Source organism: Acinetobacter sp. BMW17, assembly GCF_001592855.1.
Taxonomy (GTDB): Bacteria; Pseudomonadota; Gammaproteobacteria; order Pseudomonadales; family Moraxellaceae; genus Acinetobacter; species Acinetobacter johnsonii.
Genome location: NZ_LSOD01000003.1, coordinates 1 through 48,049, shown reverse-complemented (window position 1 = coordinate 48,049; position 48,049 = coordinate 1). Strand labels below are relative to the sequence as shown.

Genomic DNA, 48,049 nt, shown 5'->3' with positions numbered 1-48,049 from the left:
AAAGAAATTATCAAAGTTCTGTTGCTTTAGCCTGTATATTTTTATGGCTACCTTTATAGGGTTAATTATGAACAGTAAATGTCAACAGACCCTATTACTATATGAAACTTTTTACAAAAATTTTTAGCCCACTTATCCATCATCAAGCAAATGCAGATGCTTTGCTTTTATCTGAACAATTGAACCGACAGGATCACCATGCACTTATTTTTTCTGATTTTTTACAATCAATTACTCTAGACTACAGCTTAATAAGTTTAAGAAAATTAGATCACTACTTACACAAAGTTAGAGTTCATTTTAAATTAGCAAATCAGCAACCCCAATTTGCGCAACAACATACTAAATTGATTGATGAAATGACCCGAATTGTATTAAGAGTTGGTGCTTATCTCGGCGAAACTATACGACAACAAAATAAAAAATGGATTTGGATAGAAAATAAAGAAGAAATTTATACAGAATCCGATGTATTTAAAACTACCGTTCTTATTTTAACTGACCACGATAGCTTAACATCTCCCATGCGAGAAGTAATAAATTTTATCTGCGCAGAACAAAAACCGACCTCACTTTATCAATATGCGTGGAAAGTTTTAAGCAGTTAAAAAAACCTACAAATATTTTCATTTTACACAAATACACAACTATCTTTTCGCTAAGCGCCTTGCTATGGTTGCTTTCACATCGAATTAATCACGACAACAGCACCAATAATACGTGATGTGTCTATAAAAGCAGTGGAGTGAGGCGGAATGCATCTGCATATTTTGGGTATTTGTGGCACCTTTATGGGGTCTTTAGCGCTTTTAGCACGTGATCTTGGCCATACAGTGACGGGTTCGGATCTAAACGTTTATCCTCCCATGTCGACCCAACTCGAAAATGCAGGCATTACCTTAATGCAAGGTTATGACCGCAGTCATTTGCAACCACATCCTGATTTGGTCATCGTCGGCAATGCGATGAAACGTGGGATTGATGCAGTTGAATACATGCTCAACGAAGGCTTACCATATATTTCAGGCCCACAATTTTTGGCCGATCATGTACTTCAAGGCAAACACGTACTTGGTGTAGCAGGGACCCACGGTAAAACCACCACCACCACCATGTTGGCTTGGGTCTTGGATCAGGCGGGTTTAGAGCCAGGTTTCCTGATTGGCGGTGTACCTTTAGGTTTCTCTGAAAGTGCGCGTTTAGGTGCTGGCAAGTACTTCTGTGTCGAAGCCGATGAATATGATTCTGCCTTTTTCGACAAACGTTCGAAGTTCGTGCATTACCACCCCAAAACAGCCATTTTAAATAACCTTGAATTTGACCATGCCGACATTTTTGATGATCTAGCAGCGATTCAAAAGCAATTCCACCACTTGGTTCGTACCATTCCAAGTGAGGGCCGTATCATTGCTCCGATTACTGAAAGCAATATTGATGAAGTTTTAGAGCAGGGCTGTTGGACACCTGTGGTTCGTACCTCTTTAGAGGCCCACGACAAGTCTGAATTGTATGCCGAACAACTCAGTGCGGATGGTTCACACTTTAAAGTACTCCAACACGGCGTGGTGAAAGGCACGGTGCAATGGAACATGACAGGGCAGCACAGCGTAGCCAATGCTTTGGCGACTATCGCTGCGGCTGAACATGTGGGCGTAAGCATTGAAACAGCGTGCGAAGCACTGTCTAACTTTGGTGGCGTGAAGCGCCGTATGGAGCTTTTAGGCACAGTACGTGGCGTTGAAGTGTATGATGACTTTGCCCATCACCCAACCGCAATTGATACTACGCTAGAAGGCGCACGTAAGCGTTTAGGCGAACGTAAGTTGTGGGCAATTATTGAGCCTCGTTCAAATACCATGCGCATGGGAAGCCATAAAGATGGTCTTGCGCACTCTGCGCGTTTGGCCGATGAAGTGATTTGGTATCAACCAGAAGGTTTGGACTGGGACTTGCAACCGGTCATTGCGGCTGCACCCAACAAGGCCGTGGTTGCACGCACTTTGGATGACATTATCCATACCATCGTCAGTGATGCAGGCGAGGGCGATGCGGTTGTGATCATGTCCAATGGCGGCTTTGGTGGTTTACACCAAAAATTGATCAGCGCTTTAAACGCAGAATAAGTTGTTCCCATTAGAAGAAAAAACCCGCATATGGCGGGTTTTTTTACAAGCTTATCTAATTAAAAACCAGACATCGTACCCGTATATTCAAAGTCTTTTAGTTTTGCCCAACCTTGAAACGTGTCTCCCAAGCGTTTGCTGAAATACATGATCGAAACCCACTGTTCTTGGCCATCATCATAGGTGCTATAAGCAGTGATCTGGTCATTTTTAATCATAAACAGATCTTTGCTTTTACAAGTATTGCTCGGTGCTGAATGAAAATACACTCTGGTTGAAGCAATCACTTTCATGCCCCAACGTGGAATGATCTGGACTTCTTTTTGTTCTGCCTTTTCCTCAAGTTTTACACAATCTTCAGCATGCAATAAAGGGGAAACTGAACAGAATAGAACAATAGATAAAAGCGTCTTCATATACTTTAATTCCATCATGTTCAGCATTGCAAAGTCCAAATTAGAACTGCAATGGCAGCTATATCATTTTAGTTTAACGCTTAGAACCGCGATGAATGTTGTGAACAATTAAGCCGCGACATCTTCAAAACTTTTCTCACGGCGAAACATCACATCGACATAAGAGCAGGTCGGGATAATCTTCAGGTTTTTCTCACGTGAAAAATCAACCAGAGTATCCAACAGCAAACGCGCCACACCTTGACCCCGCAGTGAATCATCGACCCAAGTATGGTTGGCATCAATGGTTGTCTCGTCCCGCCAAATATAGCTAATTTCAGCAATGCGCTGACCGTCTGAATTATTTAAGAAAAACTCACCTTTTTGATCGCGATCTACATGTTGAAATTGCATAGCACACTCGTTGAATGGATTGATTTATCGTTCTCTATCTTAGTGGAATAAAACATCATGAATAGATGGATCTTTGTCGAATACCGATTTGGAAAAAGGGCACAAGGGTAAAATTTTCACGCCCTTATCACGGGCAAAGTTAACCAAAACATCCAATAACTGACGCCCCACATGTTGCCCACGGAGCAACTCACTGACCCAAGTGTGATCAATGATAAATTTATCGTCCCCAGCCCAACTATAGGTCATTTCCGCCACACGCTCGTTTTCTTGCTCAACAAAAACTTCGCCTTTACTACCTGTTTCTTGATGTTGGATTTTCATTATTATTCCTCTTTGGTTTACTGTTTTTTTTAGCTTGCCACAAATTGAACCAAAATTTTGTCTCATTTATATTTCATCTACAATTTTCTTTAATATTTGCTCAAACCATAAAAATATGCGATGCTTAGCTCACTTTTGGATCAAATCCAAAACCAAATTTATGTTGAACAAGGGGAGTAGCCTCCTCCAAACGTGAAAAATCAATGTCATGCATAACTTTCACGTGTCAGATTATCGTCATTACACTTTGCAAAAAGTCGGTATCTGAGCATTTTAGCGCACAAAATACATACGCTAAAATGTAGGCAAGACCTTGATCATGTTGTCACAGATGTTTTATTTCATCTGGCAGCAGGTCAAGGTTTTTTTGTGGCCGATTGCTGGATGTGGAGGATTTCATGGAATCTATCGGCAATTTATGGCTATACCTTGCTTTTTTCGGCATTGTTACCGTGATGCTACTGATCGACTTTTTAGGCTTTAAACAAAAAGAAGGCCAAGAAGTTAAAATCAAAACAGCCGCGTTATGGAGTATTGCGTGGGTTTCCGTCGCATCACTCTTTGGTGCAGGTCTCTGGCTTTATCTACAACAAACTGCAGGTGTCACTGTGGCCAATACCAAGGTCATGGAGTACTTCGCAGGTTATTTACTTGAAAAATCTTTAGCCGTCGACAACGTCTTTGTCTGGCTGATGATCTTTGCTGCTTTTGCCATCCCACCTGCACTACAACGCCAATTACTGCTGTATGGTGTCTTGGGCGCGATTATTCTACGTACCATCTTTATTTTTATTGGCGCGTGGTTCGTGCAAGAGTTCTCATGGATTCTGTATATCTTCGGTGCGTTCTTGGTGTATACGGGTTTCAAATTCTTCAAAGGGCAAAACGAAGAAGAAACCAATATCGAAGATATGGCGATCTTAAAATGGTTGCGTAAACATATGCGGATTACCCCGCAAATGCATGGCAATAAGTTCTTTGTCCGTCAAAACGGGATGTTGTGGGCAACGCCGCTGTTCTTGGTGTTGATTTTAGTTGAAGCATCGGATGTAATTTTCGCGGTGGATTCCATTCCTGCAATTTTCGCGGTGACCTCTGATCCATTTATTGTGTTGACTGCAAACTTAATGGCAATTTTGGGTCTACGTGCGATGTTCTTCTTGTTGTCTGGTGCAGCAACCAAGATGCATTATCTCCCGTATGGTTTAGGTATTATCTTGGTATTCATCGGCTTTAAGATGCTCATGCTGGATGTGTTCCACATGCCAATTTGGATTTCACTGGGCTTTATTGTATTGGTGCTGACCATTACTGCAATCTTATCGATTCGATACAGTAAGAAACATCATCAAACCACCCTCTAATATTTTAAAAAAGCCTTCCACTGTGAAGGCTTTTTTGATGGCTAAATCTTAAATTGTACAAGACTTAATCCTATGATTTTCGGTGTAAATGCACTGTACTTTATGCAAACAGCTCCCTATGATAAGCGGGCTTAAAACCCTTGGTTTTACCAGTAAAAATAAAAGAACCTGAAGGTTGCTCATCCATGCGTACCAAAAAATTAACTCTTGTTGTAGTGCCGGTTTTACTCACGGCATGTAGCGGTTCTAAAACCCTACAACAAGATGTTTACAATAACCAATACAACTGCTACCAAGACTGGCATTTTGAACTGTGCGAACCTGCTAACGAAAATGGCGAATCGAGCTATAGTGGCTCTGCTGGGGTTTATATCGGCCCTCAATATTATAAGAACAACCGTAAAGTCCGTTACATGGGCCAAGTCTTGAAAGCTCGCGGACGTCATTCGACGGGCGCACCTAAAATCTCGACTTACGTTTTTAGCCATGCCAAATCCCAGCCCATTCGTGGAGGCTTCGGCCGTGGCGGAGGCTCGTTCGGAGGTTAATACATGAAACGAGTTCTATTCCCTGAGCGTGCAAACTGGCAACAGGCGCATCAAGAGATTGGTTTTGACTACTACAACTTGCCGTCGCGCGATGGTTCAATGTATTGGTCAGAAGGGGTGGCTTATGAGTTTAGCCTCAAGCAAATTGAACAGCTTGAAGATGCCTCAAACGAATTACACCAGATGTGCCTTGAAGTGGCAGGGGATATGATTCAACGCGGTCATTATCCCGAATATTTTCAACTACCCCCAGCAGCGATTCCTCTGATTGAGCACTCATGGAAAAACCAAGCACCAATGCTGTATGGCCGTTTCGATTTTGCCTATGATGGTCAAGCCATCAAAATGCTGGAATACAATGCCGATACGCCAACAGGTTTACTCGAAGCGTCTGTTGCACAGTGGCATTGGATTGAACAAGTCGAAAATATTGCAAACCGTGATCAGTTCAACAGCATTCATGAAAAGTTGATTGAGCGTTGGAAACAGCTTTATCCTACACGTAGCCGTGTCCATTTCGCGGCCTGCCAAGAAGCAGGACGTGAAGATTGGGGCAATTTAGAATACCTCATGGATACTGCTTTTCAGGCAGGCTTAAATGTCAGCGAACTGTCGATGGAAAACATCGGTTGGAATGGCACAGCCTTTGTCGATTTGCATCAGCAAGAGATTCAGCATTTATTTAAGCTATATCCGTGGGAATGGATTTGGGAAGAAAGTTTTTCGCAGTTTCTCAAACCCGAAACTGAATGGATTGAACCCTGTTGGAAAATGCTACTCTCCAATAAAGCCCTGTTGATCGAGCTATGGAAACGCTTTCCAAATCATCCATTGTTGTTAGAAACCCATGCTTATGATGCGCACGCCCACTACGCAGGGAAATGGGTGCGTAAACCAATCTTAGCGCGCGAAGGCGCAAATATTCATATCTTACAAAACAATGTCGATTGCGGCGCAGCCTCAGGTAGTTTTTACTTCGATGACTACGACAAATATGGTTATGTCATGCAGCGCTGGGTAAAAACTCCGTTGCATGAAGGCATGCTGCCCACCTTGGGACTTTGGATGGTCGGGGATGAATGTGCGGGGATGTCACTGCGTGAAGATGTATTTGATGTGATCGGCAATGATGCGCATTTTGCTGCGCATTATTTTGTGGAATAAAGTGGCGCTCTAAATCAGCTATTTAAAATAGCTGTCCAAAAATTAATACGGGTCTGTTCAGGCGTTTTAGTAGGAGTACTACCACTTTTAGGTTATTCACGGCGGAGTCTTATCTTTTTTAAGTTCAATACTGGGAGCTTAGTTATTCTTTTGTTTCACCAAATGAGAAGCGAAGCTTCGTAAGAAAAGCATTTGTCCTCCGCAAAACCTGTTCACTTTCTATAATTAAAAAATTTGTGTTGTAAAAACAATCTATTCCAAACACTACGCAGGTTGCGGATGACGCTTCCGTGTATCAAATAATGTTTAAATTGAAAAAGAAAATGCCTGTCAAATCTAAAACTGACAGGCATACATTCGAAGACAATATTTTTTTCAAGCTTAAATGGTATGCGCTTTAACCCGCTTCATATAAGACACCAAGCGCGTAAAAAATAAGATTTGCAGGAAGATGGTAAACAGTGAAATAGTCCATTCATACCAATCATCAAACGCCGTGCCTTCTAGATTAAAAGCAAAATAAAGGCCCAATAACACTGCACCAAATACCACACCAGCTACAGTGGTTTGCACCAAAATGGGAAAAGACAACGCTGTGATTCGACCTAAGAAATGCTCACCCTCATCGCCACCATTGGCTTTATAGGCGCTTTGAATCCCGATAAACATAATCAATAAAGTCAGAAGCCCCTCAACACCAATCACTCGGACATCCCCATAGGGTGAATACATGCCGTAGTAATACACCACTGAAACCAGTAATGCGGTGACTAAATAATAATTTTTATAATGCTTTTTATCGAGGGTATTGCTAGATAATTCATGTGCTAATGCTTTGGTATTCCAAAAATACATGCCGATCATTGTCTCTTATTTTATCAATGTCGACACTGTACTGACTCAGCATTTAAAGATAAAGACTTTCTCAACAAAATTTTGCGAATAGATTGAATCATTTAAGCTCAAAGCTTGTGCGTATGTATTACATAAAAAATCATGATCTTATCGATGGCACAGGTACATGTCTGGTCTTCAAACAGTTCAATGTTTAAGAAAATACTGCTCCAGTCTTTCATTTAAAATCTAGCGTTCACAACACACATAAAAACTTCAGTAAATAGCCGTGAAAAAAATCCAGTTTACGGTACAATCAATCGAAAAAAAGTCAAAACACAGGTTTAAAATGTCTTCTGTAGTTGCAACGACGGCGGTTCGCGGTCGCTTCCTAGATATTCAGAATACGGTTGCCCAAGCGCGTGAAATTCACGACCAAGTGCGTTACGTAGAAGATGGTTTACTGATTAGCCAAAATGGCAAAATCCAATGGTTTGGATCTTGGCAGGAGGGGCAACAGCACCTTCCTGTTGGCGTCGAGGTTCAGCACTATCCTGAACAATTGATTGTGCCGGGTTTTATCGACACCCACATTCATTTTCCACAAACAGAAATGGTGGGGGCCTATGGTGAACAGCTACTCGAGTGGCTCAATACCTATACCTTCCCAACTGAATTACAATTTTCAGATAAAGCCTATGCAGACCAGATTGCCCAATTCTTTGTGCAAGAACTGCTGAAAAATGGCACCACCACAGCCTTAGTCTTCTGTACTGTGCATACCGAATCAGTCGATGCACTATTTGAAGCAGCAGGGCAGCACCAGATGCGTCTGATCGCAGGTAAAGTCATGATGGACCGTCATGCGCCTGAAGATCTGTGCGACACACCTGACAGTGCTTATGCGGACTCTAAAGCACTGATTGAGAAATGGCATGGCAAGGGCCGTAACCTGTATGCGATTACGCCACGTTTTGCCCCAACCTCAACACCAGAGCAATTAGCTAAAGCAGGGCAGCTCAAAGCTGAATACCCAGATGTGTATGTGCATACGCATTTAAGTGAAAATAAAAATGAAATCGCTTGGGTGAAAGACTTATTCCCTGAGCAGCAAGGTTATCTCGATGTTTATCATCACTTTGGTTTAACCGGTTCACATTCGGTCTTTGCCCACTGCGTGCATTTAGAAGATGCAGAGTGGGACTGCATGCATCAGACGGATTCAGCCATTGCTTTTTGTCCGACCTCCAACCTATTTTTAGGCAGCGGTTTATTTCCATTGAACAAGACTTGGGAAAAGCAGGTAAAAGTTGGGCTGGGTACAGACATTGGTGCGGGGACCTCTTTTAACCAACTACAAACCCTCAATGAAGCCTATAAAGTGCAGCAGCTTCAGGGCGATAAACTGTCCGCGTTTGAGTCGCTCTACCACGCTACGCTGGGCGGTGCCAAAGCACTGAGCTTGGATGATAAACTCGGTAACTTTAATTTGGGCAAAGAAGCCGACTTTGTGGTGCTCGATCTCAAAGCAACTGCGTTGCAAGCATTACGTCAACAACGTGCAAAAGGGATTGAAGATGCGTTATTTGCCCTGATGACCATGGGTGATGACCGTAATATTCATGCGACTTATATTTTTGGTCAGAAAGCCTATGTGCAAAACTAAGTAGCAAATAGCGAAAATTTAAGCAGCTAATCGAGTTTTGAAACAACTTTGATTTTCGCCTCTAAACCAAGCTGCATCCCGCCTGCAATGAAATGATTACATTTCCAGCGGGCAAAAGGGGGTGCATCTTGTTTAGAGATATATTAAAATTAATGCATATATAGAGGTGTTGCAGGTCAACGCCTTTTTTATTTTTGATTTTTTTTAATTTTTAGGTATCTACCCATGACCGTTCAAATGAGCGTAATGATTTCTACTGAAGAGATTCAAGCGAAAGTAAAAGAGCTTGGTGCACAAATCGATGCACATTATGCAAACAGTGATAAGGAACTCGTACTGATTGGTTTATTACGTGGTTCAGTCATTTTCATGGCAGACTTATGTCGTACCATTTCAAAACCCCATGAACTCGACTTCATGACGGTTTCAAGCTACGGTGGCGGTACGGTATCTTCACGTGATGTAAAAATTTTAAAAGATTTAGACGGCGAAATTCGCGGTAAAGATGTCTTGGTCATTGAAGACATCATCGACTCAGGCAACACCTTGAGCAAAGTACTCGAAATTTTAGAAACACGCTCTCCAAACTCAATTGAACTTTGCACCTTGGTCAGCAAACCTTCACGCCGTGAAATTGAACTCGATGTGAAGTTTTTAGGTTTTAATGTCGAAGATCGATTCATTGTGGGTTATGGCTTAGACTACGACCAAAAGTACCGTCATTTGCCATTTATTGGTGAAATTGGTCTTTAAGAGCAATCGATAAAAGAGTGGCCAAAGGCCACTTTTTTTATTTTTACTGTTAGCCAAGTACATAAAACATACAGTTTTTAGCAGATTCGCTCTACTGCACAGTCGCATTATGCCTGATGATATTTTTGCACATGATGTAAAAACAAAGACATGATAAAAAAGGAGCTGGCTCATGTGGTCACTTATTGTTGCAATCGTGATTGGTTTTATTGCAGGTCTCATCGCACGCGCTATCCATCCTGGCGATGACAAAGCGGGATTTATTGTCACTACTTTACTGGGGATTGCAGGTTCTCTCGTAGCCACTTATGGTGGTCGTTTACTTGGTCTCTATAGTGAAGGCTCTGCCGCAGGCTTTATTGCGTCAGTTATTGGGGCTATTGTTATTCTATTCATTTACAACATGGTCACAAAAAAAACCTAAACTCAGCCATTAAAAAAAGCACCGTTTCAGGTGCTTTTTATCTGTATCTTTGAACTCTTATAAGCCCAGTTCACGCCACATATTTTCAATAGTGGTTGAAGGCACAGCGCCATTCACTTTAAAACCATTTGAGAAAATAACCACGGGCGTCCCTTGTAAACCTAGACTACGACCGAGTTCAATGTTGCGCTCAATTGGATTGGCACACGGTTTTTTCGACGTTGGCTGAATCCCTTTCGCAATCAAATTTTTCCATGCGAGGGCAGGGTCTGCTTCACAAAACACTTGTTTCGACGGTGCAATCGATTGCGCCTTAATGGCATAAATAAATGTATAGATGGTCACATCATTTAGTTTATTCAGTTCAGCCTCTAACTGCTTACAGTAAGGGCAGTTTGGGTCTGAAAAAACCGCCAATTGGCGTTTGCCGTTGCCTTTAACGCTTTTAATGGCATCTTTTAGCGGCAGCTTGTTCCAATCAAGCGAGTTTTGTTGCACATATAAGGCAGCACTTAAATTTTTCTGATCTTTTAAGCGCACCATCGAACCAGCAATCACATGCTCAGCCGCTTCGCCTAAATACACAAGTTCGCCATCTAAAGATCCGCTATAAATGCCCGACATTTCTGTTTTTTGAATGTTTTGAACATGAATATTTGGGTAATTCTTTTTTAAGTTGGCTTGAACACTTTCTACGCTGGCCATACTCATGCTTGCAATTGCACTTGTAAGTAGTGCCAAACCCAGTTTTTTTATCATCACTTTTTGCTCTTTCAATCGGAGAACCACGGCGCTAGTGTAGAGCGTATTATTCAAGCATTGAATCATTTTTTCCACGGCTTTACCGAAACCCAACACGCCTTGCTTATGAACTGGCCAAAGTTTCACGTGGAACAGTGAGGGCTGTGCTATTAATTTCCACCGAGACATGAACAATTTCCTCATGAATCGAGAGCATTGCCCGCACGCGATCCGCAGTTAAGTCTACCGTCGTTTCTAAAGCCAAAATGCAGGAAAACTTGCCTTTGCCTACTTTCCACACATGTAAATCGGTCAAGGTCGTCTGCGGTAGTTCTGCCACCACCTCTCGAATTTCATCCACCACATGATGATCCATTTCAGCATCTAACAAGGTTCTTCCCGTTTCTTGCATTAAGCTCAGTGCCCATTTAGCCACCAGTATTGAACCTACGATCCCAAGAGCAGCATCGAGAAAATCCCAACCCAAATATTTACCAAAAATCAGTGCGATAATCGCGAAAATAGAAGTCACTGCATCTGCCACCACATGCATAAATGCAGCTTTCTGATTTAAATCATGATGATGGCTATGTACTTCTGATGCATGATCATGATGGTGATGGTGATGGTGATGGTGATGGTGATGGTGATGGTGACCATCATGCAGCAACCATGCACAGATTAAATTCACCAATAAGCCTAAAATAGCAATTGGAATCGCTTCGTTATAATGAATTTGTACAGGCGAGAATAGGCGCTGAATTGAATGAAAAGCCATAAAACCCGCCACCACCATCAGCAAAATAGCGCTGGTGTAGCCTGCAAGAATTTCAATTTTCCATGTGCCGAAACTAAAGCGCTGATCATGGGCATAATGCCGTGCAGCACGATAAGCAAAATAAGCCAAACCCAATGCCAACATATGCGAACTCATATGCCAACCATCCGCCAGCAAAGCCATTGATTGGAAAATCCATCCACCAATCACTTCTAATAACATCATGACTGCCGTTAAAATGGTCGCCATTAAAATCCGTTTTTGTGCCAGTGGATTACCGTCATCAAAATGATGCGTATGCTGACGTGATGGGGTATTTTGCATTTAAAATCACTCACCAATATACTCCCCCTTAGTATATTTATTTTTGGAGCAATGTGTTGAGTCATTTGCATGAAGATAAAAAAATTTTAAACCGTGTTAAACGCTTACAAGGGCAGGTCAACGCCGTTGAACTCTCGATTACACATCCCGATGCCAGTTGTATCGACGTTTTACAACAAGTCGCTGCTATTAAAGGCGCGGTCAATGGACTGATGAATGAACTGGTTGAAGCACACTTACGCCATCATGTATTAGCACAAGCTGAACAGGTCAATGAAGAAGAGTTGGCTGAGTTCTTAAAACTGCTGAAACGCTATGGCTAAGTTTCATTGCGTTCTTTTTCAAGTTTTTAGTTGACCATTTTTTCCACAAACCGATACACTGTTGCTCTCTATCCTTTTTCTCTTGGGCATCAAAATATTCTTGTTTTGACCGAGAGAGCCGCATGGCATTTGCATGACAACAACCACTTCTTGGCGTCCATTTTGTATGGTCAGCCTCGCCTTAATGATGGGAACGATGGGGACTGCCTTGGCCAGTCCACTTTATCCGCTGTATCAAGCCTTATGGCATCTGGTGCCGAGTCAAATCACCTATATTTTTGTGGCTTATATGTTTGGTTGTCTCGCTACTTTACTGTTTCTTGGCCGGACCAGTAATAGCATTGGCTATTTACGCACCTTACAAGTAGGGTTGGTGTTTATCAGCATCGGGTTGGTGATTTCCGCTTATGCTTCTGATGCTCTCATCTTATCTTTGGGGCGCTTTATTATTGGTATTGCATCTGGTTTGATGACCACTTCGGCCTTACTGGGACTGATGTATACCGTGCCCAAAAGCCATCAACAGATTGCGCCGCAGCTCAGTTCGATTATTACCGCAGTAGGCTTTGGCTTAGGCCCACTGATTGGTGGCCTGATAGCTCAATTTTCAGAATATCCGTTGGTCAGTCCTTATCTACCCGTTATTCTTGGCGCTGTACTGTGTTTCTTTGGTTTATTTTGGGTTGAGTCTCCTACATTTACCGCACAGCCCTTTAGTATCGCCCCAAAGCTACTCCGACCAGAAGTGCAATATCATCAGTTGTTTTTCATTGTTGGATTTACCGCATTTAGTGCCTTTGCCGCGTTTAGTTTATTTGCATCCTTATCCCCGTCATTTGTGCGGGATATTTTGCCGTGGCACGGCCCCCTCATTAGCGGTTCAGCCATTACCAGTATTTTAATTGTCTCGGCCGTGGTGCAGTATTTTGCCAGAAGTATTCCTGCTTATAAGTGCCTCAACTATGGCTTAATTACCTTGATTGCAAGCTTAGGCATTTTGGCGCTGTGTATGCTATTTCAACTGAGTGCATTTTTCTTTATCAGTGATTTTTTCGTTGGTGTCGGACATGGCCTGACCTTGATTGGTTCCTTTGGTCTCATTCATGCCATGACCACCTTAGAGAATCGTGCTGCAGTGATGTCGACTTATCTTTTTATTGGTTATTTGGGTACGATTGTGCCCATTGTGGCCGTCGGATATCTGGCAGATCACTTTGGATTAAGTTTCGGGGTCATTAGCTTTTGCATTGCCATCGCTTTATTGTGTTTTTATCTGTGGTTTGCGCATAAAAGCAGTATACGTCTGGCTTCGGCATAGGAAGCGTGAAGCCAAAATCATCTGGATTTAGATCGTTCTTCAGATGCCATTTTTCAGGCGATCCTTGCTATAACTTAGGTTCTTTTCTTGTTGGCATGGGCTAAGTCCGTATGTTCATTTAAATACTGGCTTAAATGTTCTAAAAAATAGGACACTCTTGGTGAGTGCTCGAGCCGATCCATATAAATCGCATAGATATCGGCAGGGGGCGTCTCATAGTCCTGCAAAACTTGAACTAAACGACCACTTTTTAAATACTTGGCCACGTCCCATTCAGCGCGCATTAAAATACCATGGCCATCGATTGCCCAACCAATGGTGACTTGGCCATCATTGCTACTCAATTTTCCATGCACTTTAACGGTCTCTTCCTTATCCCCTTGAGTTAAACGCCAGTTCGCATATGCCGCATCGTTTTGTCTTAACACAATGCATTGGTGCAGGGTCAGTTCGCGTGGCGTAAGTGGTGCCCCAGCGTGCGCCAAATAACGCGGAGAAGCACATAGAAGCCGTCGATTAGCCGCAATTTTTTTCGCAATCAGTCGTGAATCTGGCACCTGCCCAAAGTGAATCGAGACATCAATCGCATCATTCGGCAGATGAATCGGACGATCAGTCAAATGTAACTGGACTTCAATATCTGGAAATTTTCGCGCAAAATCTGAAATCGCAGGAGCAATGTAGGTTCGACCAAAACCAAATGGGGCATTGACCCGCAGCAAGCCCTTCGGGGTGGTGCGACTGCGTGCTACTTGCTGTTCCATTTCTTCAATTTCTTTCAAAATTCGCGAAGCATTCTCAAAATAAATTTCGCCTTCATTGGTCAAACTGATGCGTCTGGTGGTCCGATTCAACAACCGAACCCCTAAACGTTCTTCCATTTGTGTCAGACGTCGGGACACAGCAGGGGGTGTTAAATTCAACTCACGCGCTGTTGCAACCAGACTGCCCTGTTTTATTAGTAAACAAAAAAATGCTAATTCGGTATCTGAGCTCATGATTATTCAGTTTTTTGCAAGAGTGATTTAACTTTATATCGATTCATCGGTTTTGCAAAGTCTCTAATATCCCTATCACGTTACCCCCAAACAACATATCTCACCCAAGCAAGGAAACTTGAGTGAGTCATAAAGTCCACCGTGTAAGGACAACGGTGCACAAACGGGGAGCTGTTTCGCCAAACTCGATTGCGGTGTGACTTCGACCGAATCGGGAGGTAATCGCTACTGATATGGAGATAAGCCATGGACATGGATATCGAGAAACGGACGCTACGCAAAATCACTTGGCGTATTGTGCCGTTTATCATGATTTTATATTTAATTGCCTATATTGATCGAGTCAATATTGGTTTTGCTGCCATTACCATGAAAGAAGATTTGGGCTTTACCGCTTCGATTCTCGGTTTTGGTGCAGGAATTTTCTTTTTGGGCTATTTCCTCTTTGAAGTTCCCTCCAACATTATTTTGCACAAAGTCGGCGCTCGCATTTGGATTGCACGGGTCATGGTGACTTGGGGCATTATTGCTGGCGGGATGGCCTTTGTCGAAAGCTCAACCAGCTTTTATGTTATGCGATTTTTACTCGGTGTCGCCGAAGCAGGCTTTTTCCCCGGCATTATTTTGTATTTAAGCTACTGGTTCCCTGCACGAAACCGAGCAGGGGTAATTGCCCTATTTATGGCTGCCGCCCCTATAGCCACGGCGATTGGTTCTCCTATTTCAGCAGCATTACTGGAAATGCACGGCATCATGGGCTTAGCAGGTTGGCAGTGGATGTTCCTGATAGAAGCGGTTCCTGCGGTGATCCTAGGCGTCGTGGTGTTTTTCTATATGACAGATCGTCCTGAAAAAGCCACATGGTTAAAAGCAGATGAGCGTGAATGGTTGGTTAAAACCATGCAAGCAGAAGATGCCAATAAAGGGGGGCAACAGCAGCACAGTATTTTACGCGGACTCGCCAATCCACGCGTGCTTGCTCTGGCACTCATTTATTTCGGTACCTCCGCGGGGCTGTATACCCTTGGCATTTGGGCACCTCAAATCATTAAAGAACTGGGTGTCAGCTCAATGACCGTCGGTCTATTGAACGCTATTCCTCCTATTATCTCTGTGGTTGCCATGATTCTGTGGTCTCGCCACTCCGACAAAACCAATGAACGCACATGGCATGTGGCTTTGGCTTGTTTAACCGCAGCTGTGGGGCTCGCGATTGCAGCCAGTACTGGCAGTATGTTTGGCCTGATTGCAGCATTAACCATTGTCAACGTCGGCATCAGTTGCTCTAAACCGCCACTGTGGAGCATGCCAACCATGTTTCTATCGGGCGCAGCAGCAGCGACAGGCATCGCAACCATTAACTCGATTGGGAACTTAGGTGGCTTTGCGGGTCCAGCCATGATCGGTTGGGTTAAAGACCAAACTGGAAGCTTTGCAGGCGGTTTGTATTTCGTCGCAGGTCTGCTGATTTTATCCACCGTCCTGACCCTCGTTTTAAGTTTTACTCAAAAAAACAAAGCCAACTCGGCTGAATTGAGTAATTCATGATCTTCATTTTTACCTTATTCGATATTCAAGCGAATTAAACGCTTAACAAGGAGCCTCCCATGGACAAAGAACTTGCCGTACAGTCCCTCACGGACACCATGGCCAAATTTACAGCCTATATTGGCAAACGTTTACCCAAAGATGTCAAAAGTAAACTGATTGAGCTCAAAACCTTGGAAACCAACCCATTGGCCAAATCAATTTATGATTCAATGGATGAAAACCAAGAAGCAGCAGATCGATTGAATCGTCCCAGCTGCCAAGACACCGGCGTGATTCAATATTTTGTTGAAGCGGGTGCACATTTCCCACTGTTGGGCGAATTGCAGGAAATTTTACGTGAAGCGACCGAAGAGGCAACCCGTACAGGCCCCTTGCGCCACAATGCAGTTGAAACCTTTGATGAGAAAAACACGGGCACCAATACGGGCACCCAAATTCCGTGGCTAGACTGGCGCATCGTCCCGGAACAGGATACCTGTACCATCGATGTGTATATGGCAGGCGGCGGGTGTACCTTGCCAGGTGCAGCTAAAGTTTTGATGCCAGGTCAAGGCTATGAAGGTGTAGCCGAGTTCGTGATGGATGTGATTACCGAGCGTGGTGTGAATGCTTGCCCGCCATTACTGGTCGGTGTCGGGGTGTCCACTTCAGTTGAAACCGCTGCACGCTTGTCCAAACTGGCCATTATGCGCCCTGTAGACTCAAGAAGTGATAACCCACGCGCTGCGCTGATGGAAGACTTGCTGGAACAAGGCTTGAATGAAATTGGCATTGGCCCACAGGGCTTAACAGGCAATAACAGCGTCATGGGCGTCAATATTGAGTCTTCGGCTCGTCACCCATCCACCATTGGCGTGGCAGTCAACACCGGTTGCTGGGCACACCGCCGTGGCAAAATTAAAATTAACCCTGATATGTCTTATGAAATTCTGTCACACGAAGGAGTTGTGCTATGAAAAAAGTACTGACCACCCCATTACGTGATGAAGACTTAGCCGATCTTAAAATTGGTGACGTGGTATATCTAACTGGACGTCTAGTTACTTGTCGTGATGTGGCACATCGCCGCTTAATTGAACAAGGTCGACAACTTCCCGTGAATTTAGAAGGCGGTGCGATTTTCCATGCCGGTCCAATCGTGCGTAAAAAGGATGATGGCGGTTTTGAAATGGTCTCTATTGGGCCCACCACCAGTATGCGTATGGAAAAATTTGAACGCGAATTTATCAAACAAACTGGGGTGAAACTGATTGTGGGTAAAGGTGGCATGGGCCCTGAGACTGTCGCAGGCTGTCAGGAACACAAAGCAGTTCATGCGATTTTCCCTGGAGGATGTGCGGTACTGGCAGCCACTCAAGTCGAGGAAATTGAAGGTGCTGAATGGCAAGACCTCGGGATGCCTGAAACCTTGTGGATTAACCGCGTCAAGGTATTTGGCCCGCTGATCATCTCGATTGATACCCATGGCAATAATCTTATTCAGCAAAATAAAACCCAGTTCCAAGCCAAAAAGAAACCAGTGCTGGATCGGATTAGTAAAGAACTAAGTTTTATTAAATAGTGCTTTACAGACAGCACCTCAAACGATCCTTTTCGGTGTTGTCTGTCTCTCTTTGTTTTAACTCTAGGCCTGCATTTGGTCAGACACATCACAGCCAAATCAGGCATTTCTCTTCACTTGTGTCCCTATTCACCACAACGTCTCGACGTTTAATCCATACTTCTTTCAGCAGAATACGGACATTGCAATCGATGTAACGAGATCAAGCTCATGATGGATCATGTAACCATAAAAAAACCGCTCTATATTCCCTATGCAGCTCATTCACTTTTAGAACTGCCGTTGTTGAATAAAGGAGCTGCATTTTCAATACAAGAACGTAATACCTTCAATTTACACGGCCTAATTCCACACGTGATCGAAACCATTGAGGAACAAAGTCGCCGCTCCTATCAGCAGTATTTATCTTTTAATGATGACATCAACAAACATATCTATTTACGCAATATCCAAGATACCAACGAAACTCTGTTTTACCATCTGCTCAAACATCACTTAAGTGAAATGATGCCGATCATTTACACCCCAACTGTGGGTGAGGCCTGCCAACGTTTTTCCGATATTTATCGCCGACATCGTGGCATTTTTATTTCCTACCCAGATCGCGCGCATATTGATGAAATTCTACACAACGTCAACCGTAAAAATGTCAAAGTTATCGTGATGACCGATGGAGAGCGGATCTTAGGTCTTGGTGATCAAGGCATTGGCGGCATGGGGATTCCCATTGGTAAACTGTCGCTCTATACCGCCTGTGGTGGCATCAGTCCGGCCTATACCTTACCTATTACACTGGATGTTGGGACCAATAACCAACAGTTACGCAACGATCCGCTGTATTTGGGTTGGAACCACCCCCGTATTAGTGGCGATGAATACAACCAATTTATCGATGATGTGATTCGTGCCATTCAACGACGCTGGCCGAAGGCCCTGATTCAGTTTGAAGATTTTGCTCAACAAAATGCCATGCCTTTACTAGCTACCTACCGTGAACAAATCTGTTGTTTTAATGATGATATTCAAGGTACGGCGGCTGTAGCGTTAGCTAGCCTGATTGCAGCATCTCATGTGGTGAAAAAGCAGGTCAAAGATCAAACGATTGTTATTTTAGGTGCAGGTTCAGCAGGCTGTGGTATTGCAGAACAAATTATTGCACAAATGAAAATTGAAGGGCTCAGCGACCTTGAAGCACGCTCACGTCTTTATTTGGTAGATCGCTTTGGTTTAATGACTGAACAGCAACCCAACTTACTCGATTTTCAAAGCAAGTTGGCGCAGCCTTTGCGTGCCATTGAGACATGGGCAAATGTAGCGCCAGAGATTTCTCTGCTCGAAGTCATTCAGCATGCCAAACCCACAGTATTAATCGGAGTTTCAGGACAAACTAGCTTATTTAGCGAAGAGATTATTCGCGCACTGGCTGAAAACTGTGAACGCCCGATCGTCTTTCCCTTGTCCAACCCCACCTCTCAGGTCGAAGCGCTCCCCGCAGATATTATTCAATGGACAGAGGGTAAAGCCTTAATCGCAACAGGCAGTCCATTTGCACCAGTACATCATCAAGGCCATATTTACCCCATTGCTCAGTGCAATAATGCTTATATTTTTCCTGGGGTTGGTCTAGGTGTCATTGCCGCAGGTGCGCAAAGCGTGACCGACCTGATGTTAATGGCAGCGAGTAATGCACTAGCCAGCTGTTCACCCATGCTGAAAAACCCAGACCATGATTTACTGCCAAGTATTGATGCCATTCAGAACATCTCTAAAATTATCGCCTTGCAGGTAGGGCTTGCCGCGATACGGGAAGGGGTTGCCCCATTGATGGATGAAGCTAGCTTACAAAAAGCCATTGAGGCGCATGTTTGGAAACCCGAATATCGAGATTACCGCCGAATTACCTTTTGATTGGTCTGTTACGACACAGCAATATCACAAAATTTTGTACCAAAGAGAAGCTCAATAGCAGCACTAGCCATCCTATGTATAAAAAAGCACCCAGCCTTTAAAACTGAGTGCTTTTTATATCCATCTACCTAAATAGGCACGATGCTAAATGTCGGCATTACTTTCCAATACAGAACGATCCAAAAATTTTCCCAAGCAAATCATCCGCACTAAAATCCCCTGTAATTTCACCGAGGGCATTTTGCGCCAAACGTAGCGACTCTGCGACCAACTCACCTGCGTTATACACCACCAATTGTTCACGCGCTTCAGCAAGGTAAAGCTGAGTGCGTTTCATTGCGTCTAAATGGCGTGTACGTGCAATAAAGGTATCTTCTTCAGGCTGGAAGCCTGCATGCGCTGTAATCGCTTCTATGAGCGCTTGAACGCCAGTTTCTTGCTTTGCCGAGACCATAATATGACGGAAGCCGTTAAAGTCTTCGATATGCGATGTCGTTTCCATCAAATCACACTTATTGCCTATCAGCATTAAACGTTTCGGTTCAATATGCTCAGCAAAATATTCTTGTGCCAGTTTGAGTGGGTCTTCGCCTTGGCTTAAGTCATAAACCAAAAGTAACAGATCAGCTTGCTCAATTTCTTTAATGGCACGACGTATCCCTTCTTTTTCTACAATATCACCAGTTTCACGTAAACCCGCGGTATCGGTTAAGGTAATGGGTAAGCCATTGAGGGTAATTTTTTCATGCAAGACATCCCGCGTCGTACCTGCAATATCCGTCACAATAGCGCGTTCAATGCCTGCTAATGCATTGAGCAGTGATGACTTACCCGCATTCGGTTTTCCTGCAATTACCACTTGTAAACCTTCACGCAGCAACTGTCCTTGACGAGCCGATTGTTGCACTTGGTTCACAGCAGCCGTAACGCCATCTAAAAGATTTAAAATTTTCCCGTCCGCAAGAAAATCAATTTCTTCTTCAGGAAAATCAATCGCAGCTTCCACATGCAAACGTAGATGAATCAATTGCTCCAACACATGATTCACTTTAGTTGAAAATGCACCTTGTAATGAACGTACCGCAGAACGTGCAGCCGCTTGAGACGTCGCATCAATCAAGTCAGCGATTGCTTCAGCCTGTACCAAATCCAGTTTGCCATTTTCAAAAGCACGCATGGAAAACTCACCGGCTTTTGCTGCAATCGCACCGAGCTCCAACAAACGCCCCAGTAAAGCATTTTGAATGACAGGGCCACCATGACCTTGCAACTCAACCACATCTTCACCAGTAAACGAGTTCGGGTTCGGAAAACAAATCGCTAAGCCCTCATCCATCACCTCGCCAGACGCATCATAAAACTGGCGAAAACCTGCAAAACGGGCTTTCGGTAAATCTTTTTGGGTCAAGGCCTGTGCAATCTCATAAGACTTGGGACCAGATAGGCGAATGACCCCCACACCACCACGCCCAGGTGGTGTTGCAATGGCAGCAATCGTGGTTCGGTTGTACATAACATTCACCTAAAAAATCTTAAAAGTCACACAATGAAAAATCCGCCTAAGATTACCATCTTAAGCGGATTTATTCAGCTTTTCGCGAAAAGTTACCTCGATTAACTCGACGCACTTTCCTTATTCAAACGGTCTTTTTCAACAGATTTGTTGATCAAGGTCTGCTGAATAATCGTGATACTGTTGTTGACAATCCAGTACAACACGAGACCCGCAGGGAAGAACAACATAAAGACTGTGAAAACAATCGGCATGATTTTGAAAACTTTCGCTTGCATTGGATCAGCCGGTTGTGGATTTAAAGACTGCTGAATGAACATCGTTGCGCCCATTAACAGCGGTAAAATAAACCACGGATCCATCGCTGACAAATCTTGAATCCAAAGTAACCATGGCGCATGACGAAGCTCAACAGACTCCATCAACACCCAGTACAGCGCAAGGAAGATTGGCATTTGTAATAACAATGGCAAACAACCCGCAAGCGGATTGACTTGTTCACGTTTATACAGTGCCATCATTTCTTGAGAGAAGCGCATACGGTCTTCACCGAACTCTTCTTTCATACGCTGCATTTCAGGTGCAATGACACGCATTTTCGCCATTGAGCGATAGCTCTTAGACGACAATGGCCAAAGAATCAATTTCACCAAGACCGTTAACAAAATAATTGCCCAGCCCCAGTTACCCACTAAACCGTGGAAGAACTCAAGACCCAAGAACAATAATTTCGCAATTGGCCATAACCAACCATAATCAACAGTTTGGTTTAACCCTGTTGCAAGCTCTTTTAACTCAGATTGAACTTTAGGACCTGAATAGAAGGTCGCGTCAATCTCAGCCACTGTACCAGCAGGCACAGTAATCGTCGGCGAAGTAAAACCAATGATATTCATATCATCCGTTGACTTACGCGACTCTAATTTCGCGACATAAGGTTGACCATTGGCTTGCGTCAATTTTAAGTCACCAGGAATCCAAGCACTCACAAAGTAGTGCTGAACCATAGCAACCCAGCCGCCTTTCGCCTCAACATTCAATTTTTCTTCATTGAAGTTAGCAAATTTAAGCTTGTTATAATGTTCTTCAGGCGAACCCCAAGCACCACCTAAGAAAGTGCCCAGCGTGAAAATACCTTGATCCGATTTGCCTGGATCATCAGAGTTGTCACGTTTGAGTTGACCAAACATTTGACCCTGCCAGTTTTGACCACTGCGGTTCACCACTTTATGGTTCACAACAACAGGATATTCACCTTGCTTAAAGGTAAAGGTTTTAATGATTTCCACACCATCAGCTGTTTTCAGTACCATCGGTACGGTTAACACTTTGATGCTTTTTCCATCTTCAGTTTGAACCGCTTTGGCATCATTCAATGTATAAGCAGATTTTTCAATCTCATACATTGGACGACCGCTACGGTTACTGTCTGGACCATTAAGACCAATTAAACCAGACTGCGCCACATAAGTACGTTTTGCATCACTTTCAAGCATGACAAATGCTTCGTTACTGTCTTTGCTCTTGTCATGGTTTAACAATTCAATACGAACAATATCACCACCTTTAGGATTAATCCAAAGATGATAAAGGTCAGTTTGTACTGAAATAAGCTGTTGATTTACAGATGCTTTTGCTTCTGTAGCTGGTTGCTGAGTCGCGATATTTGCTTGTGGCATATCAGACGCTGCTGAAGCCGTTTGAGCATTTGGCAAATCTGCAGATACTTCATGTGAAACTGCTGCAGCCTGTTGTGGCTGTGGCTGAGTCTCAGCATGTCCATAATCTTTTTGCCAAGCCAAAATGAGCAAATAAGCGACAACAAACATGGCCCCGAGAATGGCAAACCTGGCCCATTGTTGCATATCGATTACCCCAAGTGGTTAGAGTGATTTTGGTTCAAGAAACAATCACGAAAGGGTACAGCAACCAGATGCTTTTGAGAATCTATTTGCTGAAAAGAGATAAAACGAATCCTTTTGTTTGGAACAGGGTCATACCCCGATCCACCCCAAGGATGACAACGGCAAATACGTTTAGTAGCCAACCACACACCACGCACAGCACCATGTGTATGGACTGCTTCCAATGAATATTGAGAACATGTAGGGATATAACGACAACGCGGCCCAAGTAAAGGACTAATCGCAATTTGATAAAATCGAATTAACCAATGCAGTAACCGGACCATTGGCCATCTCTACTTTTGCAGGGAGGGAGCTATTTTTTGATGCTTTTTGGCAAGACGTTGTAATTTTTGCCAAGCAAATTGTAATTGCTGGTGCAACTCTGCATTAGGCACTGTTTCTATCCCCATTTTAGGCATAACCACAATATCTAAAGTTAATTGCTGTTGATGCAAGCGAAAACTTTCGCGAGCCAAACGTTTTACTCTATTTCTTTCGTGTGCACGACGCACTTTCTTTTTAGCAACAACAATACCCAAACGACTTTGAGGTTGTTCGGTCAGTTTTGCTAGAAATAAGAAATGGGGCTGATGCACTTTAAAAAGCGCACCATCGAAGACACTTTTATAATCGGCAGCACAGCGAATACGAACCTCTGTGCTGAAGCCATAAAGTGTAGTCATAACACCCAAAATCGTTTAAGCGTTAACTATTAATTAAACAGTTAAGCTGTGACGACCTTTTGCACGACGACGAGCTAATACTTGGCGACCAGCTTTAGTAGCCATACGAGCACGGAAACCATGAACGCGCTTACGCTTTAATTCAGATGGTTGGAATGTACGTTTCATATCGAAACTCCAAAAATGATCATTCAATGAAGGTTCGCGAGTTTAGTGTTCATTGCTTGAGCTGTCAATGGAAAACCGATTTTCTTGTGAAATTAAGCCTTTTTATTTGTAACAGCAGCTTGAGCTTGCTCTTTTCTCGATAACATTTAAACAACTGCACTTTTTTCTTATACACAACCTAGATTATTGTTTATTAAAGTGATATAAGTTACCAACAAGATTACCCACATAATTATCCACAAGTCTTTAAATTCACTTGCTGTGCATGTTTTTAAATTTAAATTCATTTTGGATCTCTAGTTATCCCCAGAAAACAAGTCTCTTATAAATAAATTCAAATTTATAAATTTAAATTTATTACTATTAGGGTGGCCTTTTTCTGTGGAAATGACACTTTTTTGATTATAAAACAATAAAATATGGTGTGGATAAGATTGTTTTTATAAAATTAATAGTTTGTGGATAACTTTGTGCTATATTCTATCCACAGTTTGCGGATAAACTTATCCACACCAGTATTTGAATTTAAATTTATTTTCATAAGCAGGCTTTTTGAGCAATATCTGCAGAATTTTCCATGACAGATGTGGATAACTTGGTTAGAATGGCGACCCGCTTCGGTGGGTACATAGTGTTTTTATTAATTATTGATGGAATGAATAGGGGTTTCACATGCTTTGGACGGACTGCTTAACTCGCTTGCGACAAGAGCTCTCTGGGAATGTCTTTACAATGTGGATACGCCCTTTAGTTGCAGAAGAGTTAAATGACACACTACGTCTTTATGCTCCCAATCCCTATTGGACACGTTACATTCAAGAACATCACCTAGAATTGATTACAATTTTAGTGGAGCAGCTCTCTGAAGGGCGTGTACGTAAAGTTGAAATTTTAGTCGATTCACGCCCGGGTGCAATTTTATCTGCGAGTGAGCAACCTGCAACGACGACTGCAGCTTTAGAGTCTGCTCCAGCACCTGTTGTGCGTCCGAAAAAAGAAAAAGAAGAAGGGAATTCTAAAAACAGCCGTAAACGTCAGTTAAATCCTTTATTTTCCTTCTCACTTTTTGTGGAAGGTCGTTCAAACCAAATGGCTGCTGAAACGTGTCGTAAGGTTTTAACTCAGTTAGGTGCTTCTCAGCACAATCCCTTATTTTTATATGGCCCGACTGGTTTAGGTAAAACACACTTAATGCAAGCAGTGGGCAATGCCTTGTTGCAAGCCAAACCGAATGCACGTGTCATGTATATGACGGCAGAAAGCTTTGTTCAAGATTTTGTTAGTTCTTTACAACAAGGCAAAGTGGAAGAATTTAAAAAAAATTGCCGATCTTTAGATCTATTGTTGGTCGATGATATTCATTTGTTGGCGGGTAAAGAGGCGAGTTTAGTAGAGTTTTTCTATACTTTTAACGCACTTTTAGATGAATCTAAGCAAATTATTCTGACTTCAGATCGCTATCCAAAAGAATTAACGGAATTAGATCCACGTTTGGTTTCACGCTTTTCTTGGGGCTTGTCGGTTGGGGTTGAGCCACCAGATATTGAAACCCGTATTGAAATTTTGCTGAAAAAAGCAGAAAGCAATGATGTGGAATTACCACGAAACTGTGCGTTATTTATTGCGCAACAAGTGGTTGCAAACGTACGTGAATTGGAAGGTGCGCTGAATAAAGTGGTGGCCATTTCACGCTTTAAGGGTACAGCTATTGATTTGGATGTTGTGCGTGAGTCATTAAAAGACGTCTTGGCCATTCGTGCACGAACCATCAGTACTGAAAATATTCAACGTGTGGTGAGTGAGTACTTTAGAATTCCACTCAAAGAGTTGGTTGGGCCTAAACGGACCCGTATTTATGCTCGTCCACGCCAATTGGCAATGGGCTTGGCACGTGAGTTAACGGGAGACAGTTTCCCTGAAATTGGTATGGCCTTTGGCGGTCGAGATCACAGTACCGTCATGCATGCTTGTGAAAAAGTTTTAAGTCTGCGCGATGAAGATCCGATCTTCAATGAGGACTATAAAAACTTGCAACGCTTGCTGCAAAGTTAAGCAAAATTGCTCAAATTCTATTCTTGCAATGCGGCATGTTCTGCCGCATAGTACACTGCTAAAAACACATTTATTTATTATTTTATCTTCAGTTTTTCGAGGAATGTATCGTGCGTTTAAAAATCGCGAAAGAAAGCTTACTTAATGTTCTATCACATGTCGTAGGAGCGGTTGAACGTCGCCATACTTTAAACATTCTTTCAAATGTTAAAGTGCAAGTGAGCCAAGCGTCGTTGACGATTACAGGTTCGGACTTAGAGGTCGAATTGGTTGCAAGTACCACGCTTGCGGAAGGGGCGTGTTTACAAGCGGGTGAAACGACCGTTCCTGCACGTAAGCTGATGGATATTTGCAAATCTTTACCGACTGCAGCACTGATAGACCTACAAATTACTGAAGATCAACGTTGTATCTTAAAGTCCGGTAATAGCCGTTTTGTGTTGGGGACTTTACCCGCTGAAGATTACCCGTTATTGACCACAGAGAACACGCAAGGCACGCAAGTTGCAGTGACACAGCGCGAATTAAAGCGCCTATTTGAAAAAACTGCATTTGCTATGGCAGTGCAGGATGTGCGTTTTTATCTCACGGGAACCTTACTTGAAATTGATAATAATCAACTGCGTGCAGTGACCACAGACGGCCACCGTTTAGCTCTGTGTGAAACTGTTGCTAGCTCAAATGCCACTCAATTGATTCAAGCGATTGTTCCACGTAAAGCGGTGGGTGAACTACAGCGTTTATTGAGCATTGAAGATGAACAATTGGCGTTGTTAATCGGTCGTGAACTATTGAATGTGACCATTTCTATTGCCAGCCGTGACAAAGAACAAGGGGATACCACTGTTCGTTTCACCACGAAACTGATTGACGGTAAGTTCCCTGATTATCGCCGTGTGATTCCACGTGGTGGGGATAAAAATGTCTTAATTGCACATGATGTCTTTAAGCAATCTTTACAACGTGTTTCGATTTTAAGTAATGAAAAACTACGTGGTGTGTTCTTAAACTTTGCCGCAGACACTTTGCAGCTACGTGCCAATAACCCAGAGCAAGACGAAGCCGTAGAGGATTTGGCGATTCAATATAATAATGCGCCAATGGAAATGTCTTTTAATGCCCAATACATCTTGGAAGTCTTAGGCGCATTGGATGGTGATGATGTGTCAATGACGATGACTGAAGCAAATCAATCGGTTCTGGTGCAAGATCCAGCCCATCAAGATCAGACCTATGTGGTCATGCCAATGCGTGTTTAAGCCCTAGGTTCAGGCATGCAAATCACGCGTTTAAACATCGAACGTGTTCGAAATCTCAGAACGGTTGCTCTCCATGGATTGCAACCGTTTAATGTTTTTTATGGACAAAATGGTTCAGGTAAAACCTCAATTTTAGAAGCCATTCATCTGTTGGCGACTGGGCGTTCCTTTCGGACCCATATTCCGAAATACTATATTCAAACCGACACCCAAGACGCGATTGTCTTTGCCCAATCCAGTTCTGAAAAAATAGGGATGCAAAAGCTGTTGTCTGGTGAACAGCTCATTAAGGTCAATGGCGACAACATTGCCACTCAAGGTCAGTTGGCTAAAATTCTTCCTTTGCAACTGATTGATCCGCAAAGTACCGATATTATTGATCATGGTGCCAAGCCTAGACGGCAACTATTAGATTGGCTGATGTTCCACGTGGAACCTGAGTTTTATCATGCATGGCAATATTATTCACGGGCATTAAAACAGCGTAATAGTTTACTAAAAACACGACGGAATCTAAGTCTGGCAGATTTGGAGCCGTGGAACAAAATGCTTGGTGATTATGGGGAAATGCTGCATTCGCAGCGCGTCAGCATTGTGGAGCAGTGGAAGGGCTTTTTTGAGCAAGATTTAAAACACCTGCTGCCAGATATCGAGGTTCAGTTAGAATATAGCCCTGGCTTTCATACCGAGTTAGGGTTACTGAATGACCTGCAAAGTCATCATCAAAAAGACCTTGAACGGCGCTATACCGAGTATGGTCCACACAAGGCAGATTTGCGTTTAAAAACAAGCCTTGGCGATGCCGATGTCGTGCTGTCACGTGGACAAAAAAAGCTGTTAATCATAGCCTTAAAACTGTCACAGATTGCAATGCTACATGCTTGTAATAAGGAAACTGTGGTATTATTAGATGATCTGACAGCAGAATTAGATTTAACAGCACAACAACGTTTAATTGAGCGATTGAGCCAACTGGGTAGTCAAGTTTTTATTACCACTTTAGAGTATGAATCAGTCAAAAATCACTTACATGATTTATCTATTTCTTATCAATTATTCTGTGTTGAAAACGGTCAAGTTCAAGTTGTCGCACAATGATTTTAGATTTTACCCATCACGGGATAGACCTATTTTTCGCTAGGGAGAAACCATGAGTTCAGAAGATCAACAAGCTGCTTCTCAAACGGAACAAACCACAGAAAAAGCTTATGATTCCTCTAGTATCAAAGTATTACGTGGATTGGACGCAGTACGTAAACGTCCGGGTATGTATATTGGTGATACGGATGATGGTTCAGGCTTACACCATATGGTGTTTGAGGTGGTGGATAATGCGATCGATGAGGCGCTTGCAGGTCACTGTGATGAAATTTTGGTGACGATTCACGAAGATGAATCTGTAAGTGTATCGGACAATGGGCGCGGTATTCCGACCGATATTCACCCTGAAGAAGGGGTTTCTGCCGCAGAAGTGATTTTAACCATTCTGCATGCAGGTGGTAAGTTTGATGACAATAGCTACAAGGTTTCAGGTGGTCTACATGGTGTGGGCGTATCAGTTGTGAATGCCTTGTCACGTAAGTTGGAACTGACCATTCATCGTGCAGGTCATATTCATCAACAAGAATATAAACACGGTGATCCGGTTTACCCACTGACTGTTGTGGGGGATACGGATACCACAGGAACAACTGTCCGTTTTTGGCCAAGTGCTGAAACTTTTAGCCAAACCATTTTCAATGTCGATATTCTAGCGCGTCGTTTACGTGAATTGTCTTTCTTAAACGCGGGCGTGCGCATTGTTTTGCGTGACGAGCGTATTCATGCAGAACATGTGTTTGACTACGAAGGTGGTCTGTCTGAGTTTGTGAAATATATTAACCAAGGCAAAACCCATCTGAACGACATTTTCCATTTCACCGTACAGGCTGAAAATGGCATTGGTGTTGAAGTGGCGTTGCAGTGGAATGATACCTATCAAGAAAATGTACGTTGCTTTACCAACAACATTCCACAAAAAGATGGTGGAACGCATTTAGCGGGTTTCCGTGCGGCATTAACGCGTGGTCTAAACAGCTACATGGAAAACGAAAACTTACTCAAAAAAGAGAAAGTAGCGGTTTCTGGTGATGATGCACGTGAAGGTTTAACTGCGATTGTTTCAGTGAAAGTGCCTGATCCGAAGTTCTCTTCTCAGACCAAAGAAAAGTTGGTTTCCAGTGAAGTGAAACCTGCGGTTGAGCAGGCAATGAATAAATCATTCTCTGAATATTTGCTTGAAAACCCGCAAGCTGCAAAATCAATTGCAGGCAAAATCATTGATGCGGCACGTGCTCGTGATGCAGCACGTAAAGCGCGTGAAATGACGCGTCGTAAAAGTGCGTTAGACATTGCAGGCTTACCAGGTAAGCTCGCGGATTGCCAAGAAAAAGATCCAGCATTGTCTGAATTGTATCTGGTCGAGGGTGACTCTGCGGGCGGTTCAGCTAAACAAGGCCGTAACCGTAAGATGCAAGCGATTTTACCGTTGAAAGGTAAAATCCTAAACGTGGAGCGTGCGCGTTTTGACAAGATGATTTCGTCTCAAGAAGTCGGCACCCTGATCACGGCATTGGGTTGTGGTATTGGTCGTGAAGAGTACAATCCGGACAAATTACGTTATCACAAAATCATCATCATGACCGATGCTGACGTGGATGGTTCGCACATTCGTACCCTATTGTTGACCTTCTTCTTCCGTCAAATGCCTGAGTTGGTGGAGCGTGGTTATATTTATATTGCTCAGCCACCGCTGTATAAGCTGAAAAAAGGCAAGCAAGAGCAGTATCTGAAAGATAATGATGCGCTTGAAACCTATTTAATTTCAAACGCGATTGATGAGCTTGAATTGCACATCAGCGATGCTGCACCTGCAATCCGTGGTGAAGCCTTGGCGAATGTGATTGCGGACTATCAAACGTCTCAGAAGAGCTTACAGCGTTTAACTGTACGTTATCCTGCCAGTGTCTTAGATGCGTTGATTTCGGTTGAAGGCTTTAAGCTTGATCAAAACCATGACCGAGCTTATGTCGAGCAATGGGCTGAACAAGTGCGCAGTGCTGTGGCAGAGATTCAACCGAGCTTGCGTCCTGAGTTAAGCTTAGAAACGTTTGAAAAAGAACTGGCAGATGGTCAAAAGATCGAGACTTACTTACCTCGTATCACCATTTATGTACACAATCTGCCGCACAGCTACTTATTAGATGCAGGTTTATTGGGTTCTGGTGAATATGCCCGTTTGTTGAAAAACTCCAAGAGTTGGTTCACGTTGTTGGAAGATGGCGCATACCTACAAAAAGGTGATCGCAAGATTGCAGTTACTAACTTCCATCAGGTATGGCAGCATATTTTATCTGACTCCCGTCGTGGCATGATGATTCAACGCTATAAAGGATTGGGTGAGATGAATGCGGACCAGCTTTGGGAAACCACCATGGATCCTGAAAACCGCAACATGTTGCAAGTTACCATTCAGGATGCGATTGAAGCCGATAGAATGTTCTCTTGTTTGATGGGTGACGATGTGGAACCACGTCGTGCATTCATTGAAGAAAATGCATTGAATGCGGATATTGATGCCTAAGCGCTTTACAAAATAAGCCAAAAAAGCACCCTACGGGGTGCTTTTTTTTACAGCATTTTTTATGATTTTGAATAAAATATAAGCAGTGCACACTGTTATTAAACTGACTTATAGCGATGTCATGATGTGAGTATCAAGTCTTTTGCACAGTGCAAAATGTGAGGTCATTATGATGGATAATCAACTAGAACAAGTACGCGACATTTGGGTGAATGCTTTTTTTACAGGTAATTATGAAGTTTTAGCTCAATATGAAGATGAGCATTTTAAAGTGGTCTATGAACAAGCTGATCGTGTAGAGAGTAACTATACGCGCTATGAAAAGATCGCGCATGCAGTGAAAAATGGCGTTTGGAAACCTCAAAAACCCGACGTCGAATTTGAAGAATTTGAGTTTAATCGTGACCAAACACGCTGTCAGGTCTTGATCGGTTTGGTTGAAAATCGCCAACAAATCCAAGAAACATGGGGCTTTGATCAGGGATGGAAAATACAAGAATTACGGTTTTTAAAGGCGCAAAGAGCTGTATTAAATTAAGGAAAAAGAGCGCAAAAAAGAGAATGGATTTGCCTAAAACAACTGGATAAATAAACAGCATTAGCCTGTGGATAAATAAAAATAGCACTTTATATCAGTTGCTAAAATACGTATAATTTTATCCACAGTTGTTCTAGGTGTGGTCTTTAAATTTAAAACCATACGTTATTTTTAAATTTAAATCGGATCTTTTAAATTTATTCCCTCTTTTTAAATTCAAAACTTGTTGTCTTGAAAGGTGCATGTCTGCACATGATGGAGATTCACTGTCTGTTGTGAAGGCTATATTTGGCTTTAAGTTGTGAAATTCACGGAAATAGGGCTGTATATAGTTGAATATTCAATTAATTAAGCTAAATTAAACAATCTTATTTTTTGCTTTTTAAGAATATCTAAACAATAAAAATCAATCAATTTATCGCTTTATTTATTAAGAAATAATTTTAATTTCAATCACTTATGATTTCTTAAAATGCTCAGACTATATTGGGTGCATTTCCTATTAAGTTATATGCATAGACCGAAGAGGCACGTTTTTCGAGATCGATTGATGTTGCAGCAAAGTAAATCAATCAAAATGGTTAAGACATAAAAATGCCCGCCATGCATAAACAGAGCGGGCAGGGTGTATGAGGAAAGATTATTCGTTTTCGAATGAGCTTTCGAGCTCCTCAAGCTCCATCATCAGCTCTAGCATTTGTTCTTCAGCTTCACTGACTTGGTTTTTAAGTTCGGTTTGCTCATTCATCAGTTTCATGAGTTCATCTTTGCGTGCAGCGTCATATAGGCCAGCATCACCGAGTAAACTTTCAATGTCGAGTAAACGTGGCTGGTGTTTTGCCAGCAGGCTTTCACATTTTTCGATATTTTTACGAATCGGGCGCGTTTGTTCACGGCGCTGTGCAGCTAATTTACGCTGCGCTTCTTTATCAACTTTAGAAACGATGGTTTTTTGAGTGCTGACTTTAGACACGATCGGCGCTACGATTCCGCCTTGTTTAATCATTTCTAGGCGCGCTTGGCGTAACCAGTTGGCATAATCGTGTAGATCACCTTCAAATTCGGTCGATTTTCCAGCATGGACTAAAATGAGGTCATCACACACGCTGGCAATCAGTTGGCGTTCATGCGAAACCAAGACCACAGCACCTTCATAGTCTTGTAAAGCCATGGTCAGGGCATGGCGCATATCTAAGTCTAAATGGTTGGTCGGTTCATCTAGAATCAAGACATTGGGACGTAACCACACGATTAAAGCCAGTGCCAAACGTGCACGTTCGCCACCAGAGAAACTCTCGCAAGGGGTATCCATCCGTTCGCCACTAAAGCCGAAACTGCCTAAAAAGGCACGTAAGGTCGCTTCACTGATTTTTTTATCCGCAATGCGTGCCAATTGCAGCATTGGGCTGGCCGACTCATCCAGTGAATCCATTTGATGCTGCGCAAAATAGCCAATATTTAGCAGTTCTGAGGCTTTACGTTGTCCTGCCAATAAAGGTAAATCACCGACCAAAGATTTGATTAAAGTCGATTTACCTGCACCATTCATCCCCAATAAGCCAATCCGGCTCGTCGGGGTGATTTGTATGTTGATATTGGTGGCAATCAGTTTTTCACCATAACCAATATCAGCCTGTTCTAGAGTCAGCAGTGGTGAACTCATTTTAGTGGGTTCACGGAAGCTAAAGGTAAAAGGGGTATCGACATGTGCAGGCGCAAGCAGCTGCATCCGTTCCAATTGTTTAATTCGGCTTTGTGCCTGACGTGCTTTAGTGGCTTGGGCTTTAAAACGGTCAATATATTTTTGAATATGTGCCCGTGTTTCGAGCTGCTTTTCATAGGCTTGTTGTTGTTGTGCTAAGCGTTCTGCACGAGTGGTTTCAAAGGTAGAATAGTTACCGCTATAGAGGGTGAGTTCTTGATTTTCGATATGCAAAATACGGTTGGTAATCGCATCTAAGAAATCGCGGTCATGCGAAATTAAAATTAGGGTGCCCGTATAGGCATTTAACCAATCTTCTAACCATAAAATAGCATCGAGATCTAAGTGGTTGGTTGGTTCATCCAGTAATAATAGATCCGAACGGCTCATCAAAGTACGCGCTAAGTTTAAACGCATTCGCCATCCACCAGAGAAACTCGAAACTAAGAGTTGGTTTTGATGTTCCATAAAACCCAGACCCGCCATAAGCTGAGCGGCTTTAGCGGGTGCGGAATAACCGTTAATTTCGTCGAATCGGCCATGTAAATCAGCCAGTTCAGTGTCAGTTAACTGTTCAGGATGGTTGAGCTGTTGTTGAATGTTCCAATATTCTTCATCACCGGTCAGGACGAAATCAATTGCAGCCATATCTAAGGCTTTTACTTCCTGTGCCATGTGCGCCACCGTCCATACGGCAGGGCGGCTTAGGGTGCCATCATCAGGACCGATTGAGCCTAAGAGCGCAGCAAACAGGGTTGATTTTCCAGCACCGTTGACACCGGTGAGACCAACTTTCCAACCCGGATGGATTTGCATGGAGGCTTTTTGAAATAACACTCGTCCACCACGGCGCAATGAAACTTGATCAAGCTGAATCATGGAACTATCAAATATCAGAAAAAGGTGCGCCTATTCTAATGGATGCGTCAGCAAAAGACTAAACATTCAAAATTTATCTGAACTGAAATCTCTAAGCGTTTCTTTATAAGGGGAGGATGAAACCATTTGACCTTTGGTCGGAAAGCCAAAAGTTGACCTTTTTTGACCTATATTGAGGAATAGCACACAGATATATTTCCCCAGTAAAACAAAAAATATGAAGGGATAATAATGAAAAGAAAAGGATTTTTTATTTTATCGACGCTAGCACTGTGCGGCTTCTCAAGTATGGTGCAGGCGAAGCAGCAGGTGTGTGTCTTCGACCTATTGGGTAAAGCAGGGGAATCTTATAAATTCTTAGAAGAATGGGCTTTGGTCAGTAAAAAATGGGGTGCACAGGTACAGTTGATTTCATTTCAGGACGAAGACTTAGCCGATAAAGCTTTTCAAAATGATAAATGCGATGCGGTGTATATGACCTCGATGCGCGCACGCACCTATAACAAGTTCGCAGGTTCGATTGATGCCTTAGGCGGAGTACCAAGCAATAAAATTGCACAAAAGGCGGTGGAATATGTACTCGATCCCAGAAATACCAAGCGCATGACTACTACGCTGCAAGGGGACAGTTATGAAGTGGCAGGCATTGGCTTGATTGGTTCAGCCTATATTTTTGTAAAGGACCGAAGTCTGAATAGCATTGAAAAAGCACAAGGTAAAAAATTTGCCATTCTGCATTATGACCGGGCACAACGGGTGATGGTAGAGCGAGTGGGCGCTGTACCTGTGATGTCGGATATTTCCAACTTTATAAAAAAGTTTAATACAGGCGAAGTCGATGTGGTTGCTGCACCTGCATATGCCTATAAACCCTTAGAAATTGAAAAAGGTCTAGGCTCTAAAGGGGCTATGCTTAACTTTCCCGTGGTCAATGTCACTGCAGATTTAATTGTCAGACCCGAGCGTTTTCCTGCTCAATTTGGCGAGCAATCACGGCAATGGTTTTTGCAAAAAATTCCGCAATCCTTTGCTATGGTCCAGCGACTTGAAGCTGCGATTCCCAGTAAAATCAAAATGCAGCTCAGCAAAGAAGACAAAGAAAAATATCAGCGTTTGCTACGGGAAGGGCGCATTGATTTAACCAAACAAGGGGTCTATGACCCAGGCATGATGCGCGTGTTAAAAAAAGCCCGTTGTACGGTTGAACGCACCAATTTTGAATGTTCATTGGGCGGTGAATAAGGCGAAAATCTGTATTTCTTTGTAATATTAAGCATCATTCATGTAAAAAGGATGATGCAGAGTTTTTATTTTAATATGATGAATTTAAAATGCTTTTAATAATCCTGTGAAAATAAAAATGAGAGAAAAGAAAAAATTTGCCCAATTGACAGTAATTTTTGAGTAAATGCTCTATTTTTTTAATTTTAACTTGCTTAATATTTTGCATGTGTATGGACACCTGTCAAACAACAAAACGAACAAGGACACAAGAATGAAAAAATTAACCCTCGCACTCGCTGCTTTTTCTGCTTTGGGTGTAGCGTCGACAGCACAAGCGGCTAAAGTGGACATCTGTGTATTTGACTTGCTTGGCAAATCTGGTGAGTCGTATCAAATGGCGCAAGAATGGGCTTTGGCGGCAAAGGGCTGGGGAGCTGAAATTAATTTGATCCCTCGTCAAGATGAAGCCGTTGCTGACAATGACTTTAAAGCAGGTAAGTGTGATGGCGTGTTTATGACCGCTATGCGTGCACGCCAGTACAATAAATTTGTCGGTTCTATTGATGCATTGGGCGGCGCTCCAAGCAATGCTATTGCACAACGTGCGATTACTTTTGCATTGGATCAGCGTAATGCGACCAAAATGGTGACCAATCTTGGGGGTAAAAAATATGAAGTGGCAGGGATTGCACCTTTAGGTTCAGCTTTTATTTTTGTACGAGATAAAAGTATTAATTCCATTGAAAAAGCGGCGGGTAAAAAGTTTGCAGTCTTGGGCTATGACGATGCCCAAAAAATCATGGTGCAACGCGTCGGTGCGCAAGCGGTGATTTCCGATGTGTCTAACTTTGTGGCGAAGTTTAATAATGGTCAAGTTGATATGGTCGGGGCACCGGCTTATGCTTATAAACCTTTAGAAATTTATAAAGGTTTAGGCACGAACGGCGCAATGTTTAACTTCCCTGTACTACAAGTGACAGCTGACTTTGTGATTCGCCCAGATCAATTTCCCGCAGGCTTTGGACAAAAATCGCGAGATTGGTTTGTGAAAAACCTACCGAAAAGCATCGCAATGATTGGTCGTTTAGAAGCAGGCATTCCTGCAAAATACAAAATGAACCTCACAGCAGAAGACAAAACCAAATATCAAAAAATGCTGCGCGATGGTCGGATGGATATGACCAAACGAGGCATTTATGATCCAGCAATGATGTCGGTCTTGAAAAAAGCCCGTTGCTCGGTGGATAAAGCCAACTTTGAATGCTCACTGGGCGGTGAGTAATTTGCCGAGTGTAATCAAAGAAAGCTCAGTTTAAATTGGGCTTTCTTTTTTGCTTTTAATCGACCAATTTAAATGGATTTGACGCAGCTAATTTGTATAGCGCGTAAGAAATGAGTGGTTTTGAACCAATTGAAGTGTCAGTCGGGGCATTAAAAATAACAAAGAGCACAAGTGAATGGCTCATCACAACAAACAACAATAAGTCAAAAGGAAGATATATGAAACAGTGGATGAAAAGCCTCAGTGTCGGGACATTAGTCATTTCTGCAACAGCGATGGCACAGGCCAAACAAATGGTTTGTGTATTCGACTTAGTCGGTAAAAATGGTGATGTATATAGCTTGATGAAAGATTATCAGTTGGCGGCTAAAAACTGGGGCGCGGATATTGAACTGCGGGTCGGACAAAACGAAGCCGTGATTGCTGAGGATTTTAAAGCAGGAAAATGCGATGCCATTAGTGTTACGGGCATGCGCGGGCGTCAATTTAATTCGTTTACAGGTTCACTTGACGCGATTGGTGCGATTCCCGATCTCAATTTAGCGGTTAAAGTGATGCAAGGCTTGGCCAGCCCAACTTTTGCTAAACATATGGTCAATGGTAAGTATGAAGTGGCAGGTGTGATTCCTGTGGGGGACGCCTTTTTATTGGTGAATGACCGTAGCATCAATACTGTAGCGAAAGCCGCAGGCAAGAAAATTGCGGTTTTAGACTATGATCAAGCGCAAAAAGTCATGGTTCAACAAATTGGTGCGCAAGCTGTGAGTGCCGATGTCACTAACTTTGGTGCAAAGTTCAATAATGGTCAAGTCGACATTATTGGTGCGCCTGCTGCGGTTTTTAAGCCCTTAGAGTTACATAAAGGCTTGGGAACGAAAGGGGCAATTGTGAATTATCCGATTTTACAGGTCACAGGTAATATCATTATTCGACCAGATAAATTCCCTGCAGGTTATGGACAAAAATCACGGGAATGGGTCAAAGGCCAGCTACCGCGTGCATTCGGTATCTTGGGTAAAATGAAAGCTGAAATTCCGCAAAAATATTGGATGCAGGTGCCAGCTGCAGATCAACCGGGTTATCAAAAGATGATGCGGGAAGCACGAATTGATCTCACCAACCGCGGTATTTACGATAAGCGAATGATGAAACTGTTATGGCAATTCCGTTGTAAGCAAGCGGCGAAAAACTTTGAATGTGGACTACAGGATGAAAATTACAAACAATCTTGAGGAAATTAGTCTGATTTGACTTTAAATATTCAAATAGGGACCATATATTGAGTATGCTATACTCGAAATATGGTCTTTTTGATTTGAAAGACAGCTGAACCGAACTGAGGAATCTAAGATGAATGCCCAAGCACTTGAACTAAGCGACAATGCCGCAAATAAAGTACGTCAATTACGTGACAGTGAAGGGAATCAAGATTTAATGCTCCGTGTGTATGTCACGGGCGGTGGTTGTTCAGGTTTTTCTTATGGTTTTAACTTTGCTGAAAACCAAAATGAAGACGACGCAGAATTTATCAATGGTGATGTGAAAATGTTGGTTGACTCATTGAGTTATCAATATTTGGTCGGTTCAGTGGTGGATTATATTGAAGGTTTGGAAGGTTCACGTTTCATCGTGCAAAACCCAAATGCAACGACGACCTGTGGTTGTGGTTCATCTTTCTCGATCTAAACCTGATCTGATTAAAAAAGCCCTCATGATGAGGGCTTTTTTATGTGCAATCATTCGCTTTCAATCGAGTTTAATCGCATCCAGTAAGTCAAAAATAATCGTGGTGACATCTTGGCTTAAGTCACGGTTATTAAAAACTTCATAGGCAGTAATGGTGACATCGGTGTCACTCGGTAACAGTTTCTGTTCTTCTTCAATCAAGTCATTGATTGGTAAAAGCGTCTGTTTCACTTCCAGATGTAAAACATCCTTAAACTCTAAATTTTCATCTTCAAGTTCTAACAGCTGCTCGTTAAAATAGGGCAATAGAATAGAATGGAGATAAGGTTGAATCTCAACAATATCAAAGATTTCGATATCACGAGTTTCTTCAATCGTACTGATGTGGTCATTTACTTCGATTAAGATATGGTAGTAACTCACATTCGTCTCCAAAGCTTCTAGTGGATATTCAATTATTTACAATAACACGAACCCGAGTCAAGATGTGCTGTGATTGTATTTCATACACATATTAAAATTAGGGGATTTTTTTAGTAATTCATCATTTCAACGGGCATTAAACAATGCAATATCGGCACTTTGTAAACGGAAATGCTGCATATCTTGCTCTTCTAGCATTGGGTACATCAGGGCTTTCGGATCATTATGATGTTTCATTCCGAGGGCATGGCCAAATTCATGCGCTAAAGTCAGACGTAAGTCTTCTTTGGACTTAAACTCATAAATATGAATTTCACGCCCATTGAACAGTCCTTTATCAAATAGACGGGGTTGGAAGCGTTGGTTGAACTGGTCGATGGCCCGATTATGGCCTTGATCTAAGCGGTTCAGTTCATCTACCTTTTGATTGTAGGCATTCACTTGCAGGTTAAAGCTGGCAATTTGTTGGTCTAAAACGTGTTGCTGTTGGCGCAGCTGCGCCAAACTCTGTTGTACAGCCGCCTGCTGCGAAGCAGGGACTCCGCCGTGCTGGTTATACTGACGGATCATGGCATTATACTTTTGGCTAAGTTCCTGTAGACTCTGTTTTTGCACATCTAAAGCCCCTGAGTGACGTGCCAGATTTTGTTGCATGGCTTTGAGTTCAGTATTTTTTTGACTCAGCCCTTGTTCATTTTGTGTCAGTTTAGACAGTTGATCGCGGCGTTGTACCGACTTATCTTGACGTTGGTCATAAATGAGTCGAATACTGAGCCGAGCATTGGGGTCATAGACAAAGTAGTCTTGGCCCAAACCCTGTTTCCAAATGTCCGTGGCTTGCTGGCTAATCTGCTTTAACTCATGTTCACTAAGAGCAAAACGTGGATCGACTTCCGCAATACGATAGCGAATACGCTGATCGAATGGATGAGTGAGCCGATCCAGCAGTGGATTGAGGCGCAGCTGAGGCTGTTGCATATTTTGATACAGAATCAATCCTAAAAAGCCCAGCAAAGCAAACAAGAGACTTTGACGCATATTTCATTCATATATCTTTATTTTTAGCTACTTTAGCGTAAATAATACCTTTACAACATAAAAAATGCGTCTTCTCTGTGGGCTTAAATTATTCCCAGTGCTGTCAGACTTTGTTTGACCAGTTGCTCACGCTCGCTGGCTGAAATCCCTGTTTTCATATGCATATTCAAAGCAAAATACACTTTTTCACCTGTTGCTGTTTCGACCCAGCCTGTCCACCAGCCCACTTGCGGTTCTAGGTCCATGCCCCAACCAGATTTGGCGTAGAGTTTATAATTCGGTTTTTGTTCAATCAGCAGCATGTCTTGTACTGCATGTTGTACATCGGGTTTAAAAGCGAGTTGTGTATTGGCCAGCTTCTCTACAAAAAGGATTTCTTGAACAGGCGTAATTTGCAGTGGACCGACTAACCAAAAATTATCGACAACGGTGCCAATCTGTTGATTGCCATATCCAATGCGCTGCACTTCTTTTTGCATTAGGTCTAGACCAATGCGCCGTGCAAGCTCCTGATAAACGGGAACGGCAGATGCTTGCATGGCTTGCCCTAAAGTCATGTCTTTTTCCCAAGTAGGAAAACTACGCTTTTGACCATCCCATTTAAATACCTCGGTGCTGGTTGCTTTACCATGTTCTAGTCCGATTAAGGCATTTAACATTTTAAAGGTAGAGGCAGGTACATAGGGTGTCTGAGCACGGCTCAAGTCATTGCCGTAGCTGTGTAAACCGTGCTTATCCTTAATGACAATCACCCCAGTGGTTTGGAGTTGATTGAAGGCTTGTTGGATCTGCTGCTGCGCGCTTTGTTGCTGGTGATTTTTAGCTGTTTCTACTGAGGGGCTTATTGTGGTACATGCAGAACCGAAGGTTGTAATGAGGGCGATGAGTCCAAATTGTAAAGTTTTCATTGAAGGCTAAGATCTAAATTTTTTATCAGCCTAATGTAAAAGTGGAATGTGAAACAACAATATTTAGGTAATAAAAAACCGCGCTTTCGCGCGGTTTTTTATTAAAGAGACAAATTATTTTTTGTCATCTTTTACTTCAGTGAACTCAGCATCTACAACGCCATCGTCCGCTTTCTGTTGTTGACCAGCGTCACCGCCAAATGCATTCGGGTCGAAACCTTCAGCACCGCCTTGACCTTGCGCAGCTTCATAAGCGCGTTGCGTGATCGGCATGATGATGTTTTGAAGTGCTTCAGTTTTCGCTTTGATGTCTTCTACATCATTTTCTTTAGTCGAAGTTTCAAGCTCAGCGACTGCAGTTTCAACAGCAGTTTTTTCGTCAGCAGTTACTTGTTCGCCTAGATCTTTCACTGCTTTTTGAGCAGAAGATACCAATGCATCCGCTTCGTTACGTGCTTTCGCAAGTTCTTCAAACTTACGGTCTTCTTCAGCATTCGCTTCAGCATCTTTGATCATTGCTTCGATTTCAGCATCAGACAAACCGGAGTTTGCTTTAATCTGGATTGATTGCTCTTTACCCGTGCTCTTATCTTTAGCCGATACTTTTAAGATACCGTCAGCGTTAATGTCGAACGATACTTCAATTTGTGGCACACCACGTGGCGCAGGTGGAATGTCGCCCAATTGGAAGTTACCCAACAATTTGTTTTGCTGTGCCATTTTACGTTCACCTTGGAACACAGAAATGTCTACAGCAGGTTGGTTGTCCGCAGCAGTTGAGAACACTTGAGATTTCTTCGCAGGAATCGTGGTGTTTTTCTCAATAATTGCTGTTAACACGCCACCCATGGTTTCGATACCAAGTGTCAACGGAGTAACGTCAAGAAGAAGTACGTCAGTTTTGTCACCAGACAATACCGCACCTTGAATCGCAGCACCCATTGCTACCGCTTCGTCAGGGTTCACGTCTTTACGTGGTTCACGACCGAAGAACTCTTGTACTTTTTGTTGTACAAGAGGCATACGAGACTGACCACCCACCAAGATCACATCAGAAATCTCAGACGTTGAAAGACCTGCATCTTTAAGTGCAATACGGCAAGGTTCGATTGTACGTTCAACCAAATCAGCCACTAAACCTTCAAGTTTTGCACGTGTTACGTTGATCACTAAGTGTTTAGGACCAGTCGCATCAGCCGTGATGTACGGAAGGTTAATTTCAGTTGCATTTGACGAAGAAAGCTCAATTTTTGCTTTCTCAGCTGCTTCTTTCAAACGTTGTAATGCAAGTGGATCTTGTTTCAAGTTGAAGTTTTGTTCTTTCTTGAACTCTTCAACCAAGAACTCGATTAAAGCATTATCGAAGTCTTCACCGCCAAGGAAGGTATCACCGTTAGTCGACAATACTTCAATTTGTTGGTCGCCATCTAAGTCAGCGATTTCAATGATAGATACGTCAAAAGTACCACCACCTAAGTCATAAACTGCGATTTTACGGTCGCCTTCTTTTTTGTCCATACCGAACGCAAGTGCCGCAGCCGTTGGTTCGTTGATGATACGTTTAACTTCTAAACCTGCGATTTTACCCGCATCTTTAGTTGCTTGACGCTGTGCATCGTTAAAGTAAGCAGGAACCGTAATCACAGCTTCAGTTACTGTTTCACCTAAGTAATCTTCTGCAGTTTTCTTCATCTTTTTCAAGATTTCAGCAGAGATTTGTTGTGGTGCAAGTTTCTTGTCGTTTACATCAACCCAAGCATCACCATTGTCTGCTTTGATGATTTTGTAAGGGACAAGACCGATGTCCTTTTGAACCGCTTGGTCTTGATACTTACGACCGATCAAACGTTTGATCGCGAATAATGTGTTTTTAGGGTTAGTCACTGCTTGACGTTTTGCAGACTGACCCACCAAGATTTCGCCATCTTTATACGCAATAATCGATGGTGTTGTACGTGCACCTTCAGCGTTGTCGATCACTTTAACTTTGTCGCCTTCAAGTACAGCGACACAAGAGTTTGTTGTACCTAAGTCAATACCAATGATTTTAGCCATTTGGATGATTCCTCAAAAATTTTTGCAATGTTTTTGCTTGTTATTCGATATGAGAGCCGTTCAATTTTTTTCAAGTGATAATCACGAAAAAATTTTACAAACTCTCGAATTTATAGGGCTTATGCACCAACCATGACCATTGCTGGACGGAGCAAACGACCATTTAAGGTATAACCTTTTTGCAATACCGTTCCGATCTCGTTGGCTTTTGCATTTGGATCAATCCCGACTGCTTGATGCAAATCCGCATTGAAACCACTTGCTGTATCAACTGCGACCACACCAAATTTTTCCAGTGCAGTCAGTAACGATTTCAACGTCAGTTCCACACCTTCAAACATTGGTGTTTTTTCTTCACCCGATGCGCTAAGGGCACGTTCTAAATTATCCACTGAGTCAAGTAACTCTTTTGCGAATTTTTCGAGAACGGTGTCTTTATGCTTATCTGATTCACGTTGAATACGCTCTACACTTTTTTGTGCTTCGTATACAGCATTTGCAGTGCGTGCTTTTTCAAGCTTTAAGCTTTCTTCAAGATTGGTAATTTGAGCTTGTAAATCCTCAACTGAAACTTCAGCTTGCTCCGTTTCAGCTTGAGTTTGCGCTGTTTGTGAATCCGCTTGCTCTTGCCCTAGATCTTGAGCTTCTTGATTGTGCTCAGTCGCCATTGATTTACTCCGTTTAAATGGGTTCTTAAACATGTACAGTCCTTCAGGCATCAGTGTTAACTGGGTTAATCTGAACTGCCATGCGTTATTGAATTCAGGATTACTACAAAAGGTCGGGGCAACAGCCAAAAATTCAAGCGGCTTCAGTGATTAATTCATGTTTTTTTGGTAAAAAATTGCTGAAATCAGGCTTTCTTGGTGCTTATTCTGTCCGAAGGTCCATTTCCAATTTGGTTTTAGTTTTTTTATGTTGAAAAAGGCTAATCGTTACATTGAATTATTTTAATTAAATTTATCTGTTTTACTAATTTTTCAATTGTCTACATAATGAATTTATGAGCGGTGATCATACTTTGTGGAGAGAGCAAAGTAGGGTGACTGCGACCTATTTGGATAGCTTGGGGAAACCCTCCTAATTTAGAGATTTAGGTTTTTGAATAGTACGTCTCCCAAAAGTACTTTATTCAGTGCAAAGGTATAATGCTGTCAGGATGCTTCGAGCTTTGCGCTCAAAATTCGATTTTTAAGGCTGTGGTTTCTTTATTTTTGTATGCTTTTTCGAGCTTAATCCACCTTGGGTTAAGCTTTTTTTGCTTCAAATTTAAAAATAACATTATTTAATCGTGTATCAGCATACAGGAGTTCTGCAATGCTGAAGAGTTGATGGGCTAAGCATAGAGTTCCTATTTATGCTGCTCACCGAAGAGAGAAATAATGAAGAATCAGCACATTAACTTGAGCTGCTGTGGAGATGTAGCGCTAAGGTGATATTTGTGCCCAATTAATAAAAAATTGCACAAGTTGTACTCGAGTCTGCAAAAACTACAACTCAGCACGTGTGTAAAAGTTTTCGGATTTGACAAAGATAGGCAGGGCAAAGTTTGGCTTTGCTATTTTTGTATGACGTAAAAGGAAATGGAAGAATGTTAAATAAGAAAACTGCATTATTGTCTCTAGCGCTTTTAGGTTCAGCATTTGCGATTGTGGGCTGTAGCTCAAATGAAACCAGTACAGCGCCTGAGTCCGCTCAAGTGACTACTGCACCAGATGCAACAGCAACCGTTGAGGGAAGTGCTGGAGTCGAGGTTCAAGCAGATCCTGCGGCTCAGATTGAACCGATCCAATCTACACCTGCGACAACACAACAATAAAGCTTAAAAGAGAACTTCTCTTACATTCGCTTTGTTAAAGACCTTCACAGGATGCCGTGAAGGTCTTTTTTAGGGAGTAAATAACTCAAGCTGTTCAGCCGTCTTATTTCATCAGTCTGATGTGTGATGACGATTTTATCGCTCTTGACGTGAGTTATCCCAACCTCTGTTTTGATTGTGGCGTTGATCATCGGGACGTTGCTTACGATCGTTATTGGATTGTTTGCGTCGATCTTCAGTTCGTTGACGCTCTTGCTCACGACGTTGGCGTTCGGCATTTTGTCGTTGCTGACGCTCAGCATCATAACGTTTACGTTCTTGGTTTAATCGCTCTTGATCACGCTTTTTCTGTTGCCAGTCTTGATGACGTTGATTGGCGATCCGTTTGCGCTCAGCTTCAATACGTTGCCGTTCTTGTTCGCGGTTTTGGCGTTCCCATTCAGCATGTCTTTGGCGGTTTCGGTCTGCCTCGCGACGTTCACGTTCAATGCGGTTTTGTCGTTGTTGGTATTCCCAACGTTGGCGGTCTCGTTCACGTTCATAGCGATCATGCTGGTCGTAGCGTCGATCGTCATAATCATAGCGGTGGTCATAGCGTCCGTCATAATAGCCATCCTCAGGAAAAGCCACACAACCAACAAACAAGGTGCTGATGAGTGAGAGGAATATTATTTTTTTAGTCATGGCAGGTCTCCTTCATAAAAACGGAGTAGCAAAACACTCCTAAATCGGCATAAAAATTGTCAATGACAAGCTCTTAAAAGAAGATTAGCGTATAGGGCGTATTGCTATGTATCTTGATGTGAAGACTTATATAAGAGAATGGTCACATAAGTGCTGATCATGTAGAGAATATGAAGAACGATAAAAGGATATTATTGATATGGGCGTGTTGAATCAAACTTTACAACAATGGATGGAACAAGGCCAAGGCAGTGCGGCACGAGTAATTGATCGCTTACCGACAGTAGTACAAGAAGGCTTGGTTAAAGCGCTGGGTTATCCTTACCAGTTTGAACAACTGGACCCCTTTATCAAATGCTTAATGGCAGCTCAATATAAGCAAGGCAAATCAGGCTTTATTTTTGAAGACTACCACCGTTCGCGTAAATTGTTTGATCATCAAATTCAAATGTTGACCGCCAAACCCAGCGCGGTAAAACAAGTGGAAGATTTACGTCTACCTTTACAAAGTGGAACTGTGTTTGCACGGCATTATCATCCTGCACCGAATAAGAAACTTCCGATGCTGGTGTTTTATCATGGCGGCGGCTTTGTGGTCGGCAGTCTCGACAGTCATGATGAAGTCTGTCGCTTACTGGCGATCCATGCCAAAGTGCAAGTGCTCAGTATTGATTATCCTTTGGCGCCAGAAGTTGGCCCGAATGTATTGATTCAATCCTGTGAAGATGCTTTGGCTTGGGTGTATCAAAACCGTCGTCAGTTCAAAATTTTGAAAAACCGAATTGCGGTGGCAGGCGATAGTGCAGGTGGTAATATCAGTGCCGTGGTGGCACAGAGAACTGCGGCAAAAGCTTATGCACCAAGTGCACAACTGTTAATTTACCCTGTGGTCGATTTCAAAAGTCGCCATCCATCGTTCTTTGCTTATAAAGAAGGACTGACTTTAACTGGACAAGATGTCGATAGAGTGACCTCGTTGTATGCTGAACAACATCAGGTAGCTTTAGATAATCCTATTGTTTCGCCGACTTATGGTGTATTAAAAAGTGTCGCACCCACTTTTGTCATCACCGCAGGTCATGATTTATTGCATGATGAAGGTGAAATTTATGCCATCAAATTAAAGCAGCAGGGCAATAAGGTTTATTATCAGAATTATCTAGATCAACCCCATGGGTTTGTGAACCTCACCATCATTTCTCGTCGGGCAAAAAAAATCACCATAGAAATGGCAAAGAATTTTAGAAAATTTTGGGATAAGAATGCCAAATAAAAAAAAGTATGAATTAAAAAAAGAGTGTTTCACGTGGAACATTCTTTTTTTATTTAGAGCGGATTTTGGCTTCTGGAAAAACGAGCTGAAAACTCGGGACATAAAAACTTTGTAGAGCCTTGGCTTGGCCAAAGTCTGGGAAGAGGGTGGTATGGTTTTGCCATTCAAATTTTTTCAGTTTCATTAGCTTTGCGCGAAACTGTGGAGAAAACTCATAACGTTGACCTTGCCACGCTTGCTGTATTTTGAGCATAGAACGTGGAATGTGATGACTATTAATATAAAACGGACGTGCTTTTTTACATTGGGTGAGTGTTAAACACAAGGTTTGGTTTTGAGTGCTGAGTTGACATTGTGTTGTTTCATTCTGCGTATGCCAATCAAACTGAGCGAACTCTTTCGGAATTCCCCAAAGTTGTTGACCATGTTCAACTGAAATCTGTGTAGACACATAAATTTTAGGAATTGAACTTAAACGCCGTTTGCTCAGTAAAGGGTGGTCGAGTAAAAGTAGTTCATCATAAGGTCCAACAGGGGATTGATGATAACAAACCAACATGACTTGAACCACACGACCAATTGGGGACGGGGCGATACGAAACGCTTTATATTGTCGGATAAATTGCGGACTGATCCAATAATTCAAAATAAAGGCTTCACCTTGTAAATGCCAAGGTGGAAATTGACTCAATTGAGACAGGGCTAAAGCTTCATTCATCGTTATTCTCGTTTTCTTAGAAGAAGTAGTGTTTTATTTATACTGAACGATTAATATACCGAAATCTAATAACATCTGAATGCTGTGAGTAACGAAATGTTAAAGAAGAGTTTAGTTGCAGTGGCGGCTACATGTATGAGTATGGCGGTCATGTCAAATAACACGATTGTTGAAATGAAAACATCAATGGGCAACATCGAAATTGAACTGTTTAATGATAAAGCACCAATCTCAGCAAAAAACTTTGAAGACTATACGAAAGCTAAGTTTTATAACGGCACGATCTTTCATCGCGTCATTCCGGGTTTTATGGTGCAAGGTGGGGGTATGACTGCTGACCTGGTAGAAAAACCAACACGACCAGCCATTCAAAATGAATCAAATAATGGTCTATCGAATAAACGTGGCACTTTGGCGATGGCACGAACCAACCTACCGCATTCTGCAACCAGTCAGTTCTTTATTAATGTGGTGGATAATATCTTTCTAGATAGAAGTACCAATAACGCAGGTTATGCGGTTTTTGGTCAGGTCACTAAAGGTATGGATGTGGTGGATAAGATTACTAAAGTACCGACAGGACGTGCAGGGCCACATCAAGATGTACCAAAACAACCTATTAAAATTCTCAGTGTGAATATTAAAGCAGCAGCAGTGCAAAAGTAATGAAAAAAGAAAGCAGATATATTAAATTTATATTTCTGCTTTAAAATTATTGAGTTAAGTTCATGGTTGTTTGTTTTTGAACCTTTTTAGTGCATAAAAATACAACACCCGATAAAACAACCAGTTAAAAGCACTTGCAAAGCTTTAGAAATCCTCTAGAATGCACCCCATACCGACGAGATAGACGGAAACGAACGAAGCACGAAGTGTTGAGTTGTTGAGTATATTGAGTCCAGCTTCTAGCACTGACGAGGTGTTAGAAAGATCATTAAGAGATTATGAAGAACAACTTGTGTGGATTTTTACTGATTGATCGATCGAAAATATTTCATTGATTGATGGTAGAAATTACTCGAAGTTTATTTGAGAAATATTTGTCAGAAAATTGATGAGCCAAGATTTGTAGCCATAAGCTACTAATGATTTTAACTGAAGAGTT

At 42.5% G+C, this 48,049-nt stretch carries 46 protein-coding genes; 26 read left to right on the top strand and 20 right to left on the bottom strand.

The window, feature by feature from the left end:
- Positions 1-101: 101 nt before the first annotated feature.
- Positions 102-608, top strand: a complete 507-nt coding sequence (locus tag AXW61_RS00245; protein ID WP_062031188.1) for a hypothetical protein — start codon at positions 102-104, stop codon at positions 606-608.
- A 147-nt stretch (positions 609-755) separates the two neighbouring features.
- Complete coding sequence (gene mpl / locus AXW61_RS00240; protein ID WP_062031185.1) at positions 756-2,123, top strand: UDP-N-acetylmuramate:L-alanyl-gamma-D-glutamyl-meso-diaminopimelate ligase; 1,368 nt, start codon at positions 756-758, stop codon at positions 2,121-2,123.
- A 59-nt stretch (positions 2,124-2,182) separates the two neighbouring features.
- Here the strand turns inward: mpl and AXW61_RS00235 are convergent, their stop codons facing one another.
- The 3 genes from AXW61_RS00235 to AXW61_RS00225 all read right to left on the bottom strand — a co-directional run bounded on the left by AXW61_RS00235 (position 2,183) and on the right by AXW61_RS00225 (position 3,256).
- Positions 2,183-2,566 carry a hypothetical protein gene (locus AXW61_RS00235; protein ID WP_062031182.1) on the bottom strand — a complete coding sequence of 128 codons (384 nt, stop codon included), beginning with the start codon at positions 2,564-2,566 and terminating at the stop codon, positions 2,183-2,185.
- Positions 2,567-2,647: 81 nt separating this feature from the next.
- Complete coding sequence (locus AXW61_RS00230; protein WP_062031180.1) at positions 2,648-2,932, bottom strand: GNAT family N-acetyltransferase; 285 nt, start codon at positions 2,930-2,932, stop codon at positions 2,648-2,650.
- A gap of 39 nt (positions 2,933-2,971) precedes the next feature.
- The gene (locus tag AXW61_RS00225) at positions 2,972-3,256 is read right to left on the bottom strand and encodes a GNAT family N-acetyltransferase (protein WP_062031177.1); all 285 of its coding nucleotides are present in this window, start codon (positions 3,254-3,256) and stop codon (positions 2,972-2,974) included.
- A gap of 398 nt (positions 3,257-3,654) precedes the next feature.
- On the opposite strand from AXW61_RS00225, the gene AXW61_RS00220 reads away from it, so the two are divergent.
- The 3 genes from AXW61_RS00220 (at position 3,655) to AXW61_RS00210 (ending at position 6,332) form a co-directional block, all read left to right on the top strand.
- Positions 3,655-4,620 (top strand): TerC family protein, encoded by a 966-nt coding sequence (locus tag AXW61_RS00220; RefSeq protein ID WP_004697489.1) that lies wholly within the window; start codon positions 3,655-3,657, stop codon positions 4,618-4,620.
- A gap of 185 nt (positions 4,621-4,805) precedes the next feature.
- On the top strand, positions 4,806-5,168 hold the full coding sequence (locus tag AXW61_RS00215) for a hypothetical protein (RefSeq protein WP_005401784.1): 363 nt from the start codon (positions 4,806-4,808) through the stop codon (positions 5,166-5,168).
- Positions 5,169-5,171: 3 nt separating this feature from the next.
- Positions 5,172-6,332, top strand: a complete 1,161-nt coding sequence (locus AXW61_RS00210; RefSeq protein WP_062031174.1) for a glutathionylspermidine synthase family protein — start codon at positions 5,172-5,174, stop codon at positions 6,330-6,332.
- Positions 6,333-6,713: 381 nt separating this feature from the next.
- Here AXW61_RS00210 and AXW61_RS00205 read toward each other — a convergent pair whose 3' ends face one another.
- Positions 6,714-7,187 carry a hypothetical protein gene (locus tag AXW61_RS00205; protein WP_004697483.1) on the bottom strand — a complete coding sequence of 158 codons (474 nt, stop codon included), beginning with the start codon at positions 7,185-7,187 and terminating at the stop codon, positions 6,714-6,716.
- 328 nt (positions 7,188-7,515) lie between these two features.
- Here AXW61_RS00205 and guaD point away from each other — a divergent pair, with 328 nt between their 5' ends.
- From guaD to AXW61_RS00190, 3 genes are all read left to right on the top strand, one after another.
- Complete coding sequence (gene guaD, locus AXW61_RS00200) at positions 7,516-8,832, top strand: guanine deaminase (RefSeq protein ID WP_062031172.1); 1,317 nt, start codon at positions 7,516-7,518, stop codon at positions 8,830-8,832.
- A gap of 225 nt (positions 8,833-9,057) precedes the next feature.
- Positions 9,058-9,585: a hypoxanthine phosphoribosyltransferase gene (gene hpt / locus AXW61_RS00195; protein WP_004697480.1), complete on the top strand. Its 528-nt coding sequence runs from the start codon at positions 9,058-9,060 to the stop codon at positions 9,583-9,585.
- Between the two features lie 172 nt (positions 9,586-9,757).
- Complete coding sequence (locus AXW61_RS00190) at positions 9,758-10,009, top strand: GlsB/YeaQ/YmgE family stress response membrane protein (protein ID WP_004977734.1); 252 nt, start codon at positions 9,758-9,760, stop codon at positions 10,007-10,009.
- A gap of 57 nt (positions 10,010-10,066) precedes the next feature.
- Here AXW61_RS00190 and AXW61_RS00185 read toward each other — a convergent pair whose 3' ends face one another.
- Positions 10,067-10,768, bottom strand: a complete 702-nt coding sequence (locus tag AXW61_RS00185; RefSeq protein ID WP_062031221.1) for a DsbC family protein — start codon at positions 10,766-10,768, stop codon at positions 10,067-10,069.
- Positions 10,769-10,874: 106 nt separating this feature from the next.
- A complete protein-coding gene (gene dmeF / locus AXW61_RS00180; protein WP_062031169.1) occupies positions 10,875-11,852 on the bottom strand; it encodes a CDF family Co(II)/Ni(II) efflux transporter DmeF in 978 nt (325 codons plus the stop codon).
- Between the two features lie 56 nt (positions 11,853-11,908).
- Between dmeF and AXW61_RS00175 the strand changes: the two genes are divergently transcribed.
- A complete protein-coding gene (locus AXW61_RS00175; protein ID WP_004697473.1) occupies positions 11,909-12,175 on the top strand; it encodes a metal/formaldehyde-sensitive transcriptional repressor in 267 nt (88 codons plus the stop codon).
- 166 nt (positions 12,176-12,341) lie between these two features.
- Positions 12,342-13,493, top strand: coding sequence for an MFS transporter (locus AXW61_RS00170; RefSeq protein ID WP_062031218.1), 1,152 nt, complete (start codon positions 12,342-12,344; stop codon positions 13,491-13,493).
- 74 nt (positions 13,494-13,567) lie between these two features.
- On the opposite strand, the gene AXW61_RS00165 is transcribed toward AXW61_RS00170, so the two are convergent.
- Positions 13,568-14,491 carry a LysR substrate-binding domain-containing protein gene (locus AXW61_RS00165; RefSeq protein WP_062031167.1) on the bottom strand — a complete coding sequence of 308 codons (924 nt, stop codon included), beginning with the start codon at positions 14,489-14,491 and terminating at the stop codon, positions 13,568-13,570.
- A gap of 246 nt (positions 14,492-14,737) precedes the next feature.
- On the opposite strand from AXW61_RS00165, the gene AXW61_RS00160 reads away from it, so the two are divergent.
- The 4 genes from AXW61_RS00160 to AXW61_RS00145 all read left to right on the top strand — a co-directional run bounded on the left by AXW61_RS00160 (position 14,738) and on the right by AXW61_RS00145 (position 19,511).
- Positions 14,738-16,039, top strand: coding sequence for an MFS transporter (locus AXW61_RS00160; RefSeq protein ID WP_062031164.1), 1,302 nt, complete (start codon positions 14,738-14,740; stop codon positions 16,037-16,039).
- 59 nt (positions 16,040-16,098) lie between these two features.
- Positions 16,099-16,998 carry a L(+)-tartrate dehydratase subunit alpha gene (gene ttdA / locus AXW61_RS00155; protein WP_062031161.1) on the top strand — a complete coding sequence of 300 codons (900 nt, stop codon included), beginning with the start codon at positions 16,099-16,101 and terminating at the stop codon, positions 16,996-16,998.
- A complete protein-coding gene (ttdB, locus tag AXW61_RS00150) occupies positions 16,995-17,603 on the top strand; it encodes a L(+)-tartrate dehydratase subunit beta (RefSeq protein ID WP_062031160.1) in 609 nt (202 codons plus the stop codon). Before ttdA ends, ttdB begins: the two co-directional genes overlap by 4 nt.
- Positions 17,604-17,816: 213 nt before the next feature.
- On the top strand, positions 17,817-19,511 hold the full coding sequence (locus tag AXW61_RS00145) for an NAD-dependent malic enzyme (RefSeq protein WP_062031157.1): 1,695 nt from the start codon (positions 17,817-17,819) through the stop codon (positions 19,509-19,511).
- A 157-nt stretch (positions 19,512-19,668) separates the two neighbouring features.
- Here the strand turns inward: AXW61_RS00145 and mnmE are convergent, their stop codons facing one another.
- From mnmE to rpmH, 5 genes are all read right to left on the bottom strand, one after another.
- Positions 19,669-21,024 carry a tRNA uridine-5-carboxymethylaminomethyl(34) synthesis GTPase MnmE gene (mnmE, locus tag AXW61_RS00140; protein WP_062031154.1) on the bottom strand — a complete coding sequence of 452 codons (1,356 nt, stop codon included), beginning with the start codon at positions 21,022-21,024 and terminating at the stop codon, positions 19,669-19,671.
- A gap of 101 nt (positions 21,025-21,125) precedes the next feature.
- Entirely contained in the window at positions 21,126-22,889 is a 1,764-nt protein-coding gene (yidC, locus tag AXW61_RS00135) for a membrane protein insertase YidC (RefSeq protein ID WP_004697434.1), read from the bottom strand.
- 5 nt (positions 22,890-22,894) lie between these two features.
- On the bottom strand, positions 22,895-23,215 hold the full coding sequence (yidD, locus tag AXW61_RS00130) for a membrane protein insertion efficiency factor YidD (RefSeq protein ID WP_004977726.1): 321 nt from the start codon (positions 23,213-23,215) through the stop codon (positions 22,895-22,897).
- A gap of 9 nt (positions 23,216-23,224) precedes the next feature.
- A complete protein-coding gene (gene rnpA / locus AXW61_RS00125; protein ID WP_039890852.1) occupies positions 23,225-23,614 on the bottom strand; it encodes a ribonuclease P protein component in 390 nt (129 codons plus the stop codon).
- Positions 23,615-23,647: 33 nt separating this feature from the next.
- Entirely contained in the window at positions 23,648-23,782 is a 135-nt protein-coding gene (rpmH, locus tag AXW61_RS00120) for a 50S ribosomal protein L34 (protein WP_000831329.1), read from the bottom strand.
- 672 nt (positions 23,783-24,454) lie between these two features.
- Between rpmH and dnaA the strand changes: the two genes are divergently transcribed.
- The 5 genes from dnaA to AXW61_RS00095 all read left to right on the top strand — a co-directional run bounded on the left by dnaA (position 24,455) and on the right by AXW61_RS00095 (position 31,253).
- The gene (gene dnaA, locus AXW61_RS00115; RefSeq protein WP_004697428.1) at positions 24,455-25,834 is read left to right on the top strand and encodes a chromosomal replication initiator protein DnaA; all 1,380 of its coding nucleotides are present in this window, start codon (positions 24,455-24,457) and stop codon (positions 25,832-25,834) included.
- Between the two features lie 110 nt (positions 25,835-25,944).
- Complete coding sequence (dnaN, locus tag AXW61_RS00110; protein ID WP_004977721.1) at positions 25,945-27,093, top strand: DNA polymerase III subunit beta; 1,149 nt, start codon at positions 25,945-25,947, stop codon at positions 27,091-27,093.
- A gap of 15 nt (positions 27,094-27,108) precedes the next feature.
- On the top strand, positions 27,109-28,191 hold the full coding sequence (gene recF / locus AXW61_RS00105; protein WP_062031152.1) for a DNA replication/repair protein RecF: 1,083 nt from the start codon (positions 27,109-27,111) through the stop codon (positions 28,189-28,191).
- A gap of 52 nt (positions 28,192-28,243) precedes the next feature.
- Entirely contained in the window at positions 28,244-30,715 is a 2,472-nt protein-coding gene (gene gyrB, locus AXW61_RS00100) for a DNA topoisomerase (ATP-hydrolyzing) subunit B (RefSeq protein WP_004697421.1), read from the top strand.
- A gap of 169 nt (positions 30,716-30,884) precedes the next feature.
- Positions 30,885-31,253 (top strand): hypothetical protein, encoded by a 369-nt coding sequence (locus AXW61_RS00095; RefSeq protein WP_081408239.1) that lies wholly within the window; start codon positions 30,885-30,887, stop codon positions 31,251-31,253.
- 640 nt (positions 31,254-31,893) lie between these two features.
- Here AXW61_RS00095 and AXW61_RS00090 read toward each other — a convergent pair.
- Positions 31,894-33,834 (bottom strand): ATP-binding cassette domain-containing protein, encoded by a 1,941-nt coding sequence (locus tag AXW61_RS00090; protein ID WP_058870656.1) that lies wholly within the window; start codon positions 33,832-33,834, stop codon positions 31,894-31,896.
- A gap of 231 nt (positions 33,835-34,065) precedes the next feature.
- On the opposite strand from AXW61_RS00090, the gene AXW61_RS00085 reads away from it, so the two are divergent.
- From AXW61_RS00085 to erpA, 4 genes are all read left to right on the top strand, one after another.
- Positions 34,066-35,076, top strand: coding sequence for a putative solute-binding protein (locus AXW61_RS00085; RefSeq protein ID WP_062031149.1), 1,011 nt, complete (start codon positions 34,066-34,068; stop codon positions 35,074-35,076).
- A 253-nt stretch (positions 35,077-35,329) separates the two neighbouring features.
- Positions 35,330-36,340 (top strand): putative solute-binding protein, encoded by a 1,011-nt coding sequence (locus AXW61_RS00080; RefSeq protein ID WP_058951454.1) that lies wholly within the window; start codon positions 35,330-35,332, stop codon positions 36,338-36,340.
- Between the two features lie 218 nt (positions 36,341-36,558).
- Positions 36,559-37,572, top strand: a complete 1,014-nt coding sequence (locus AXW61_RS00075; protein ID WP_004697411.1) for a putative solute-binding protein — start codon at positions 36,559-36,561, stop codon at positions 37,570-37,572.
- Between the two features lie 118 nt (positions 37,573-37,690).
- Positions 37,691-38,026, top strand: a complete 336-nt coding sequence (erpA, locus tag AXW61_RS00070) for an iron-sulfur cluster insertion protein ErpA (protein WP_004697409.1) — start codon at positions 37,691-37,693, stop codon at positions 38,024-38,026.
- A 60-nt stretch (positions 38,027-38,086) separates the two neighbouring features.
- Here erpA and AXW61_RS00065 read toward each other — a convergent pair whose 3' ends face one another.
- From AXW61_RS00065 to grpE, 5 genes are all read right to left on the bottom strand, one after another.
- Positions 38,087-38,461, bottom strand: a complete 375-nt coding sequence (locus tag AXW61_RS00065) for a hypothetical protein (RefSeq protein WP_005401765.1) — start codon at positions 38,459-38,461, stop codon at positions 38,087-38,089.
- A 114-nt stretch (positions 38,462-38,575) separates the two neighbouring features.
- Positions 38,576-39,487 (bottom strand): matrixin family metalloprotease, encoded by a 912-nt coding sequence (locus AXW61_RS00060; RefSeq protein ID WP_062031146.1) that lies wholly within the window; start codon positions 39,485-39,487, stop codon positions 38,576-38,578.
- An 83-nt stretch (positions 39,488-39,570) separates the two neighbouring features.
- Positions 39,571-40,395 carry an OXA-211 family carbapenem-hydrolyzing class D beta-lactamase gene (gene blaOXA, locus AXW61_RS00055; RefSeq protein ID WP_062031144.1) on the bottom strand — a complete coding sequence of 275 codons (825 nt, stop codon included), beginning with the start codon at positions 40,393-40,395 and terminating at the stop codon, positions 39,571-39,573.
- A 114-nt stretch (positions 40,396-40,509) separates the two neighbouring features.
- Positions 40,510-42,450 carry a molecular chaperone DnaK gene (gene dnaK, locus AXW61_RS00050; protein WP_062031141.1) on the bottom strand — a complete coding sequence of 647 codons (1,941 nt, stop codon included), beginning with the start codon at positions 42,448-42,450 and terminating at the stop codon, positions 40,510-40,512.
- Between the two features lie 119 nt (positions 42,451-42,569).
- Positions 42,570-43,118 carry a nucleotide exchange factor GrpE gene (gene grpE, locus AXW61_RS00045; protein WP_004977697.1) on the bottom strand — a complete coding sequence of 183 codons (549 nt, stop codon included), beginning with the start codon at positions 43,116-43,118 and terminating at the stop codon, positions 42,570-42,572.
- A gap of 923 nt (positions 43,119-44,041) precedes the next feature.
- Here grpE and AXW61_RS00040 point away from each other — a divergent pair.
- On the top strand, positions 44,042-44,269 hold the full coding sequence (locus AXW61_RS00040; protein WP_004697397.1) for a hypothetical protein: 228 nt from the start codon (positions 44,042-44,044) through the stop codon (positions 44,267-44,269).
- 135 nt (positions 44,270-44,404) lie between these two features.
- Here AXW61_RS00040 and AXW61_RS00035 read toward each other — a convergent pair whose 3' ends face one another.
- On the bottom strand, positions 44,405-44,953 hold the full coding sequence (locus AXW61_RS00035) for a hypothetical protein (RefSeq protein ID WP_062031138.1): 549 nt from the start codon (positions 44,951-44,953) through the stop codon (positions 44,405-44,407).
- 199 nt (positions 44,954-45,152) lie between these two features.
- Between AXW61_RS00035 and AXW61_RS00030 the strand changes: the two genes are divergently transcribed.
- Positions 45,153-46,226 carry an alpha/beta hydrolase gene (locus AXW61_RS00030; RefSeq protein WP_062031135.1) on the top strand — a complete coding sequence of 358 codons (1,074 nt, stop codon included), beginning with the start codon at positions 45,153-45,155 and terminating at the stop codon, positions 46,224-46,226.
- A 49-nt stretch (positions 46,227-46,275) separates the two neighbouring features.
- Here the strand turns inward: AXW61_RS00030 and AXW61_RS00025 are convergent, their stop codons facing one another.
- A complete protein-coding gene (locus AXW61_RS00025) occupies positions 46,276-46,944 on the bottom strand; it encodes an acetoacetate decarboxylase family protein (RefSeq protein WP_062031132.1) in 669 nt (222 codons plus the stop codon).
- Positions 46,945-47,040: 96 nt separating this feature from the next.
- On the opposite strand from AXW61_RS00025, the gene AXW61_RS00020 reads away from it, so the two are divergent.
- On the top strand, positions 47,041-47,610 hold the full coding sequence (locus AXW61_RS00020; protein WP_062031129.1) for a peptidylprolyl isomerase: 570 nt from the start codon (positions 47,041-47,043) through the stop codon (positions 47,608-47,610).
- Positions 47,611-48,049: the final 439 nt, after the last annotated feature.

Excerpts from the sequence above, each read along its gene's own strand:
- AXW61_RS00245 (WP_062031188.1), top strand. The coding sequence starts at position 102 with ATGAAACTTTTTACAAAAATTTTTAGCCCACTTATCCATCATCAAGCA.
- mpl (WP_062031185.1), top strand. The coding sequence starts at position 756 with ATGCATCTGCATATTTTGGGTATTTGTGGCACCTTTATGGGGTCTTTA.
- AXW61_RS00235 (WP_062031182.1), bottom strand. The coding sequence starts at position 2,566 with ATGCTGAACATGATGGAATTAAAGTATATGAAGACGCTTTTATCTATT.
- AXW61_RS00230 (WP_062031180.1), bottom strand. The coding sequence starts at position 2,932 with ATGCAATTTCAACATGTAGATCGCGATCAAAAAGGTGAGTTTTTCTTA.
- AXW61_RS00225 (WP_062031177.1), bottom strand. The coding sequence starts at position 3,256 with ATGAAAATCCAACATCAAGAAACAGGTAGTAAAGGCGAAGTTTTTGTT.
- AXW61_RS00220 (WP_004697489.1), top strand. The coding sequence starts at position 3,655 with ATGGAATCTATCGGCAATTTATGGCTATACCTTGCTTTTTTCGGCATT.
- AXW61_RS00215 (WP_005401784.1), top strand. The coding sequence starts at position 4,806 with ATGCGTACCAAAAAATTAACTCTTGTTGTAGTGCCGGTTTTACTCACG.
- AXW61_RS00210 (WP_062031174.1), top strand. The coding sequence starts at position 5,172 with ATGAAACGAGTTCTATTCCCTGAGCGTGCAAACTGGCAACAGGCGCAT.
- AXW61_RS00205 (WP_004697483.1), bottom strand. The coding sequence starts at position 7,187 with ATGTATTTTTGGAATACCAAAGCATTAGCACATGAATTATCTAGCAAT.
- guaD (WP_062031172.1), top strand. The coding sequence starts at position 7,516 with ATGTCTTCTGTAGTTGCAACGACGGCGGTTCGCGGTCGCTTCCTAGAT.
- hpt (WP_004697480.1), top strand. The coding sequence starts at position 9,058 with ATGACCGTTCAAATGAGCGTAATGATTTCTACTGAAGAGATTCAAGCG.
- AXW61_RS00190 (WP_004977734.1), top strand. The coding sequence starts at position 9,758 with ATGTGGTCACTTATTGTTGCAATCGTGATTGGTTTTATTGCAGGTCTC.
- AXW61_RS00185 (WP_062031221.1), bottom strand. The coding sequence starts at position 10,768 with ATGATAAAAAAACTGGGTTTGGCACTACTTACAAGTGCAATTGCAAGC.
- dmeF (WP_062031169.1), bottom strand. The coding sequence starts at position 11,852 with ATGCAAAATACCCCATCACGTCAGCATACGCATCATTTTGATGACGGT.
- AXW61_RS00170 (WP_062031218.1), top strand. The coding sequence starts at position 12,342 with ATGGTCAGCCTCGCCTTAATGATGGGAACGATGGGGACTGCCTTGGCC.
- AXW61_RS00165 (WP_062031167.1), bottom strand. The coding sequence starts at position 14,491 with ATGAGCTCAGATACCGAATTAGCATTTTTTTGTTTACTAATAAAACAG.
- AXW61_RS00160 (WP_062031164.1), top strand. The coding sequence starts at position 14,738 with ATGGACATGGATATCGAGAAACGGACGCTACGCAAAATCACTTGGCGT.
- ttdA (WP_062031161.1), top strand. The coding sequence starts at position 16,099 with ATGGACAAAGAACTTGCCGTACAGTCCCTCACGGACACCATGGCCAAA.
- ttdB (WP_062031160.1), top strand. The coding sequence starts at position 16,995 with ATGAAAAAAGTACTGACCACCCCATTACGTGATGAAGACTTAGCCGAT.
- AXW61_RS00145 (WP_062031157.1), top strand. The coding sequence starts at position 17,817 with ATGGATCATGTAACCATAAAAAAACCGCTCTATATTCCCTATGCAGCT.
- mnmE (WP_062031154.1), bottom strand. The coding sequence starts at position 21,024 with ATGTACAACCGAACCACGATTGCTGCCATTGCAACACCACCTGGGCGT.
- yidC (WP_004697434.1), bottom strand. The coding sequence starts at position 22,889 with ATGCAACAATGGGCCAGGTTTGCCATTCTCGGGGCCATGTTTGTTGTC.
- yidD (WP_004977726.1), bottom strand. The coding sequence starts at position 23,215 with ATGGTCCGGTTACTGCATTGGTTAATTCGATTTTATCAAATTGCGATT.
- rnpA (WP_039890852.1), bottom strand. The coding sequence starts at position 23,614 with ATGACTACACTTTATGGCTTCAGCACAGAGGTTCGTATTCGCTGTGCT.
- rpmH (WP_000831329.1), bottom strand. The coding sequence starts at position 23,782 with ATGAAACGTACATTCCAACCATCTGAATTAAAGCGTAAGCGCGTTCAT.
- dnaA (WP_004697428.1), top strand. The coding sequence starts at position 24,455 with ATGCTTTGGACGGACTGCTTAACTCGCTTGCGACAAGAGCTCTCTGGG.
- recF (WP_062031152.1), top strand. The coding sequence starts at position 27,109 with ATGCAAATCACGCGTTTAAACATCGAACGTGTTCGAAATCTCAGAACG.
- gyrB (WP_004697421.1), top strand. The coding sequence starts at position 28,244 with ATGAGTTCAGAAGATCAACAAGCTGCTTCTCAAACGGAACAAACCACA.
- AXW61_RS00095 (WP_081408239.1), top strand. The coding sequence starts at position 30,885 with ATGATGGATAATCAACTAGAACAAGTACGCGACATTTGGGTGAATGCT.
- AXW61_RS00090 (WP_058870656.1), bottom strand. The coding sequence starts at position 33,834 with ATGATTCAGCTTGATCAAGTTTCATTGCGCCGTGGTGGACGAGTGTTA.
- AXW61_RS00085 (WP_062031149.1), top strand. The coding sequence starts at position 34,066 with ATGAAAAGAAAAGGATTTTTTATTTTATCGACGCTAGCACTGTGCGGC.
- AXW61_RS00080 (WP_058951454.1), top strand. The coding sequence starts at position 35,330 with ATGAAAAAATTAACCCTCGCACTCGCTGCTTTTTCTGCTTTGGGTGTA.
- AXW61_RS00075 (WP_004697411.1), top strand. The coding sequence starts at position 36,559 with ATGAAACAGTGGATGAAAAGCCTCAGTGTCGGGACATTAGTCATTTCT.
- erpA (WP_004697409.1), top strand. The coding sequence starts at position 37,691 with ATGAATGCCCAAGCACTTGAACTAAGCGACAATGCCGCAAATAAAGTA.
- AXW61_RS00060 (WP_062031146.1), bottom strand. The coding sequence starts at position 39,487 with ATGCGTCAAAGTCTCTTGTTTGCTTTGCTGGGCTTTTTAGGATTGATT.
- blaOXA (WP_062031144.1), bottom strand. The coding sequence starts at position 40,395 with ATGAAAACTTTACAATTTGGACTCATCGCCCTCATTACAACCTTCGGT.
- dnaK (WP_062031141.1), bottom strand. The coding sequence starts at position 42,450 with ATGGCTAAAATCATTGGTATTGACTTAGGTACAACAAACTCTTGTGTC.
- grpE (WP_004977697.1), bottom strand. The coding sequence starts at position 43,118 with ATGGCGACTGAGCACAATCAAGAAGCTCAAGATCTAGGGCAAGAGCAA.
- AXW61_RS00040 (WP_004697397.1), top strand. The coding sequence starts at position 44,042 with ATGTTAAATAAGAAAACTGCATTATTGTCTCTAGCGCTTTTAGGTTCA.
- AXW61_RS00035 (WP_062031138.1), bottom strand. The coding sequence starts at position 44,953 with ATGACTAAAAAAATAATATTCCTCTCACTCATCAGCACCTTGTTTGTT.
- AXW61_RS00030 (WP_062031135.1), top strand. The coding sequence starts at position 45,153 with ATGGGCGTGTTGAATCAAACTTTACAACAATGGATGGAACAAGGCCAA.
- AXW61_RS00025 (WP_062031132.1), bottom strand. The coding sequence starts at position 46,944 with ATGAATGAAGCTTTAGCCCTGTCTCAATTGAGTCAATTTCCACCTTGG.
- AXW61_RS00020 (WP_062031129.1), top strand. The coding sequence starts at position 47,041 with ATGTTAAAGAAGAGTTTAGTTGCAGTGGCGGCTACATGTATGAGTATG.